This is a genomic window from Neglectibacter sp. CSJ-5, from assembly GCF_032490475.1.
GTDB lineage: Bacteria > Bacillota > Clostridia > Oscillospirales > Acutalibacteraceae > Hominenteromicrobium > Hominenteromicrobium mulieris.
Map to the genome: position 1 here is coordinate 230687 of NZ_JAVYJC010000003.1, position 57671 is coordinate 288357.

Consider the following 57671-nt stretch of genomic DNA (forward strand, 5'->3'; position numbering starts at 1 on the left):
AAAATATCTTTCGCGGTGATCTTCATTTTGCGTCACCCGCTTTCTTTGCCTTCGTTTTGCCGAACGTCTGCGGCTTCGCAACGCGCTCAATGAGCGGCACTAAAATATTCATCAGTACGATGGAGTACGATACGCCCTCCGGCAGAGACGCGAACTGGCGGATTAAAATCGTCAGCACGCCGCAGCCGACGGCATAGATGACGCGTGCGCTGAAGTTGATAGGGCTTGTGGTGTAATCGGTCGCCATGAAAATCGCGCCGAGCAAGAGGCCGCCGGAAAGAATATCCATCAGCGGGTCGCGGCCGAGCAGTGCGGAAAGCACTGCTGCCGTTGCAAGGTACGTGACCGGGATAACCGGGCTGATAACGCGGCGCACAACAAGGTAAATACCGCCGAGAATGAGTGCGAGTGCACAGGTCTCGCCGAGGCATCCGCCCGTGTTGCCGAGAAACATATCGAGGTAACTCGGCAGCGTCGCACCCGTGCCCTCGGAGAGAACGCCGAGCGGCGTTGCGGTCGTCATGGCATCGGAGAAGCTGTGGTCCATCGGCGCCGTCCACGCGGTCATTTTCGCCGGGAACGAGTTCATCAGAATGATACGCGCTGTCAGCGCGGGGTTCACGAAGTTCTGTCCGATGCCGCCGAACATCTGCTTTACGACAACAATGGCGATGACGCCGCCGAACGCCGCAATGATGGGGCTGATGGAAACGGGCAGGTTCATCGCGAGCAAAACGCCCGTCACAACGCAGGAAAGGTCACCGACCGTCTGGCGGCGCTTCATGACGCGGCGGGATATGTATTCGCTCAAAATGCAGGACGCGACCGTTGTCAGGATAATAACCGCCGCGCGGAAGCCGAAAATGATGACGGACGCAATCATCGCCGGGGTCAGCGCCAAAATGACGTCCAGCATCAAAGTCTGGGTGGTGTCTTTCGACTGAAAGTGCGGCGAGGAGGAAACGATGAATTTGTTCACTTTTTAGCCGCCTCCTTCTTTACATAGTATTTGCCGAGGCGAATGGCCTGCACGATGCGGCGTTTCGCCGGGCAGGAGAATGCGCAGCAGCCGCATTCCATGCACGTCATGATGTCGAGTTTTTTCAGTATTTCCACATCCTTGCGCTCCGCGTATTTTTCAAGCTTTGCGGGCACAAGGTTCATGGGACATGCCGCAACGCAGCGGCCGCAGCGGATGCAATCGGTCGGCTCCAAAAGGCGCGCTTCTTCCGCACCGAACGCGAGTAACCCGTTATTCTGCTTTAAGACCGGCAGCTCGTCGGTTGTCACGGCGACGCCCATCATCGGGCCGCCCATGATGAGCTTCTGCGGTTCTTCCTTATAGCCGCCGCAAAATTCCATGACCTCGCGAATTTTTGTGCCGATGGGCACAATGACATTCTGCGGGTTCTGCACGGCGCTGCCGTCCACCGTGACGCGCTTCATCGTCAGCGGCATGCCGGTACGCATGTAGCTTGCAAGGAACGAGACGGAGCCGATATTCATGACAAGGCACCCCACGTCTGCCGGCAGACCGCCCGCCGGGACTTTTCTGCCCGTTGCCGCCTGCACCAGCACCTTTTCCGCGCCCTGCGGGTAGCTTGCATGCAGCTTTAACACGCGCACTTCGTCGTTCGGGTCCATTTTCGGGTCATCCGCAATGCGCGTCAGCGCTTCGATGGCGTCGGGCTTGTTGTCTTCAATCGCGATGATGACGCGGTGCACGTCTAAAATCTCTTTGATCTTATAAATACCGGCAAGCACGTTTTTGCCGTTTTCAAGCGCCTCGCGGTGGTCGGAGGTAATATACGGCTCACACTCCGCAACGTTGACGATGAGCGTATCGATTTTTTTGTCCGGGGGGACGTTTAATTTCACGTGCGCCGGAAAGCCTGCACCGCCGAGACCGACGAGACCCGAAGCGCGCGCCGCATTGGCCAGCTGCTGCTTCGTTTTGATCTCCGGCGGGGGACATACCGCAGGGTCGTGCTCCATTAACCCGTCCGACGTGATGATGACGGCGTCCACCGCCTGCCCGCCGGGCATAATGACTTTTTTGATCTCCTTCACGGTGCCGGAAACCGAGGAATGGATCGGCACGGAAATGTATGCGTCGCTGTCCGCGACCTTGGTGCCGACATACACGTGGTCGCCCTTTTTCACACAGGGCACACACGGTGCGCCGATGTGCTGCGTCATGGGCAGCGTGATCTCATCAGGCGGCGGCATCACGTGCGTTTCGGTATGCGCCGTGTTCTTATGGTGCGGCACATGCGCGCCGCCGTGCGTGCGGAACGGGCGCTTCGGAAAAGACTGTTCCATCTTTATTCCTTCCTTTCTTTCGCGTTAAAAAACAGACTTTGCCGGTGCAAGACACAACAAAGTCACAGTTTTTGGATTTATTCAATTTTAGCACCGCTTTTGTACATTGGCAATAGAAAAAAGCGGTATTTCCACAATTTTCTGACGGAATATGGGCATGCACATTTATTTGTAAGCTTTACCGCATGCGTCGCACGGACGAAATGAGCCCCGTATCGTACTCCGAACGCAGGATGGAGTAACACACATTGTCAAAAATTTCGCCGTCAAACCGCTTAAAGCCGCACGGCATAACGCCCTCAAAGATGAATCCCGCGCGCTCGATGACTTTTCTTGACGGCTCGTTGCCCGCAAAGTGGCTGATGGCGACGACCTCGACGTTCATCACTTCAAACGCGTTCTGCACCATGGCGCGCAGCGCTTCCGTCATGTAGCCGTTATGGCGGTAGCGGCGCGAAAGCTCGTAGCCAATCGAAATACTGTCCGTATTATAGCGGCAATAATCGCGCTGATACTTGATCTTGCCCATCACTTCACCCGTTTCGCGCAGGGTGATGGCAAAGGCATACGGGTCGTCTGCGGCGCGCCTCAATTCACTCTCTGCCTCCGCCGGTGTAGAAACCGGCTTGGAACCCGCCCGCAGCATGGTATCCGCATCGGCGGCAAACAGCAGAAAGCCGCTCATATCCTGCATGGAAAAGCGTCTAAGGCGCAGGCGCGGCGTTAAGATTTCCGCTTTTCCGAGTGTATCACCGCACATTTTTCGGCTCCTTCGGCAATGCCGCGCCGCGCGGCAAAATGAAATTCAGTGCGTGCGGCAGAATGTTGTATTCCTCGCTTTTCACCTTGATGCACAAGCCGTCCATATTGCTGACGACTTCATTTTCGCTTTGAATTTCGATCTTCACGCCGCGGCGGTAAACGAGCAGGTCGGAAAACGCCGGGTTGCTTAAATGCTCACCGCGCTTATACTTCGGCACAAGACCCGGAATGCGGAAATAGGCGGGCTTTCGGATCAGCACAAAATCGAGCAGACCGTCGTCCATCACCGAGTTCGGCGCGCCGCAGTACCCGCCGCCATACCAGCGACCGTTGCCCGCAAGCGTGAACAGAAATTCGCCCGTAACGGTCTCTTTTGTGCCGTCCGCATAGTAAAACGTCACGGTCATTCGGTCCGCAAGGTGCCCCAAAAAGCACTTTGCAAGCGAAATGGTATACGCAAACTCACCCGAAACGAACGGCAGGTGCTTATAATAATTCATCTCTGCCGCCACCTTGGCATCAAAACCCACGGAGCAGATGTTCACGGCGTCGCCGTGCTGCGTGCGGATCATATCGATGGGCACGGTTTTTCCCGCCAGCTGATTTTCCGGGTTCAAAAACACTTCTCGCTTGCCGAATGAACGCACGAAGTCGTTGCCGCTGCCGCATGGGTACACACCCACAGCGGCGTTTTCGTGAAACTCCGCACCGCGCACGACCTCCAGCACCGTGCCGTCGCCACCGACAGCCCAAATGCGCACCGCATCGCCCTTTTCGGCGGCCGCTCTTGCCAGCTCCTCGCCATGGCCCGCGCGCTGTGTGAGGTAAATTTCCGGCTCTTCCCCGTGCGTGGCATGCACGGCGCGAATACGCTCCATAAACTGCACGGTATGGTCGTGCTTGCCGGCTTTTGGGTTGATGATATAAACATTCCGCATATGTACCCTCCCCTAAAGCATCTTTTATGCCTTAAAATACATGTAATACTGGCAGCGGATCATGCCGTTGTAGAGCTTGCGGCGGCGGTCGGCTTTTTTGCCGAAGCATGTCTCAAATCGCTCGTCCGGACTGATGGCAGCATAGCTCCAGCCGCGCTTCGGCGTGAAGACGCGCCCCATCGTTTTGTAGATGTCCTCCGCCGTTTTTACGTCTAAAAGCCGCTCGCCGTACGGCGGGTTGCAGATGACGCAGCCGAACGGGCCGTCGTTTCTGAAATCCTTGATGTCGCGTACTTCCGCCGAAATATACTGCGCAACGCCCGCTTTCTTCGCGTTTTCAAGCGTCAGGCGCACGGCCTCTGGATCAATGTCATAGCCGAACGCCAAAAAGCCCTCATCGCGGCGTTCAAGCGCCTTTGCGGCAATGCGCTCGTTGTCCCAGATATTTCCGGGGACAGCTTTCCACTTTTCCGCCGCAAAGTGGCGGCGCAGGCCGGGCGCAATGTGCATGGCAAGCATGGCGCCCTCGATTAAAATCGTACCCGAACCGCAGAAAGGGTCGATGAGCGTGCCGTCCGTACGCACACGGGAAAGCTTTGCCATGACCGCCGCAAGCGTCTCTTTGATGGGCGCTTCGTTGGAATTTTTGCGGTAACCGCGCTTGTGCAGCCCCGCGCCGCTCGTATCCAGCATAATGCTGACCTTGTCTTTCATGATTAAAAACTGAATCTGGTAGTTCGCGCCCGTCTCCGGGAAATGCTCCAGCTTATACGTCTCCTTCAGGCTTTCCACCACGGCTTTTTTGATAATGGCCTGACAGTCCGGCACGCTCATGAGCTGACTCGATAAGCACCGCCCCTTGACCGGAAATGCGTCGTCGCGGCCGATCCACTCCGTCCACGGCAGGGCCTTCACGCCGCGAAACAGGCTTTCAAAGCTTTTCGCTTCAAATGTACCGAGCAGAACGAGCACGCGCTCCGCAAAGCGGGAGCGGATATTCGCGCGGGCGATCATCTCCGGGGAGCCTGCGCACAGCACGCGTCCGTTTTCCGGCGCGACATTTTCCGCGCCCATATCGCGGAGCTCCTCCGCTACAAGACCCTCAACACCCAAAAGGCAGGGCAAAACAAGCTGATATGTATGCAAAGTTATCACCATTTTCATTTCATATATTTAAGTAATTTTTAGTATACCATAAATCGCGCACTTTCGACACCGTATACGGAAAAATAAATAAAAAAATTACCCGCCGACTTTTGGAAAGCCAACGGGCAATGAATTTAAGCTTAATAGAACGTCGCAACGGGCTGCGCGGGCGCTTCGGCAGGCTCGATGTTCTGAAGCGTCAGAACCGGACCCTTGCGGCCGTAGAGCTTGTGCCACTTATACGCAACGGAAAGGCGCATGGTATACCACTTTCCGTTTTCCGGCATTTTGTCCGCGTCGCACAGCGTGAGCAGACCCGCAAACTGGATATCCTCCACGCAGCAGGTCATCAGCTGGCGGCCGAAGAAGAACATGCCCGGCTTCATGCGCGGGTTCACGGCTGCAAGGCCCTTATACTCGACGACCTTGCCGTCGTACTTCTTCGGATCTTCGGAAAGGTCACGGTACCACAGCGCGTAATCGCCGTCTTCAATCTTTACGACCGGCGCGTTGATGTCAAACGGCAGCGGATCTTCGATCTCGTCGTATTCGACGTCGCCGTTCGTGTACTCGTAGGCGATGTCCGGGCGGCGGCTGATGCCGCGCACAATCTTGTGGAACGCCATTTTGTCCATGTCCTTCGTGAAACGGTTGAACACGACCAACTCGCAGCCGGAGAGCTTATCCACAACAAGGCCGCGCATGTTGGCGTTGTAAGTGAGGAATGTCGTCGCATCCGCGAACATGAATTCCTGATAGACCGCCCAGTTTTCCGGCATGTTGTCGTACAGCGTTTTCAGCTGCCACATGCCGTTATACTCGATGAGCACACGGGAAGCGCGATGCTTTTTCGCGAGGATGTCAAGCGTTTCGCTCGTCAGCTCGTCTTCGTCCTCAATGTTTTCCACATAGATGTTCTTCATGTAGGGGCGGGACTCGTCGTACTCCGCCTCGCCTTCCTCGCAGACGAGCAGCAAGGTACGCTGCCCGTTATTGAAACGCTTATCCGCAAGTGTTTCGTCTATAAAAGAGGTCTTGCCTGATTCGAGAAAGCCCGTAAACAGGTAAACCGGCATATCATCCATCCATATTCCGCCTTTCTGTAAGGTTCAGCCCGCATTACGCGAACAGCGCTTCGATTGCGGCCTCGTTGATGTGAGAACCGATGACGCACAGGCGGCCGATGACGCCGGCGCTGCCGTTGCGCACAGAGGTCTCCTCCGGCACATAGTCGAAGTGGATCCACTCGCCGTCCCGGCCTGCGACGATGCCCTTTGCACGCAGGATCATACCGTACTTTTCGCTGTTGTCAAGCTCTTCGAGGATGTGCTCGATCTCGTCCTTCGTGAACTTGCGGGTCGTCTCGGTGCCCCAGCTTGTGAACACCTCGTCGGCATGATGATGGTGGTGATGCTCGTGGTCATGCTCATCATGGTCGTGATCGTGGTCATGGCAGCCGCAGGTGCAGTGCTCATCATGCTCTTCGTGGTCGTGATGGTGATGTTCGTGCTCGTCGTCATCGTCATGGTGGTCGTGGCAGCTGCAGGTGCAGTGCTCGTCATGCTCTTCGTGGTCATGATCGTGGTGATGGTGGTGCTCGTGCTCGGTCTCCTCGGCAAGGAGCTTCAGCTCCTCTTCAAGGGTATTCTTGTGCTCCATCGTCTCGAGAATCTGTGCGCCGGTGAGCTGATCCCACGGGGTGGTAATGATGGTGGCGTTCTGGTTGTGCTCGCGCAACAGAGCGACGCAGGCTTCAAGCTTTTCGGGCTTAATACCGTCCGTGCGGCTCAGAATGATGGAGTTTGCGTGCTCGATCTGGTCGTTATAGAACTCGCCGAAGTTCTTCATGTACATTTTGCACTTGTTTGCATCGGCAACGGTGGTGAAGCTATTCAGCGTAACGTCTTCCATGTGCAGGTTCTGCACGGCACGGATCACATCGCTCAGCTTGCCTACGCCGGACGGCTCGATCAAAATGCGGTCCGGGTGGTAGGTCTCCAGCACCTGACGCAGCGCCTTGCCGAAGTCGCCCACAAGGCTGCAGCAGATGCAGCCCTGGCTCATCTCGGTGATTTCAATGCCGGCGTCCTGCAAAAAGCCGCCGTCAATGGCAATCTCGCCGAACTCGTTTTCGATGAGGACGAGCTTTTCGCCCTTAAAAGCTTCGGAGATCAGCTTGCGGATCAGCGTGGTTTTGCCTGCGCCTAGGAAGCCGGAAAAAATATCGATTTTCGTCATATTCTCATGCCCTTTCGCCATAATTTACGGTTTGGATAAACGCTCTTGGAGGGACCGCGCAATTCGCTTTCTGCGGAAAGTGACCAAAGACGCTGCCTTTGGGATCCGCCGCCTTTGAAAAGGCGGGCGAAACTTTATTCGCTCGGTTGTCTTTCGCTTATCACAGAATGGAAGTTTACTGAAACTTTCGGTCTCTCCAATCTTGTATTGTAAATCTTTCTTTTAAAAGTTGCAAGAGAAATCGATAAATGTTTACACTTTCATCATTTTCATGCGGTTTCACACCGTTTCTATCCTTCGCTTAGGTCAAAATCCTCGCTTAAAAGCGCCGCAAGCTCCGCTTCCGTCAGTTTTGTCACGTCTCCGCCCGTCAATCTGCGAGACTGGTTTAAGATCGCGTCCTCAACCAAATTGCGCACCAAGCGTCCGTTGCCCGCCGTTCTGGCGTCCGTTGCCTGCCGCTTTTCGTAATATTGAAGCAGCGGCGTTTCGCATGTTTCATCGATCGTATAGCCCTTTTTCTTTGCAGTCAGCTTTGTAATGGCCAGCAACTCCTCCGCCGTATAATCCGGAAACTCGATGATATTCGGGAATCTCGAGCGCAGGCCGGAGTTCGCCGTGAGAAACTCCTCCATTTCTTTTGTATAGCCCGCCAAAATAACGATAAGGTCTTCTCTGTGGTCCTCCATCCCCTTGACGATGGTATCGATGGCTTCCAGTCCGAAACTGTCGTCTGCGCCGCGGTACAGCGAATATGCCTCATCGATGAACAGCACGCCGCCGAGCGCAGAGCGAATGACCTGCTGCGTGAGCGGTGCGGTGTGACCGACGTATTTGCCTACAAGGTCGGCGCGCGTGACTTCAATCAGCTGCCCGCCGCTCAGTACGCCCATGGCTTTTAAATAGCGTGAAACGAGCCTTGCGATAGTCGTTTTGCCCGTGCCGGGATTGCCGGTAAAAATCATGTGCATGGTGGGCACATCGGCCTTCATGCCGCGCGCTTCGCGCAGCCGCTGAATGATATAGTTCTGCTCAAGCGACAGCACGTAGTCCTTCACTTCACTAAGTCCGATGATCTCGTTAAGCTCCGATTTCACTTCTTCGGCGGCTTTCGGGTCTGCCGCCTGCTTTTTCTCTTCTTCCACCGTGACGGCAAAATCCGGGAATGTGAACATAAGCACACCGTCTTTTACGCCGAGTGTGCCGGAAACGGTCTTTTCACCGTCCTTTTCCGCGCGGCGCAGCTTTTCTTCGCTCAAAAGGCGGAAGCAACGTTCCGTCAGCCGCGCCATGCTCTCCACGCCGTCGCGGCGACTGAATTTATCCGCCAAAAACGCCGAGGCATCCTCACCGAACGTGAACGCGTAGTTTAGCTTAGCCTTTGTGCGGTCGTTTAATGCACCGAGCGCCGCTTCGCCGATCCTGAGCAGGCTCTCGCGCGTGAATTCCGCCGTGCGGCAGAAATCCGTGACGGAGGACAAAAATGCCGCGCCGAACGCATCGGTGAACGCGCTGTCCTTTTGGCTCGTCAAAAAGACGAGGTACTTCCCGTTTACGGAAATTTCGCTGACGGCATCGGGCACAAGCGCCGTGCCGACATCGATGAGCATGCCTTTCTGCAAAGCATAACGCGAAGCTAATTTTAAAACGCCCGTCTCGCACAGCGCCGCCACCATGGGCAGCAAAGATTTGTGGCACTGCTCAAAATTTTCAAACAGTACAATATCATTTTCGCTGTGCAGCGCGGAAAAAAGATCCTGTGTGAGTAATTTACCGTCTTCGGCGTTCGGGTAGCGGGAAAGATCGATATTCGTGACCTCGCCGTTTTTCAAAACGCCCTCTTTGCAGAGCGCCGCAGCCGAAGCCGCAAGCGCGCTGTGCCTGCCTGTGCCCTCTTTGCCAGAGATCACGACGACCGCCGCGGGCTTGCCGTTTTCGCGCCCCGTCACGCTCGGGCGGCGAAATGCGGTGAACAGGCTGTCCAAAAATGCGTCCTGCCCAATGACCGTTCTGCCCGTCGCTTCCCTCGCCTCGCGGAACGACTGCGCGGGGTCCTGCGGCGGCTCCTCCGCGCCCTTTGCCTCCGGCTTTTTTTCTGCGGTCTCCGCTTTCGGCGCTTCCATTTCGGGCGTGCCGGTCAGGCCCTCGGCGTCCAGCAGACGGCGCATTTCGTCCATGCTGCGCTGCGCGTCGCTCGTCAGCTTATCGAGGTCGCTGATCTGCCGATTCAGGCTGCTCTGCATGTTGGCATTCGTTTTTTCGATGCTGTTCAAAAAATCCTCGGCGTCTTTTGCGGCGCGGCTTTTCGTGCCGCTGCCCACGTTCAACTTTCCGCCGGAAAACAGCGCATCCAAAATGCTGTCAATATCGTTTTTCACCTAAAATCCCCTTTCTCCGGGTAAAGCTTACCGCGCTTCGATTGCTGCAACGACGTTTTGCACCAAAGCGCTGTCCGTCACTTTATATTCGTTCTCCGGGATACCCACGCCGTTCAATTTGCCGCCGAAAAAGATCACCGGGTTGCCGCAGACGCTTGTGTCGTGCCGCAGGGAGCGCGCCGAGGCGTGTACACTGTGCGTGCCGGTCTCGTTGATAAATTCCCCGACGTTCTGCGTGTTGATACCGCCGCCGGGCAGAATATCGATGCGGTCACTTGCGTATTCGATCATCTTTTTCACAGTCTTTGCGCCCTTTATCGCGCTTTCACGCTGGCCGCTCGTCAAAACGCGCGTTACACCGAGGGCAATAAGATCATCGAGCGCTTCAAATACGTCCGGCACCACGTCAATGGCGCGGTGGAACACAATCTCGGCGTTCGGGTTGATTTTCTTGATTTTCCCGATAAAATCGGCGCAGCGGTCGGTGTCAACCGTGCCGTCCGGCTTCAAAAAACCGAAGACAATGCCGTCCGCGCCTGCATTTAACAGTGCTTCCATATCGCGGCAGCAGGTCTCGTAGTCAAAGTCCGTGTAGCAAAAGCCGCCCTCGCGCGGGCGCACCATGCACATCACGGGAATTTTCAGTGTATTTTTCACGGTCTGCACCGTGCCGATGCTCGGCGTAAGGCCGCCCAAAAACAGCGCGGCGTTGAGTTCAATGCGGTCTGCGCCGCCTTTTTCGGCCTGTACGGCGTCTTCAAAGCAACCGCAGCAAACCTCAAACAATACTTTTTCTTTCATATTTATACCAACTTTCGTTTATTTGTCCTATCTGCGGCGCTTTAAAACACGCCGCTTTCTGCACTTTTGACTATTCTCACACAAAAGCCTTTACAATCCTCTAAAAAAGATTATAATAGCTTTGAACGTAAAAAGAAAGATAAATCGTTAAATTCTAAAGACAGGGGACGAGATTATGTCAGATACCGTTCGTTTAACAGAAGAATTCCGCGGCGGGCTTTTGGACCTGACGCATTACGGCTACATCAGCATTGTAGATGAAAAGGGTAAGGTCATCTACTCCGCAGGCGACCCGGAGGCCATGGTTTTCTACCGCTCCGCTTCGAAGCCCGTGCAGGCGCTGCCCGTTATCGCGCATCACCTCGACGAAAAATACGGTTTTACCGATGAAGAAACCGTGCTGTTCGCAGGCTCGCACCTCGGCGAAAGCTTCCACATCAACGCTTTGAAATCCATCATGAAAAAAGCCGACTTAAATCCGGAAGACCTCATCATGAAGCCGACCGTGCCGGGCTCTACGGAAGCAAACGAAGAGCGCATCCGTCAGGGGCTGCCGAAGTCGAAGCTCTACCACAACTGCAGCGGCAAGCACGCGGCGCTCATGCTCACCCAGCGTGAAATGGGCGGCGATGTGAAGGATTACTGGAAGGTCGGCTCCGTCGGACAGAACGAAGTGCTGCGCACCATGAGCGTGCTCTCCGAGTACCCGGAAGAAAAGGTTGTCATCGGCATCGACGGCTGCGGCGTGCCGGTGTTCGCTTACCCGATGAAGAACATCGCGACGGCATATAAGAACCTCGCGTGCATCGATACGATTCAGGACGACGTTCTGCAGGACGCTGCCCGCCGCTTTATCCCGCGTATCCATGAATATCCGCACATGATGCGCGGCACGGGCTACTTGTGCTCCCTCATCAACCACGACGCGAACATCATCGCAAAGGGCGGCGCGAACAGCGTGTACGGCATCGGCCTTAAAAAGGAGCGCATCGGCATCTCCTTCAAGATTAAGGACGGCACCGAGGCAGTCTGGCCGCTCATCATCCGCGAGATCTTCCGCCAGATCGGCTACTATAACGCCGATACCGATAAGATGCTCGTCTCGCTTAACAACGGCGTTACCGTCAACGACAACGACACGCCCGTCGGCGAAGTGAAAACCGTGTTTACGCTTGAAAAGCACTTTTAAAATTTAATTTTCATTCAGCATTTTAGATAAAGTCTCTGCATCGATTTGTCCCGGTGCGGAGGCTTTTCCTTTTGACGCAAACGTCATCACAGAGCCGAACGCCCCGCCGCGCACGCGCGTCACCTTGCCGAGCTCGCCCATGGAAATGCCGATGAGCGGGCCGCAGAACGCGGTGGATTCATTCATCGCCGCCAGCATCACCATCACATCTCGCTCATTCTGCGGCATCACGGCGATTTTCGGCAGGTCGGCATTTAGCGCCATCATACGCTTATAGCGGTCGGCGATTTCCTCGCGTGCAGGCGTTTTGGCAAAGTCGTGGTTCGAGATAATAAGCTTCGTACCCATATCGTGCATAGCCTGAACGGTCGCCTTTGCAATGTCATCGTACTGCTCGCAAAGGAAAAGCTCTAAATCGACAAGCGGCGCACCCAAGGCGCTCAGCTGCGCGTTCATCGCAAAATAGTCCATGGGATCTATCGCTTTTTCGCCGCCCTCCGCTTTTGTGCGGAATGTGCACAGCACGGGCAACGGCGCGGCTGCTTTAAAAATCTCCGGCGCGGCCGCAAACATGTCCTCGTCAAAATAATCGATGCGCCATTCGATAAGATCCGCCGGGGTGGTCTTGATCTCTTTTACGGCGTCTAAAACCGCTTCCGTTGTCTTCTCGCACACCGGCACACAAATTTTCATTCTGCCGCTACCGAATACCAAATCATTTACAACTACCTGCCGCATAGCTTTCGCTCCCTTTTTGTCAACTTGTACACAGTATAGACAATTTAAGCACAAAAGTCAAAACAAAAAGTATTTGTATCTTGTAACAGACTTCTAAATCTGCTATGATGATTTTGTAACCGCGTGACCCCTTTTTCCTACCTATAAAGTGAAAGGAGTTGGCCTTATGACCTGTTTACAAAATTCTTTATTCGCTTTTCTTTTGTGCATCATTCTGCTTTTCACCGCGTGCCAAAGCGCACCGGCATCCTCGGGCGGTGCAGATAAACCGCAAAGCATCGCATCGGAACCGAGCGCGGCCGAGACTGCAACGCTCACCGCACGCCTTGTCGATATTTCGGGCAACCAGCTTTTACTCGCCGGGGAAGATGACGGCGTATACCGCTGTGCAAGGCCGGAGAACGCGCCGGATGACCTCATCCCCGGCATGACGGTAGACGTCACCTACGGCGGGTATATCAAAGCCATTTACCCGAGCGAGCCCGATAAGGTGCAGAAGATCACCGTACGCGAAAATGAAACAGACGGGCGATGCGCGCTGTATTTGTCCGTGCTGCAGGAATTATTCAACACGGACGAAACGCTGCAAAGCGACACCGAATATATCTCCGTCGACCTGACCGAAACGCCGTTGACGAAAGGCGAAATACAGGCGATCGCATGGCGGTTCGGCGAGCTTACCGAGCGCCGCCCGCTCACGTTCACGTTTAAGGAGCTGCAAGACGAGGGCTACTTAGAAACGGACGAGCTTTTGTGGGAAGACGGCTGCTTATTTAAGATCACGGAGAAAAACGACGAAAACGGCACACTGACGTTTGACGCCGAAAAATGGCGTGCCGGGGACGGTGCCTCTTACTTTTTAGACTGCACCGCAAAGCAAAATAAAGACGGCACCTATGCCGATTTTGAGATCGGCGCATTTGCTGCCGCATAAAGTTATCATCAAAGAGGGAATCAACATGTTGAAAAGTCAGGAAGTTCGCAAGCTTGCGCCGGAAATGGACCCGCTGCGCATGGGCATGGGCTGGAAAGAGGAGGACCTCACAAAGCCGCAGATTTTAATTGAAAGCACCTACGGGCAGAGCCACCCCGGCTCCGCGCACCTTTTAAATTTGGCGCAGAAAGCAAGCCGGGGCGCATACGAAGCGGGCGGCAAGGGTGCGCTTTACTTTGCGACCGATATTTGCGACGGCATGGCACAGGGGCACGATGGCATCAATTATTCCCTGCCCTCGCGCGACATCATCGCCGACCTTGTGGAAATTCACGCCAACGCGACAACGTTTGACGGCGGCGTTTTCCTCGCAAGCTGCGATAAATCCGTGCCTGCGCTGCTCATGGCTATCGGCCGCATCAACATTCCGGCCGTGTTCGTGACGGGCGGTGTGATGGACGCGGGTCCCGACCTTTTAACGCTGGAGCAGATCGGCAAATACAGCGCCATGTATGAGCGCGGTGAGATCACCGAGGAGCAGTTCACGTATTACAAGCACCACGCGTGCCCCTCCTGCGGTGCATGCTCGTTCATGGGTACCGCGTCCACCATGCAGATTATGGCGGAATCGCTCGGCCTCATGCTGCCCGGCACGGCGCTGATGCCCGCCACTTGCGAAGATCTTTCCGTTGCAGCGGAGGAAGCCGGCAAAACCGCCGTGGCACTCGCGAAAAAGGGCATGAAAGCGTCCGATATCGTCACGCTGAAATCGTTCGAAAACGCCATCATGGTACATGCGGCCATCTCCGGCTCCACAAACACACTGATGCACCTGCCCGCCATCGCGCATGAGTTCGGCATTCCGCTCGATGCGGATACGTTCGACCGCATGCACCGCGGCGCGCATTATCTTCTGAATATCCGTCCCGCAGGCGAGTGGCCCGCGCAGTACTTCTATTATGCAGGCGGCGTACCGCGCATCATGGAGGAAATCAAAGACCACCTGCATCTCGATGTCATGACCGTCACGGGTAAAACGCTCGGCGAAAATCTGGAAGATTTAAAGAAAAACGGCTTCTACGAGAAGTGTGATACCTATTTAAAGAAAACCGGTCTCAAGCGCACGGATATCATCCGCTCGTTCGATGATCCCATCGGCACGAACGGCGCCATTGCCATTCTGCGCGGCAACATCGCCCCGGACGGCGCGGTCGTAAAACACAGTGCCGTGCCGAAGGAGATGCACAAGGCGCTTCTGAAGGCGCGCCCGTTCAACTGCGAGGAAGATGCCATCCACGCCATTTTAACGCACCAAATTCAGCCGGGCGACGCCGTCATCATCCGCTATGAAGGCCCGCGCGGCAGCGGTATGCCGGAAATGTTCTACACCACCGAAGCCATTTCGAGCGACCCGGAGCTTTCTGCCAGCATTGCGCTGCTGACGGACGGTCGCTTCTCCGGCGCAAGCAAGGGTCCCGCCATCGGCCATATTTCGCCGGAAGCCGCACAGGGCGGCCCCATCGCTTTAATCGAAGAAAACGACCTTATCGAGATCGACATTCCGCAGCGTATTCTGCGCGTCGTCGGTATCAACGGCGAAAAATGCAGCGAGAAAGAAGTGCAGCGCGTGTTTAACGAGCGCCGCAAAGCGCTGCCACCGTTTAAGAGCCGCTACACGCACGGCGTTTTAAAGCGCTTCACGCAAACGGCACACTCCCCCATGCAAGGCGGTTACATGGACTAAACCGAATCCTAAAAGCCTGCGTTATGCAACTCTCATTTTGAGTCCCTGCACAATGCAGGCTTTTCTTTTTCAAAATTCACCATGTATACACGTATAAATATACATTAGTTTGTGCATTATTTCGCTTGATTTTTGAATGAAATCGGCGTAAAATACATTAATCTTCAAAATTATACAAACCAAAGCTTAAAGGTATATTGCGGAAGGGTGAATGTAAAATGAAAATTCAAAAGGTTTGCGCTTCATTTTTAATTGGCGCTATGATGCTCTCACTTACGGCATGTTCAGGCAGTACGAAGAAGATTGAAAGCCCGACGGACTTTGAGGGCGCGAAAATTTCCGTGCAGACGGCGACCTCCGCGCACGAAAGCATTCAGGATATGCAGGACGAGGGCATGAACATCAACGTGCTGCCGTACGAAAAGGTGACGCAGTGCTTTGACGACCTCGCACTCGGCCGCGTGGATGCCGTGTACGTGGACAGCGTCGTTGCGGGTTACTACCTCGCGGAGGACGACACGAAATACCGGAAAACATGGACGAGCGAAACCGGCGAGCCAATCGGCGTATGTCTTAAAAAGGGCAACGACGATTTGAAAGAGCTCATCGAAGGCGCGATTGACACCTTATATTATGACGGCACCATGGCGCAGCTTTCCGAAAAGCACTTCGGCTCCGCCGCCGATGTGGACGGCGTGCGCAATGTGACGGAAAAGCCGGTGCTTGACCTTTCTAAGCTTAAAACACTCAAGGGCGGCACTTTGACCGTCGGCGTGGAAGTCGGCTACCCGCCGATGGAGTACACCGATGACGCAGGGCTTGAATATCGAGGCTTCGACATCGACTTTGCAAAAGCGCTCGGCGAGGTGTTGGGCGTAGACATCGAGTTTGTCAACACCGCGTGGGACGGCATTTTCGCGGGCCTTGATAAAGAGCAGTACGACGTCATCATCTCGTCCGTGTCCATTACGCCGGAACGTCAGGCCGCGTATGACCTTACGGAGCCGTATGTCTCGAATCAGCTTGTCATTGTCACGTTAAAGTAAAAACGCCGATTTTACCCACAAATCTTGAAAAATACCTATGTATACATGTATAAATATACATTAATTTGGCAGTTTCGCTATTGACCCAAACGGGTTTTGGGGGTAGAATACAAGTATTCTAATCGATTGGTACAGTAAAACGACTGTATCTTTTTATCGGGGAAAATTGAGAAAGAAGGACAAAACACATGAAAATGAAGAAAATCCTTGCTGCCGTGCTCGCCGGCGTAATGGCACTCTCCGCCACCGCATGCAGCAGCTCCAGTACAAAGAAGATCGAAAGCCCGGACGATTTCGCCGGCGCTAAGGTCAGCGTGCAGACCGGCACCACCGCCCACGACGCTCTGCAGAAAATGCAGGAAGAGGGCGTTGACGTCGAGATTCTCCCGTATGAAAAGATTACGCAGTGCTTTGATGACGTTTCGCTCGGCCGTGCAGATGCCGTGTATGTAGACAGCGTTGTCGCGGCGTATTACCTCGCAGACGACGACTCCAAATTCCAGAGCGTTTGGAAAAGCGACGAAGGCGAACCGATGGGCGTCTGCATCAAGAAAGGCAACACAGACCTTTTGGAGCAGACCGAAAACGCCATCAACACGCTTTATTATAACGGCAAAATCTCCGAGCTCGCCATGAAGCACTTCGGCACCGATGTCACCGAGGGCGTGCGCAACGTCACCGAGGAACCGACCGTTGACCCGAGTAAGGTCAAGACCGTTAAGGACGGCGTTTTGACCATCGGCTTTGAGGCCGGTTATCCGCCGCTTGAGTACACCGACGACAGCGGCCTTGTATACCAGGGCTTTGACGTTGATATGGCAGAAGAGATCGGTAAGCTGTTCGGCCTTGAGGTTGAGTTCGTCAACACCTCCTTCGACGGCGTTTTCGCAGGCCTCGATAAAGGCCAATACGATATGATTATCGCCGGCGTTTCCATCACCCCGGAACGTCAGGAAGCGTATGAAATGACCGAGCCGTACCTCTCCAACCAGCTCGTCATCGTCACAAAGAAGGACGCATAAGCGCAATAACGTAAAAGGAAACTTCGGCAGGAGGCCCCGTTTTGAGGTCTCTTGCCCCATTTATATCGGAAAGGATATCAACCATGAACGCCATTCAACAAATCATCGGCTGGATGCCGGCGCTGCTCCAGGCCACCGGCGTAACGCTTGCGCTTTCCGTCACCTCCGTGCTGACGGCACTCGTGCTCGCCGTGTTTCTTGCCCTCGGCAAGATCTCCAAAAACACCGTACTCCGCTCCGTGTGCGGCGCGTACATCTTCTTCTTCCGCGGCACGCCGCTTCTGATGCAGCTGTTTTTCCTCTACTACACGCTGCCGCAGCTCGTTCCGGCGTTCAATATTCAGAGCCGCTTTTTGGCCGCTTGGATCGCGTTCTCGCTGAACGTCGCGGCCTACCTCGCGGAGATCATCCGCGCAGCCATTCAGTCCATCGATAAAGGCCAGCTCGAAGCCTCCACGGCGCTCGGCCTCACCCACTCGCAGGCGATGCGCCTTGTCATCATCCCGCAGGCCTACCGCCGCATGATTCCGCCGATCTGCAACGAGTTCGTCATGGTGCTGAAGGATACCTCCCTTGTGTCCATCATCGCGCTGACCGATTTGACCTACCAGACGAAGATTATCGCTTCCAACAAGGCGAGCGCTCTCGTTTATATCCCGGCTATGATCATTTACCTCATCATCACCGGCGTGTTCACCGTTATTTTCAATCGCCTTGAAAAGCGCCTGTCCATCTACGAATAAGGAGGAATACGGCTATGTCTATCATTAAAACGGAAAATATCTGTAAGTCCTTCGGCTCCGTAGAGGTGCTGAAAAACGTCAGCCTCACCGTAGAGCCGGGCGAAGTGGTCGTCATCATCGGACCGTCCGGCGCAGGCAAATCGACGTATCTGCGCTCTTTAAACCACCTTGAAAAGCCTACGAGCGGCAAGATCTGGATCGACGACAAGCTCATCGAAGACCGCGTGAATGGCCACAATCAGGTAAAGCTGCCGCATAAAGAGCGCGCCGCTATTTTGCTTGAGATGGGTATGGTGTTTCAGCGCTTCAACCTCTTCCCGCACAAAACGGCACTGCAAAACGTCATGCTCGCCCCGATGAACGTGAAGGGCGTGCCGGAAAAGGAAGCCAAAGAAAAGGCCGTGAAGCTTTTAAATCAGGTCGGCCTCGGCGATAAGCTCGATTCCTACCCCGCAAAGCTTTCCGGCGGCCAGCAGCAGCGTGTGGCCATCGCCCGCGCGCTCGCCATGGAGCCGAAAATGATGCTGTTCGATGAGCCCACCAGCGCCCTTGACCCGGAGCTCGTCGGCGACGTTCTGAACGTCATGAAGGAGCTTGCGGAAGAAGGCATGACGATGCTTGTTGTCACGCACGAAATGGGCTTTGCCCGCGAAGTGGCAGACCGCGTGGTGTTCATGTATGATGGCGCGATTTTGGAGGAAGGCTCCCCGAAGGAGATCTTCACAAATCCGAAGCACGACCGCACGCGCCAGTTCCTGCAAAGCGTTCTGTAAGGCGATAGTATGTTTGAAAATACCTCAAAATGCGAAGACTGCCTGTATTACGAGTACGACGATGAGTACGGCTTCTATGTCTGCGATATGGACTTAGACGAGGACGAAACCGCCCAGTTCATCGGCGGCCGCTTTCAAAACTGCCCGTACTACCGCCCCGGCGACGAATACACCATCGTCCGCAAGCAAATATAATAACATTGTATGACAAAAGCTCTCCCGAATTCGTTTCGGGGGAGCTTTTGATTTCATCGATATTTAAATGCTGTAATCGTTGACGAAAGTCGCCTGCTGCTGATCCAATATATCCTGCAGGGTGATGCTGTCGAGATATTCGTTGATGGCGCGGCTGAGCCCCTGCCACACGGGCAGCGTGATGCAGTCTGCACTGCGGTCGCACAGAACGGGGTCGTGATCGAGACACGCGACGGGCGCGAGGCTGCCCTCCGTGATGCGCAGAATCATGCCCACGGTGTATTTATCCGGCGATTGCGCCAGACGATATCCACCCTGAAAACCGCGGCTTGCAAGAAGAATATCGGATTTATTGAGCATCGGCACGATCTGCTCCAGATATTTTTTGGAGACATTCTGACGGCGGGCAATGTCCTTCAGCGCGACGTAGCCGTCATTCTGGTGCTGTGCGAGATCCAGCAGCATGCGCAGCGCATAGCGCCCTTTGGTGGAAATTTTCATGCGGTATCCATCCTTTATGTAAAATAGCGTTTCCGGAATAAAACAAGTGGGCTCACTGTCCGCCGCAAACTTTATACCATAATAACATGTTTTTAGTAGGTTTTCAAGAGTTTTATTTTTGCCGGTAATTTACTGCAAAAACACCCTTTATAAACTCATTTAAACCCGCGAAAAAAGGCAAAACCCGAAAGTCTTGCCCCTTTTCCTCATTCATTTTCTATCCCAAAGATGTGTGTTTGGATTCTTGTATGCTGTATCAGTCTGCAAACATCGGCGTGGAGAGGTACCGTTCGCCGGTATCGGGCAGAAGCGCCACGATGACCTTGCCTGCGTTTTCCGGACGCTTTGCAAGCTGTGCTGCCGCAAAGACTGCCGCGCCGGAGGAGATGCCCACCAAAACGCCCTCGCTGCGCGCCAGCGCGCGGCCGGTCGCAAACGCGTCCTCGTTCTGCACGGGGAGAATCTCATCGTAAATGTCGGTGTTCAGCGTATCCGGCACAAAGCCCGCGCCGATGCCCTGAATTTTATGCGGACCCGCCTTGCCGCCGGAGAGAACCGGGGAGGTAGCCGGTTCCACCGCGACAACCTTAACATTGGGGTTCTGCGACTTGAGGTACGCGCCTACACCGGAAAGCGTGCCGCCCGTGCCGACGCCTGCAACGAAAATATCGACCTTGCCGTCCGTGTCTGCCCAGATTTCCGGGCCGGTCGTCTTCAGGTGCACCGCCGGGTTTGCCGGGTTCGTGAACTGGCTCGGAATGTAGCTGTTTGGGGTCTGCTCGGCGAGCTCCTTCGCCTTTGCGATAGCGCCCGGCATACCCTTTGCACCTTCGGTGAGGACAAGCACCGCACCGTAAGCCTTCAAAAGGTTGCGGCGCTCCATACTCATCGTCTCCGGCATGGTAAGGATTACCTTATAACCGCGGGAAGCCGCAACGGAAGCAAGGCCGATGCCCGTGTTGCCGCTTGTCGGTTCAATGATAACTGCGCCGGGTTTCAAGAGGCCCTTTTCCTCGGCGTCGTCCAACATCGCTTTTGCGATACGGTCCTTTACGCTACCTGCCGGGTTGAAATACTCAAGCTTCGCGTAGATTTTCGCGTTCAGTTCATTTGCTTTTTCGTAGTTGGTGAGTTCAAGAAGCGGAGTGCTGCCGATGAGGTCTGTGATTTTCCGATATACACGCATGGTAAAGTCTCCTTAAAATACTTTATATAAATGAGTTTGCATTCTTGTATCGTTTCAGGCCGCGGCGCAACATCGCCGACTGTACGGAAACAGGTTCATATCGCGTCTCTCCTTTGCCTTATTTTACTAAACTTATGAAACCTACTTATTTCATAGGTTATTGAGCTTGTTTATATCCTATCACCACAGGGGAAATTTGTCAACATCTTTTTTCACTTTTTCTTTTACCTTTAAAACTCGTTGAAACGATCCGCCGCTTTGCAATGCAAAATGCAGTTTCCCCCATATAATAGTATGGTTTCCAAAAGTTTTCTTCAATTTTTGCATTTTAGGGGTTGACAAATTGCAATCTAACGTGTATCATACAAAACATACCAAGTCAATATGTTTTGAGTGTTATGAAACCTTCAAACATAAAAACCGAAGTAAATCTCAAAGGAGGCGCACCCCGATGATGCGATCCCTTTTCCGGCAAATGCTTCGCCACAATTTCAGAAACGGACGAATGTGAAGCTCAGCTTTTCGTCAACTTCTCAAAATCCGTTAAAACAAAAATTAAATTCTGAAATTATGAAAGAGGTATTACCATGAGCTATACATATGATAACAACTACCATTTTGAAACCATCCAGCTGCACGCAGGTCAGGAGAACCCGGACCCCGCTACCGATGCCCGCGCAGTGCCGATCTATCAGACGACTTCCTTCGTCTTCAAGAACTCTGCACACGCAGCAGCCCGCTTCGCGCTCGCAGATGCAGGCAACATCTACGGCCGTCTGACGAACTCCACCGTGGACGCATTTGAGCAGCGCATTGCAGCCCTTGAGGGCGGCGTGGCAGCGCTTGGCGTCGCTTCCGGTGCAGCAGCCATCAACTATACGTTTCTCAACCTCGCAAGCGCAGGTGACAACATCGTTTCCGCGAAGACCATCTACGGCGGCACCTACAATCTGCTCGAGCACACGCTCCCGCAGTACGGCATCACCGCAACGTTCGTAGACCCGGATGAAGAGGGCGCTTTTGAAAACGCGATTAACGATAAGACAAAGGCCGTCTTCATCGAGACCATCGGTAACCCGAACGCAACGCTGATTGACATTGAAAAGGTCGCAGCCATTGCACATGCACATAAGATTCCGCTTGTTGTAGACTCCACATTCGCAACGCCTTACCTCCTCCGTCCGTTCGAGTACGGCGCAGACATTGTTGTCCATTCCGCTACAAAGTTCATCGGCGGTCACGGCACGGCGATCGGCGGCGTTATCGTAGACAGCGGTAAGTTTGACTGGGAAGGCAGCGGCAAATTCCCGTCCCTCGTAGAGCCGAACCCCAGCTACCACGGCATCAGCTTCACAAAGGACGTCGGCGCGGCAGCCTTTGTCACGAAGATCCGTGCAATCCTCCTGCGTGATACCGGCGCAACGCTCGCTCCGCTGCACGCATTCCTGTTCCTGCAGGGGCTTGAAACGCTCTCTCTGCGCGTTGAACGCCATGTAGAGAACGCGCTGAAGGTTGTCGATTTCCTCTCCAAGCACCCGAAAGTCGAAAGCGTCAACCATCCGTCTCTGCCGGACAGCCCGTACCACGAGCTTTATAAGAAGTATTTCCCGAACGGCGGCGCTTCCATCTTCACGTTCAATATCAAGGGCGGCGCTAAGGAAGCACAGGCGTTCATCGACAGACTCAAAATTTTCTCTCTGCTTGCAAACGTCGCAGACGTGAAGTCCCTCGTTATCCACCCGGCTTCCACCACGCACTCGCAGCTCAACGAAGAAGAGCTCGCAGAGCAGGGCATCCAGCCGAACACCATTCGCCTCTCTATCGGCACCGAGCACATCGATGACATCATCGCCGATCTTTCCCAGGCTTTCGGTGACTGATTCAAAACACTCCTTAAAACTGATTTCTCCGATATCCTATTTTCCGTGTCCCCACGTCAGAAATGGCGTGGGGACATGCTTTTTCCCGAAATCCGGCGGCTTTGCATCTTGACATCCCGCCCTATCTGTGTTAGAATTTTAAGGCTAATAAAGTTAGCTTATAAAGTAACAATTCGGAGGCGAAATGATATGAAACACATTCAGACGCTTGAGACCCGCAACCTGTGCGAAAGCGCAAAGAACGGCGGCTGCGGCGAGTGCCAGACTTCCTGCCAGTCCGCTTGCAAGACGAGCTGCGGCATTGCAAACCAGCAGTGCGAGAACACGGAGAAGAACGCGAAGTAATTCAAAGGTTCAGAAAACGCCGCCTTTTTTGGCGGCTTTTTTCATGTATAGATGCGAAAGGATTTTTTAGATGATACACCGTTATAAACTCGGCGGCATGAACATCGTGCTCGATATCTGTTCCGGCTCCGTCCACCTTGTTGATGAAGTCGCCTACGACATGATTGGCCTGTTCGAGACCGAAAGCCGCGAGGCGATCACCTCCGCTATGCTGGAAAAATACGGCAACCGTGAGGACGTGACCGAAGCCGACATCAACGAGTGCTACGAGCAGATTGAAGAGCTGCGCGACGCCGGTAAGCTCTTCACCCCCGATACGTTCGAGCCAATGGCAGGTGCGCTGAAAGCGAAAAGCGCCAACGTCGTCAAGGCGCTGTGCCTGCACGTGGCGCACACCTGCAATTTAAACTGCTCCTACTGCTTTGCAAGCCAGGGCAAGTACCACGGCGACCGCGCTCTCATGTCCTTTGAGGTCGGCAAGCAGGCGCTTGATTTCCTGCTCGAACACTCCGGCACGCGCCACAATTTGGAAGTCGACTTCTTCGGCGGCGAACCGCTGATGAATTTCGACGTCGTAAAGCAGCTTGTCGCGTATGCCCGTTCCCGCGAAAAGGAATGCGGTAAGCACTTCCGCTTCACGTTGACGACAAACGGCGTTTTGATCGACGACGACGTCATCGATTTTGCAAACTGCGAGATGAGCAATGTCGTTTTAAGCCTCGACGGCCGCAAGGAAGTGCACGACCGCTACCGCGTAGACTACGCCGGCAACGGCAGTTGGGATCGCATCGTTCCGAAATTCCAGAAGCTCGTCAAGGCGCGCGGCAACAAGGCGTATTACATGCGCGGCACATTCACGCACGCAAACCCTGATTTTCTCAAGGACATTCAGCAGATGCTCGACCTCGGCTTTACGGAACTGAGCATGGAACCGGTCGTCTGCGCACCGGGAGACCCCTCCGCGCTGACCGACGAAGACCGCGTCATCGTCATGGAGCAGTACGAAAAGCTTGCTGAGCTTATGCTGGAGCGCCGCCGCGCCGGCAAACCGTTCACGTTCTACCACTACATGATCGATCTCACCGGCGGCCCGTGCATTTACAAGCGCATTTCGGGCTGCGGCTCCGGCACAGAGTACATGGCCGTCACCCCGTGGGGCGACCTCTACCCCTGCCACCAGTTCGTCGGCGACGAAAAATTCCGCCTCGGCGATGTTTGGACAGGCGTGACGAACACGGAAATTCAGGCGGATTTCGCCTCCTGCAACGTGTACGCTCACCCCGAGTGCCGCGATTGCTGGGCAAGACTGTACTGCTCCGGCGGCTGCGCCGCAAACGCCTACCACGCCACCGGCTCCGTCCGCGGCGTTTACAAAGAGGGCTGCGAGCTCTTTAAAAAACGTATGGAATGCGCCATCATGCTCGAAGCCTCCAAGGCATTGGATAACAACGCATGATAACCGCACCAATCTGCGAATTTGTGCGCCGCTACCGATATAGCGGCGCTTTGCGCATGCACATGCCGGGCCACAAGGGCACCGCGCTGCTCGGTCCCGAGCCGCTCGACCTCACCGAGATTGAGGGCGCAGACGTGCTCTACCACGCCGAGGGCATCATCCGCGAAAGCGAAGCGAACGCCGCCGCGTTATTCGGCACCAAAAAGACGGTCTATTCCGCCGAGGGCTCATCCCTGTGCATCCGCGCCATGCTGTATCTTGCGCTGCTGCATGCCCGCGCAAATCACAAAAAGCCCGTCATTGCGGCAGGCCGTAACGCACACAAGGTCTTCATGACGGCCGCAGCGCTGCTCGACCTTGACATTCGCTGGATCTACGGCACGGAAAGCGTCATTTCCTGCGCCATCACCCTCGCGCAGCTCGAAGACGTGATCGTATCGGAAAACCCTGCCGCCGTGTACATCACAAGCCCGGATTATCTCGGCAACATCGCGGACATCAAGTCCCTGTCCACCGTCTGCAAAAAACACGGCGTATTATTGCTCGTCGATAACGCCCACGGCGCATACCTGCGTTTTCTGCCCGAGCCCATGCACCCCATGCAGCTCGGCGCAGACATCTGCTGTGATTCCGCACACAAAACACTGCCGGTCTTAACGGGCGGCGCGTATCTGCACATCGCGCACGGCACGCCGGACATGTTCGCGCAGCGTGCGGAAAGCGCCATGGCGCTCTTTGCGTCTACGAGCCCGTCCTACCTCATTTTGCAGTCGCTCGACGCAATGAATCCGCTTTTAGCAACATCTTTTCCTGCACAGCTCAAAGCCTGTGCGGAGCGTCTTGACACGCTGAAAACAATGCTCTGTGCGCACGGCTATGCTCTTTGCGGCGAGGAGCGCACAAAGCTCTGCTTATTGCCGAAGTCCTTCGGCTACACGGGCACAGCTCTGGCAGAAATTTTGACGCACCACAACATTTACTGCGAGTTTTCCGACGCAGACCACCTTGTGATGATGTTCACGCCGGAGACCACACCCGCAGATTTCGCCCGTCTCGAGCGCGCGCTGCTCTCCGTTCTGCCCGCCCCGGCGATCCTTTCAAAGCCGCCTGTGCCGCCGCATGCCGAGCGTGTACTTTCCCCGCGCGAGGCGCTCTTCTCGCCGAGTGAAACGTTACCGCTTTCCGAGTGCGAAAACCGCATTTTGGCAGACGCCAACGTGAGCTGCCCACCCGCGGTGCCGCTTGCTGTATGCGGTGAGCGCCTGACCCCTGAGGTCATCTCCGCGATGGAATACTACGGCACCGAGCACTGCACGGTCGTTGTGGAATGATTGACTTTATAAGTAACAATAAGCCCTCCGTCTTTCCTTTTTCATGGAAAAGACGGAGGGCTTTCTGCTGAAAGCGACTTAGGGCGCTGCCCTAAGAACCCGCAGCCTTTTGAAAAGGCTGGCAAAAACTTTTGCATCCCGTTGTCGCGGGATCGTCAAATCTTAATTCCCAGCCATCTCCCCTGCTTCATTCTGAAGTACCCAAGACAGAACCGCATAAACTGGTCACCGAACAGCCCAAGCCACACGCCAAGCAGTCCCAATCCCAGCGGGTAACACAGCAGCCAACTCAGAGCCGGTCGGATAATGGTGACGCTGATCATAGACGCAAACGCGGTATACTTCGTATCGCCCGCGCCTCTCAAGCAACCGAAGAAAATGACCTGCGTGATCTGGAAGTAAATAATAACGCACAGCATACGCATAATCATCACACCCATATCGAGAATTTCCTGCTCATTCGAAAACAGGCCATAGAGATTCCTGCCAAAGAGCAGGAAGATCATCGACATCACAAACGCGCAGAAAAGTCCAATCCGCTGGCACATGGAGGCGTACAGCTTTGCAAGGTCGCGCCGCTCTTCGCCGAGGCTCCTGCCGATCAGCGCCACAGACGCCACCGAAAGCCCATCGCCGAACGAGAACGTCAAACTCATCATATTCATGCCAATCTGGTGCGCAGCATACGCAGCGGTGCCGAGGTTCGCAACGGTGATGGCGAACAGCAAAAAGCCGATGCGCTGGAAGATTTGCTCCACAAACGCGCTGGAACCGACGTTAAGCAGTGAGCGCACGTCAAACCTCGAGGCAAAAAAGCCTTTCACAGCGCGGATATACACAAACGAGGACTTCGCGAACATGGAGTGCAAGCTCATCGCGCAGCCGATCACAGAGCCGATAACAGTCGCAAGCGCCGCGCCGCGCGTGCCAAGCGCAGGAAACCCAAAGTTGCCGCCGATCAAAAGATAGTTGAACACCACGTTCACAAGGTTAGAGACTATGTTCGTGCGCAACGCGATCTTCGTGTTGCCCGCGCCGCGCTGTGCCGCGTTCACGATCATCATCACGGTCGTAAACCCAATGCCGCCCATGATGATCTGGAAATACTCCACCGCCGCTTCATGCGTATCGTCCGCCGAGCCCGCAAAGCGGATGATGGGGTCTGCAAACGCCGTAAACGTAACGCTGATGATCGCCGTTAAAATCACGGCGACCAGAATGCACGTTTTCAAAATGCGCACCGCGCTTTCGCGGTTCTGCTCGCCCCTACGCCGTGCAACCAGCGCCGAGATGGCCGTGCTCATCGACATAAACAGCGCCAAACCGATGAACTTCGGCTGCTGCGTCAGACCCACCGCTGCAATGGCGTAAGAGCCCAGCGTGCTCACCATGATGGTATCGATAAAGCCGACCAGCGCCACCAAAAACGATTCCACCATCGAGGGCCACGCCATGTTGATGGTCGTTTTGAAAAGCGAGTTCGTAGACGGCAGCTCGCCCGTCACAGGCTCGCCGTGCAAAACATGCTGTGCGTTAAAGAGTTCCAAAAGTATTCACCCATTTCCAAAATAGTTGCTTTCAAAAAATTATAGCATTAAAAAAGAAGCCGGTCAAGACGCGTACCGCTTATTTGTACGCAGTTCGACCGGCTTTTCAACTGTTATTTGCTTATTTTGTGGCAAGAAGCACCGCCGTGTTGGATTTTGCCCAGCACACGCGTACCTCTGCAAAGCCCGCCTTGAAAAGCAGGGCCGCTTCGCCCGCCACATACTGCGGCGTAAAGCAATAGTAGTGCTCGTCTGCCGACAAATGCTGCTCCTTGCGCTTCTGCTCAAACTCGGAACGGCAGAAGTCCTCATACATCTGCGTCGGCGCGAATTTGTCGCTCAACAGAAAGAACCCGCCCTTTTTGATACTACGGTACACGCGGTGAAATAGCTCGCGATTTTCTTCGCGGCTGTAATAATGCAGCGCCATCATGGAAACCGCTCCGTCATAGCTTTCCGGCTCCAACTCATATTTAAAGAAATCACCACAAATCGTGCGGATGCGCTCCTTGTGCTCCGGCAGATTTTTCGGAATTTCCGAGAGCATCTTATCCGCGCAGTCAATACCGTCCACATAAATCGTCGGGTTCTGCTCTAAAATTGCCGTAAGACCCGTGCCCGTGCCGATACCGAGGTCCAGAATGTGCAGGTGCTCCTTCTTCGGGAAAAACTCCGCCGTGCGGCGAATGTAGCCGTCTTCATCCTCTGCGCTGCGCTTCAAGCGTTCGTCATAAGACTCCACCGCGCCGTTAAAATAACTGTCGATCCTTTCCAGTGGCATATGCACACCAATCCTTTCCTGCCGACGCAATACTCTAAACGATAGTTTTGCGTCAGGCGCATAAGCTATGCAAAACTTTTGCGATATTTTTCATTTACCCATTATTACTATTTTACTGAAAATTCGCTCACCTTGCAACTTGGAAAAACGACAATTCTGCGCGGGCTTCGGCAAAAGATATTGGACTAATCCATGAATATCCCGCTGAATACCGCGGTTTACGCGAAGATCATGCGGCCAAAATCCTGCGGACGATGGAAATCCGGCGTTTCGCTCGTCGTCTCATTCCACATCATATAGTGCGGCTGCACGGTGAGGTCGCCGCATTTAAAGCAGTTCGCGCGGATCACACGCCCGCTTTTAAAGTCGTAATCGGGGTAAAATACATGCAGAAATTCAAGCGGAATTTCATAAAAGATTTCCCACCCGTCCGCCGTTTTGTTCGTGCGGATGTTAAAAAGCTTCTTGTGGTCTTCCGGGATCAAACGAATGCTGTCTGCTCTGCCGTGGCCGAAGCCAAGGAAAATCGCGCCGTTCAAGTTCAGCTCAATGTTAAAATACCGCCCGTCCTCCGGCACCGGGGAAAAGAAAAACTCCATGCAGCTGTCCGTGCAGATGCTGCCGAGCTTATCGGTCAGCTCCGCGCGGATGTTCTTTTCGTGTGCCACCTGATGCACGTAGATTTTCTTGTCGTCGTAGCAGATCTGCTGCTCCATGCGCACGCCCGCGTCCGGCAACCAACAAACATTGTCCACCTGCAGCTCCGACACCTTTGTCCAGTCCGGCGCACCCACCGTTTTCTCAATGACATACTCTTTCATATTCATACAGCTCCTAACCGTTTTCCGCCCATCGCGGTTTTTCATGGCTTTATTATACCAGATTTTGCCGCAAAACACAATCATTCCATAAAAACAGGCGCTCCCGAAAAACGGAAGCGCCTGCGAAAAAGCTATTCTAATTAGACCTCGTGCGGGTACTTTCTCATGTAGGAAAGCAGCTCGTCAACGGTGGTGAAGGCCATGCCGGTGACGGTGTCGGCAGCACCATAGTAGATGGTGATGCGGCCGGTGTCGGCATCGGTCAGGGTAGCGCACGGGAACGTAACGTTCGGCACGTCACCGGTGAGCTCATAGCTCTCTTCCGGACCGAAGACATAGAAGTTGCCTCTTTCCTTCACGATCCACGGCTTCTCGTGGTCAAGAAGCGCTACGCCGAAGCGATAAACGAAGCCGTTGCAGGAGTTCAGAACGCCGTGATAAATCATCAGCCAGCCTTCATCGGTCTCGATCGGAATCGGGCCGGGGCCGACCTTCTTGGACTGCCAGCCGGAGTGACTGCTCGTGCCGAAGACATAGCGGTGCTTGCCCCAATACGTCATGTCCGGGCTCTCGCTGTAGAAGATGTCGCCGAACGGGGTGTGACCGGTGTCGGACGGACGGCTCAGCATTGCGAAGTTGCCGTTGATCTTCTTCGGGAACATAACGCCGTTGCGGTTATACGGCAGGTAAGCGTTCTCCATCTGATAGAAGGTCTTAAAGTCATAGGTATAGCCTACGCCGATCGTCGGGCCGTGGAAACCGTTGCACCAGGTGATGTAGTAACGGTCCTCAATCCAGCAAACGCGCGGGTCATAGCGATATTCCTTGCGGGTTACGCACGGGTCGCAGCCGGGAGCCGGCTGGAACTCGATCGGCTCGTGGTTGATCTTCCAGTTGATGCCGTCATCGGAGAAGCCTGCGAAGATGTCCATCTCAACAGAGCGGTTGTCGCAGCGGAAAACGCCAGCGAACTTGCCCTCAAACGGGACAACTGCGGAGTTGAAGATGCTGTTGGAAGTGGGGATGAGATCACGCGGAATGATCGGGTTGTGGTCATAACGCCAAACCGGCTTATCGTAGCCCTGCGGCTTATCCTGCCACGGGATGTTCGGGAGTGCATTGCCAATAATTTTAGCCATTGTAGTTTCCTCCATTTTATATTTTTTCAAAAGAGATTCGAAAGCGAACACATACAGTCCTTTACAATGTGTAACCGCTTCCATATCACAATTAACTATAATACAAACCAAGAGAAAAGTAAAGCTATTTTTTCCGAAAAAGCTGTTTCTATCACAATTCCACCAAATTTCATCGCCGCCTTTAGCAAAATGCCGAAGCCCGCGCCGTACACAGCATCACAAACCGCCAACTTTATGCAACAAATGCCTATTGCGCAAAAGCCGCATAAACGATATACTGTTGTTATAAACGGATATTTCTCTGCCCGAATTTTTATGTTTTCCCGAAAGGAACGATTTTATGGCGATTTTATTTGATGCCGAAAAGAAAATTTTCAAGCTGGATACCGCTTCCTCCAGTTACGTTTTTGCCGTGCATGACAGCGGCCGCCTGCTGCACCTCTACTACGGCGCATACCTGCCGGACTGCGACATGCGCTATTTATTGGATCGCGGCTACTTCGGCTCCTTCACGCCCGACGCCGCAGGCTACGTCGGCACGGAGTTTTCCCCGGATACACAGCCGAGCGAATATTCCTGCAACGGCACCGGCGATTTCCGCATCTCTGCACTCCAAATCCGCAACGCGGACGGCAATATCGCGACCGACATTCGCTACGTTTCGCACCGCATTTTAAGCGAAAAGCCTGCGCTGCCCGGCATGCCGTCTCTGCGCGACGAAAACGGTGACAGCGAAACGCTCGAGGTCACCACGCTCGACCAAACGACAAACGCCGAAGTGAAGCTCTACTACACCGTTTACAAAGATCTGCCCGTCATGACGCGTCACGCCGTCGTGACGAATACGTCCGACCGCGCCATGGAGCTTGAGCGTGTGTTCAGCACCTGCCTCGACTTCAACACGATGGATTACGACATGGTGCACCTTTACGGCAAGTGGGCAAAGGAGCGCACCGTCACAGAGCGCCCGCTCTGCCACGGCATTCAATCCATCCAGAGCAAGCGCGGTTCCTCCTCACATAACCACAACCCGTTCGTTGCACTGAAAGCCCACGGCGCCACCGAAGAAAACGGCGAAGTCTACGGCGTCAACCTCATTTACAGCGGCAACTTCTCCATTGAAGCCGAGGTAGACTGTTTGAACGCCACGCGCCTTCTCGCGGGCATCAATCCCACCGATTTCACCTGGCGCCTGGAGCCGAACGAATCCTTCACCGCGCCGGAAGCCGTCATGGTCTACACCGATAAGGGCCTCGGCGAGATGAGCCGCATTTTCCACCGCACCTACATGAAGCACCTCATCAAGAGTCCGTGGCGCGATGTGGAACGCCCCGTGCTCATCAACAGCTGGGAGGCCGCATATTTTGATTTTGACGATGATAAGCTTGTCGCGTTCGCACACGAAGCCGCCAAAATGGGCGTCGATATGCTTGTCATGGACGACGGTTGGTTCGGCCACCGCGAAAGCGACGATTCCTCCCTCGGCGACTGGTATGTCAACGAAAAGAAGCTCAAAGGCGGCCTCAGTTCCCTCATCGAGCGCGTCAACGCAGAGGGCTTAAAGTTCGGCATCTGGTATGAGCCCGAGATGATCTCTCCGGACAGCGACCTCTACCGCGCCCACCCGGATTGGTGCCTGCACGTGCCGAACCGTGAAAATTCCCCCGCACGCTTGCAGTACGTCCTCGATATGACGAGAAAAGACGTGCGCGATAACATCTTCGCGCAGATGTATAAAGTCCTCAGTGAAAATAAGATTGATTACGTCAAATGGGACTTCAACCGCAATCTGACCGAGGTCGGCTCTGCGCTGCTCCCGCCGGAGCGCCAGAAGGAGGTCATGCACCGCTTCGTGCTCGGTACATACGACCTCATGGATCGTTTTGTCAAAGCGTTTCCGAATATCCTCTTTGAAAACTGCTCCGGCGGCGGCGGACGTTTCGATGCCGGCATGCTGTATTATTCCCCGCAGATCTGGTGCAGCGACAACACCGACGCCATCGAGCGCCTCACCATTCAGTTCGGCACGTCCATGTGCTACCCTATCTCCTCGTTTGGCGCACACGTCGCAGCCCGCCCGCGCACCTCGCTTAAAACCCGCGGCAACGTCGCCATGTGCGGCACATTCGGCTACGAGTTAGACCCCAGAAAGCTCACCGATGACGAAAAAGCCGAAGTAAAGCAGCAGATCGCCGACTACCGCAAATATCACCGCCTTGTCCGCGAGGGCGATTTCTACCGCCTCGTCTCCCCGACCGAGAACGACTTCTACTGCGCGTGGGAGTTCGTCTCGCCGGATAAACAGGAAGCCATGATGGCTGCCGTCGTCATGCGTCAGCCCGAGACCCGTTACTGCGTGCAGCGCCTGCGCGGCCTCGACCCCAAAACGTACTATCAGGACGAGGAGACCGGTACCGTCTATTCCGGCGCCATGCTGATGAACGCAGGCCTTAATTTGACAAGAGACGTCTACGAAGACGGCACCAGCGTCACAAAGCACTTTAAAGCTGTAAAATAAAGCCGCCGAAGTCCATAATGCCGCAACGCTAAAAGTCTTTGATTAAACTTTCTTCAGAAAGTTTATGGGGGCTCGGGGCAACGCCCCAAGTCGCGCTCCGCAGAGCGTGAAACACTTTTTGCCTCCACAAAATTAGAACCGCAGGAAACCCGGTTGCATGGATTTCCTGCATGATTTGCCCCGCAAATCATTAGAATTAAATGAACAAAGCAGGACCCCGTAAACACACAACGTGCCTACGGGGTCCTGCTATATAAATCATAAAAAAATCGACTTATTTCTCATCCGCATGCGTGCTGTTCATCAGGCGGATCAGTGCCTTCTGTGCGCGTTCCTCGCATACCGCAATAATCTCATCGCCCGCTTGCAGCACCGTGTCGCCGCCCGGAATGATGAGCTTGTTATTTCGCACAATGGAAATCAGCAGCGCCCCCTTCGGGAACACCACCTCACGCACCGACTTGCCGTGCAAAGCCGAATTCTCTCCAAGCGTCACGGAGCAAATCTGACCGCGGCCCTTGTTCAGCGATGCCACAAGATGAAACTCCATCAGGTTCGCTTCCTGCTCGATCATCTGCGCAATGATTTCCGTGCTGCTCACCGCATAATCCACGCCAAGCACACGCATCGTCTCCAAATTGCGCGGGTCGTTTGCGCGGGCAATCACTTTTTTCGCACCGAAATACTGCTTTGCAAGCTGCGACGCAACGAGGTTGTCCGCATCGTTGCCGGATATCGCAATAAAGCAGTCGGCGTCCCGTACACCGGCGTTTTCCAGCATGTCAATGTTCGTGCCGTCGCCGCAGATAATCTCCACGTCCAGCGAGTTCGCAAGCTGTAAGCTGCGCGCGCGGTCGCTCTCGATGATACGCACCTCGTGGCGGCGGCCCTCCAAAATGCGGCGCGCAAGGCTTTCGCCCACCTTGCCGCCGCCCATAATGACAATGTTCATAGCACATCCCCCTTAATCGATTGCGCGGCTGTACACAATCTCGTCGCCTGCCTCGAGCTTCAAGGGTGCAAGCCCCGCTAAAACGAACGCGCCGCTTTTGCGGATGATGCCGAACACCACTTCGCCCGGGTTGCCGCGCAGTTCGTCCACATTCTTGCCGATCTGATGCCGCTCCGCCGGCCGCACGTCAAAGTCGACCGTATGCAGACCGAACTCGATTTTCTTGTTCATTTTTTCTCCGCTCAGCATCCGCACAATACGGTCGCCGGCGTGGTTTGTGGGGCAAATGGTATGCAATCCCATATGCTCAAAAATCAATTCACGCGCGGGGTCGGAAACACGCGCCACCACGTTTTGGATACCGAAGTAATCGCGCGCAATCTGCGCCACCGTGATATTGAGGTTATCGTCCGCCGTTGTCACCGCCACCGCGTCGCAGCTTTCAATGCCCGCTTCGCGCAGGTTACGAATATCCATCGGGAACCCGCGGAATGTCACGCCCTCGAAATCGTTTTCCAAAAGCTCCAAGTCGCTTTCAATGTTGCTTAAAACAGAAACGTCCCAACCCATTTCGTCCATGGTGCGGGCGATTTTTCGCCCAAGCAGGCCGCAGCCTATAACTAACACATTCATAGTTTACCTCAGCGTCGCTCCGGATCTTCCGTATCGCGAATGGTCTCTGCCGTCATGCCGTCTGATGTGCTGCCGGAGCTCGTATTCTCTCGGTTACCGCCGTTTACGATAATAGGATTATTCGCATTCGGCGTCGGCTCTGCGGTGGGAGCGGGTGTCGGCGATGCCTCGCTGCCATTTTGCGCGTCACCGCTGTCCCCGTTGTCATCGGTCGTGCCGTTTTCCGCATTCGGGGTCGGCGAAGGCGTCGCGGTCGCAAGTGCGGTCTTCTCTTTCTCACTGATCGTCACAAATTCCGCGAACACATACGCATTCTGCCCAAAGTAAGAGATTTCCACCCACTCGGAGGTATCGTCCTGTGCCACAACCTCGAACGCCTCGCCGGCCTCTGCCGTGCCGAGAATTTCGGAATCCGTCGAAGCCTCGCTGCGCACATTCAACGAATCGTCGATGTCGTTGATGATCGCCACCTTCACTTTTTCGACCGGTATAGGCGTTGCGGTAGGCTCCACGCTCGGGGAGGGAGAGGGCTCCGCCTTGGCGCCGCCCTTGCCGCATGCCGCGGTGCCAAGGATTATCGCGGCGCACAGTGCCGCCGTGATCATCCTTTTTAACATATTTTTATAATGAATGCTTCGTTTCACAAAAGCTCACTTCTCCTTTCTTTTTTCGGCGCGCATTAAAAATGTCGCCGGAACATAAGATGATTTGTTATTAGCTATTTTAGCACAGTTCAAAGGAAAATCCAATACTTCGCCCGGTTTTTTCATTTCTTTTGCAAAAATCACCCGCATTTCTTGCCATTACCCCGAAAAAGGGCTATAATTACAGGGAATATTTTGCTTGGATATTGGAGTGTTCATCATGTTAAAACCCGAACAGATCGCGTCCGTCAAGGGCCGCGGCTTCCTCATCAATCGCGGCACAGAGTGCTTCTCCGGCCGTCTCGTCTGCGCCGGCGCGGTCTTCACCGCTGCCGACCTGCGCACCATCTCCGAGATTGCCGAAAAATTCGGCAGCGGCAAGGTGACGTTCACCTCCCGCCTGTCCGCCGAGATCGTCGGCATCCCCTTCGAGCAGATTGACGCCGCCTGCGATTACGCTGCCGAGCGTGGCCTCTACTTCGGCGGCACCGGCGCTAAAATACGCCCCGTCACCGCATGTAAGGGCACCACGTGCGTCTACGGCAACTACGATACACAGGCGCTCGCCAAAGAGCTGCACGAAAAATACTACGTCGGCTGGGCAAACGTCAAACTACCGCACAAGTTCAAAATCGGCATCGGCGGCTGCCCGAACAGCTGCATGAAGCCTTCCTTAAACGATTTCGGCATTGAGGGCCACCGCGTGCCGATCTTCGACGAAGACACCTGCCGCGGCTGCAAGGTCTGCATGGTGGAAAAATCATGTCCCTCCAAGGCTGCACACGTCGAAAACGGCAAATTACATATCGATGAAAAGTGCCTCGCCTGCGGCGTCTGCACCGGCAAATGCCCGTTTAAGGCTGTCCGCCACGAAAGCCCGGTCGTTTACCGCATTTATGTCGGCGGCACGTGGGGCAAGCAAACACGCATGGGCACGCCGCTCAGCCGCTTCGTCACCCGCGCGGAGATTGAGCCTCTGCTCGAGAAGACCATGCTCTGGTTCAAGGAAAATGCCATGCCCAAAGAACGCCTCGGCAAAGCTATTGACCGCCTCGGCATTGAAAAATTCGAACACGACGTGTTTTCCGATGATCTTCTGAACCGCCGCGAGGAGATCCTCGCAAAATAATTCCGAAAGGATACCCTATGAAACTCAAGTCCCTCGCAGCGCTCGCGCTTTCCGCCGTGCTGCTCCTTTCCGGCTGCGCCGCCCCGGCGCAAAACGAAACCACCCCTGAAAGCTCCTCCGCCGCTTCCGAAACGACCGCCGTCTCCGAGCGCGTCATTACGGATTCCTACGGCACCAAAACGGAGCTCCCCGATGATCCGTGCGTCGTCTCCCTTTACGGCTCGTTTGCCGAGTGTTGGCTGCTCTCCGGCGGTAAGCTCGCCGGTATTACCGAAGATGCCGTAGACGAGCACGGCATCGAAATCGATGACGACACCGCGCTCGTCGGCACCGTTATGGAGCCGAATCTTGAGAGCGTCGCGGCGCTCTCCCCGGATTACGTGATTTTATCCGCCGACCTGCCCGCCCACGCGGAGCTTGATGCCGCCCTCACCGATATGCAGATTCCCCACGGCTATTTCCATATGGATAACGTCATGGATTATGCAAAGATCATGCTGAATTTCTGCGCCGCCAACGACCCGGACGGTGAAAAATACGACGAAAACGTCACGCGGGTTTTAAAGCGCATTGAATCTATAAAGCAGGAGACAGCCGAAAAGCTCTCCGGGCAGAAAGCCCCCACCGTCCTGCTTTTGCGCGCTTATTCCACCGGCGTCAAGGCCAAAGGCGAAGACACCGTTGCGGGCGCCATTTTAAAAGAGCTCGGTGCGCACAACATCGCAGACGATAACGAAAGCCTGCTCGAAGACCTCAGCTTGGAATCCGTCATCGAAGCCGACCCGGATTACATCCTCGTCATGACGATGGGCAGCGAAGAAAACGCCAAGACCTACATGGCAGAGAACATCGAGAATAACCCCGCGTGGAGCGAGCTTTCCGCCGTGAAAAACGGCCGCTACATCTATCTGCCGAAAGACCTTTTCCACTATAAGTCCTTAAACCGCTGGGACGAGAGCTACGCATACATTGCAAAGCTCCTTTTGAACGAAGATGCGTAAGAAAATTTTATTTCCCGCAGCGCTCCTGCTGCTCGTTTTCTCCTTTGTGCTGAGTCTCTGTGTCGGCTCGGCACAAATTTCTATCCGCGAAGCTGTCTCTGCCCTGCAAAACGGCAGTTTAACGACCGCCGTCCGCATCCTGTTCTACGTGCGCCTGCCGCGCGCCCTTGCCGCCGTGCTCTCGGGCACAGCACTTGCGGTCTCCGGTGTGCTCTTGCAGAATGTCTTAAATAACGCCCTTGCCGCACCGAACATCATCGGTGTCAACGCCGGGGCGGGCTTTGCCGTGCTGTTTTTGCTCGCCGTCTTTCCCACAGCCACCGCGTTTTTGCCGTTTGCAGCATTCCTTGGCGCTCTTTCCGCGTCGCTGCTCATTTATGCAGTCGCCGCCAAAAGCGGTGCTTCCCGCACAACGATCACCCTCGCGGGCGTGGCCTTAAGCAGTGTTTTCGCCGCCGGCAGTAACGCCATAAAGACCTTTTTCCCGGATACCATCTATAATTCCAGCTCCTTTTTCATCGGCGGATTTTCCGGCATCGCGTACCAAAATCTCACCCCTGCGTGGATTGCCATCCTGCTTGGTTTGCTCCTTGCCGTGCTGTTTTCCGGCGAAATGGACGTTCTCTCCCTCGGCGATGAGACCGCGCAGTCGCTCGGCATGCGTGTGCAAGGAACACGCTTTCTCCTGCTCATGACGGCCAGCCTGCTTGCAGGCGGCGCAGTCAGCTTTTCGGGGCTTCTCGGCTTCGTGGGGCTCATTGTACCGCACATTCTGCGCCACTTCATCGGCGCGCGCCACCGCATCTTAGTGCCGCTTTCGGCCCTCTTCGGCGCGTCATTCGTCTTATTGTGCGATACCCTCAGCCGCACGCTGTTTTCCCCGTATGAGATTCCCGTCGGCATCGTACTGTCGCTGCTCGGCGGCCCGTTCTTCCTTTTCCTCATCGTGCGCAAAAAAGGAGGAAAACTCGAATGAACCGAAACCTTTCCACCGCCTTAAAATTCGCTGACCTTTGCGTCACGTTAAATCACGCCGAAATTCTCCGCGGAGTCTCGGGCGAACTCCGCCGCGGCGAAGTCACCGGCATCCTCGGCCCAAACGGCTGCGGCAAAACGACGCTGCTCCGCGTGCTCTGCCGCCTTATTAAAGCGGATTCCGGCAGCATCACCCTGTGCGGCGGTACCGCGGAAACCGACATTGCCGCCCTTGCCCCCAAAGCTCTCGCGCGGCGCGTCTCGTTCCTGCCGCAGCAAAGGGCCGTGCCGGATATCACCGCCAAAACACTCGTCTCCCATGGGCGCTATCCCTACCTCGGCTTTTCGCGCACGCTGTCCAATGAAGACCGCACCGTCATTCAAAATGCGCTTAAAACTGCCGGTGTGTCGGCCTTTGCCGACCGCCGCCTGCCCATGCTTTCGGGCGGCGAGCGCCAGCGCGTGTTCCTCGCCATGCTTTTAGCGCAAAACACCGACGTCGTTCTGCTCGATGAGCCCACTACTTACCTTGATGCGCACCATAAATTCGAGCTCATGGCGCTCCTCTCTACGCTCAAAGCGCAAAACAAAGCCGTCGGCATCGTCCTGCACGAGCTTCCCCTCGCGTTCAAGTTCTGTGACCGCCTGCTTCTCATGAAAAACGGCCAAATCATGCAAAGCGGCACGCCGGAGGAGCTATTAAAAACCGGCCTTATCGAGCACCTGTTCGGCATTTCCCTCACCCCCGTGATGCTCGACAAAGAGGTGGAGTACATCGAACGTAAAATTCACAGTTGACATTTCGCACTTTTGCGTGTACAATAAGGCCACAAGTTAAAGTACTTTTGTAACTGACGGAATACAAGATGGGGACATCGTGGAGCAAAAGTATGAAAATGAGCCGACCGTCTGGGCAGTGTTTTGAAAGCACTGCCCTGTTTTTATGTCAGCAGCTTCCAAAACAAGGAAATTTGCACGGCAAAACGCCGGAAAGGAATGGGAAACTATGAACGCTTGGAGAGATTTTAAAGGCGGTAAGTGGCAGGATCGCATCGATGTCCGCGACTTCATCCAGAAAAACTACACCCCCTACACGGGCGACGAAAGCTTTTTGCAGCCCCCGACCGCGCGCACCGAAAAAATGCTCGAAAAGTACGAGGCTCTCTGCCGCGCCGAGCAGCAAAACGGCGGCGTTTTGAACATCGATACCGAAACCGTCATCACCGCCACGTCTTTCGGCCCCGGCTACCTTGATAAGGAAAACGAGATCATCGTCGGCCTCCAGACCGATGAGCCGTTAAAGCGCGCTTGCAACCCGTTCGGCGGCATGCGCATGGTGCGCTCCGCCTGCGAAGCCTACGGCTACAAGGTCTCCGATAAAATCGAAGAGGAGTTCAAATACCACAAGACCCACAACGACGGCGTGTTCTCTGCCTATACGGATGACGTGCGCGCCGCACGCCACGCCGGCATCATCACCGGCCTGCCGGACGCCTACGGCCGCGGCCGCATCATCGGCGATTACCGCCGCGTTCCGCTCTACGGCGTAAACCGTTTGATTCTCCAAAAGCAGAAAGATAAAGCCGACCTCGGCAAAAATCCCCTCACGGCCGATACCATTCGCCTTTCCGAAGAAGTCACCGACCAGATCACCGCGCTCAAGGACATGGTGAAAATGGCCGCCATGTACGGTTACGACATCACCCGCCCGGCAGAAAACGCCCGCGAGGCTGTGCAGTGGCTCTATTTCGCATATCTCGCCGCCATCAAAGAGCAGAACGGTGCCGCCATGAGCCTCGGCCGCACCTCCACATTCCTTGACATTTATTTTGAACGTGACCTCAAAGAAGGCGTACTCGATGAATCCGGCGCACAGGAGATCATGGACGATTTCGTCTTAAAGCTCCGCATGGCGCGCCACCTGCGCACACCCGAATACAACGAGCTTTTTGGCGGCGACCCCATGTGGATCACCGAGTCCCTCGGCGGCACCGGCGAGGACGGCCGCACGCTCGTCACCAAAAACTCTTACCGCATGCTCCATACGCTCTATAACCTCCACCCGTCCCCGGAGCCGAACCTCACCGTGCTGTGGTCGAAGCACCTGCCGGAAAACTGGAAGCGCTTCGTCGCGAAGGTCTCCTGCGATACCGATGCCATCCAGTACGAGAGCGACACCGTTATGCGCCCCGCATTCGGTGATGATTACGCCATTGCCTGCTGCGTCTCCGCCATGCGCGTCGGCAAAGATATGCAGTTCTTCGGTGCACGCGCAAACCTTGCAAAGCTCGTCCTGCTCGCCATCAATGGCGGCATGGACGAAGTGAAAAAGACCCGCGTCGCACCTGAAATGCCTGTCTGGCCGGACGAATACGTCGATTTCGACGGCCTCCTCAACCGCCTCGATTTCTACCGCGATTGGCTCGCAAAAACTTACGTCGATGCCATGAACACCATCCACTACATGCACGACAAATACGCCTACGAAAAGAGCCAGATGGCGCTGCACGATACGAACGTCCGCCGTTTGATGGCGTTCGGCATCGCCGGCATGAGCTGCATGGCAGACTCCCTTTCCGCCATTAAATATGCCAAGGTGCGCTGCATCCGCGACCCCGAGACCGGCCTCGTCACCGACTTCGAGACCGAGGGTGAGTTCCCGTGCTTTGGCAATGACGACCCGCGTGTTGATTCCATCGCCTGCGAGCAGGTGCGCCGCTTCTACGATGCCCTGCGCGAATACCCGCTCTATCGCGGCGCACAGCACACGCTGTCCATTTTGACCATCACCTCCAACGTTATGTACGGCAAAAAGACCGGCAACACGCCGGATGGCCGCAAACTCGGCGAGCCGCTCGCCCCGGGCGCAAACCCCATGAGCGGCCGTGATAAATCCGGTGCGCTCGCAGAGCTCAACTCCGTCGCAAAGCTTTCTTATGATTATTGCCGCGACGGCATCTCGAACACGTTCTCCATCATTCCGGAAGCCCTCGGCAAAACGGAGGAAGACCGCATCACAAACCTCGTCCAGCTCCTTTCGGGCTACTTCATTCAGGGTGCGCATCACCTCAACGTCAACGTCATGAACCGCGAAACGCTCATCGATGCCTACCATAACCCGGAAAAATACCCCAACCTCACCATCCGCGTTTCCGGCTATGCGGTCAACTTCCACCGTCTCTCCAAAGAGCAGCAGCGCGAAGTCATCTCCCGCACATTCCATGAGGCAATCTGATGGAAGGCCGCGTCAGCTCCGTACAGTCCATGGGCGCGGTAGACGGCCCCGGCCTGCGCTACGTCGTCTTTCTGCAAGGCTGCCCGCTGCGCTGTGCCTACTGCCATAACCCCGAAACATGGGACTTAACCGGCGGCACGCCCTACACAGCAGAGGATCTCTGCAAAACAATCCTCCGTTACCGCCCCTATTTCGGCGAAAATGGCGGTGTCACCGTCTCGGGCGGCGAACCGCTTTTGCAGCCCGAGTTCGTCGCGGAATTATTCCGGCGCCTGCATGAACACAACATTCACACCGCGCTCGATACCGCCGGCGCCGGCGACCTTTCCCGTGCCAAGCAGGTTCTCAAGCACACAGACCTCGTCCTTTGCGACATCAAGTTCCCCACGGAAGCGCAGTACAAAGCCCACTGCGGCGGCTCCTTGCAGCACACGGTCGATTTCATGCGCCTTACGGAATCGATGCATATTCCCCTCTGGGTGCGCCACGTCGTCGCGCCCGGTCTTTCCGATACGGTTGAGAGCCTTCGCGCCGTCAAAGCTCTCGCGGAGTCGTTCTCCAATTTGGAGAAAATCGAGTGGCTGCCGTTTAAAAACATCTGCGCCGCCAAATACAAGGCGCTTCATATCCCGTTCCCCATGGGCGACAAACCCTCGTTCTCACAAAGCCACGTCGAAGCGCTCCTTTCAAAGCTATAATTTCATCCAAAAAGGCTGCCCCGCACTTTGCCGGGCAGCCTTTTCGTTTTCATCTCTATTTCCGTTTTGGTTCAGATTTATACAATTTTTTGAAAAATTCACAATTTTAATCGTCACAGACGCACGCTTTTATGCTATAATAAAAATGATTTTCGTTCAACCACCCCACAACACATAAGAAAGGTCGTGAGGCATCGATTGAAGCTAAGACAAATCCTCTCTGAAAAATGGAAGGAAGCGCTTCAGGCTGTCCTTCCCATCATCACCATCGTGCTGGCGCTCTCGTTCACCATTGCGCCGCTCTCGCCAAGCGTTCTGCTGTGCTTTTTAATGGGCGCCGTGCTCATTTTGGTCGGCATGATGTTCTTCACCACCGGCGCAGAGACCGCCATGACCCCCATGGGCGAGCGCATCGGTACCGCCATGACAAAAACGAAAAAGCTCGGTGTCGTTATCACGCTTTCGTTTTTGCTCGGCTTTATTATCACGGTCTCGGAGCCGGACTTACAGGTGCTCGCATCGCAGGTGCCGTCCGTGCCGAATTTAATTCTCATTCTATCCGTCGCATGCGGTGTCGGCGTGTTTCTCGTCGTGTCGCTTCTACGCATGCTGTTTTCTATCGCGCTGCCGCCGCTGCTTGTCGGATGCTACGCCGTCGTGTTTCTTCTGGCGTTCTTTGTCCCGCCGGAGTTTCTCGCCGTCGCGTTCGATTCCGGCGGCGTGACGACCGGCCCCATGACCGTGCCGTTCATCATGGCGCTCGGCGTCGGCATCTCGGCCATCCGCAGCGACCGCCATGCGGCAGACGACAGCTTCGGCCTCGTTGCGCTCTCGTCCATCGGCCCCATTTTGGCCGTCATGATTCTCGGCATCATCTATAATCCGAATGAAAGCACCTACACGCCGCCCATCCTGCCCGAAATGCAGGATTCCTCGGAGCTTTTCGAGCTGTTCCGCACCGGCATCCCGACCTACCTCATCGAGATTGCCGTCTCTCTCCTGCCGATCATTCTCTTTTTCCTCGCGGCGCAGTTTCTCGTTCTGCGGCTTTCTAAGCGCAAATTATTCCAGATCGGCATGGGCCTCGTTTATACATACATCGGCCTTGTGCTGTTTCTTACCGGTGCAAATGTCGGCTTCATGCCCGCCGGTCATTACCTCGGGCAGCAGTTAGCTTCTTACAAATACTCCGCTGTCGTCATTCCCGTCGCTATGGTCATGGGCTATTTCATTGTTCGCGCAGAGCCCGCCGTGTACGTTCTCAATCGTCAGGTCGAGGAGATCACAGACGGCGCCATCTCCGCCAAGGCCATGGGCATCGGGCTTTCCGTCGGCGTGTCCATCTCGCTCGGGCTCGCCATGATCCGCGTCCTCACCGGCATTTCGATTTTGTGGTTCCTCATCCCGGGCTACGCGCTCGCGCTCATCATCTCGTTTTTTGTCCCGAAGATCTACACCGCCATCGCGTTTGACTCCGGCGGCGTCGCTTCCGGCCCCATGACTGCGGCATTTCTGCTCCCCCTCGCACAGGGCGCGTGCACGGCCGTCGGCGGCAACATGGTCACAGATGCCTTCGGTGTCGTTGCCATGGTCGCCATGACGCCGCTCATCACCATTCAGGTCATGGGCCTCGCGGCAAAGCTCATGCAGCGCCGTAAAACGAAGACCGCCGCACCCGCCGCATTCGCCGATATGGACGAAAACGCGATCATCGAACTGTAAAGGAGGGCGTTTATGGGCGACAATTTATACTGGATGATTACCATTACAGACCGCAACCAAAGCCAGAAATTTCTGTCATTTTATAAAACCTATGGGATCGAGGTCGTGCTCAGCACGCTCGGCAAAGGCACCGCCGCGTCCGAAATTCTAAACGATTTCGGACTTGAAGCCACGCAAAAAGCCGTGCTGCTTTCCGTTGTCACCGGCAATATCTGGAGTGCCGTGCAAAAGGGACTGCAGACCATCATGCTCATCGATATTCCCGGCACCGGCATCGCGTTCACCATGCCGCTCAGCAGTATCGGCGGCAAACGTCAGCTGGAGTTTTTAACGAACGGTCAGCCGTTTCAGAAAGAAGAGGAAAGCGTCTTGAAAGATACCAAATACGAGCTTCTGGTCGTCATCGCAAACCAGGGCTATACCGAGCAGATTATGGCCGCAGCGCGCCGCGAAAACGCAGGCGGCGGCACCGTCATCCACGCGAAGGGCACCGGCATGGAGGGCGCGGAAAAGTTCCTCGGCGTTTCCCTCGCCAGTGAAAAAGAGCTTGTGCTCATCGTCGTAAAGCACGCGGATAAAAACAACGTCATGACTGCCGTTATGCAGGAAGCCGGGCTTGAGACCAAAGCGAAAGCTATCGTCTTTTCCCTGCCCGTCACCGGCACTGCCGGCCTTAGATTACAGGACTTAAACGAAGAAAACACATAACACAACGACCGTAACAAAATACCCGTACATAACAAAATCACCCTCGCCGGAGGAAATCCGCGAAGGTGATTTTTGTCATTCTATTATTATGTTGGCAAAGAGAATATCTAATTTATCAAATCAGCCCTTAACAGCGCCGATCGTGATGCCCTTAACGAAGTACTTCTGGAAGAACGGATAAACAACGAGCACCGGCAGAACACCGACAACGGCGATTGCCATCTTGATGCCCGTGCTCGGCATGTTCGCCGTAATCTCAGCCGCAGCCGCAGCATCCATACCGCTCTTCAGCGCCTGCACGTCTCGTAGCATGTCATTCAAAAGAACCTGTATACTGTAAAGGCTCTTGTTCTGCTGGAGATAGTAAAGACCGTTTTTCCAATCGTTCCAGTAGGAAAGACCGATAAGCAGTGTCATCGTTGCAACCATCGGAATGCTCATCGGCAGAACGATCGTCAGCAGGATTCTGAACTCGCCCGCACCGTCAATGCGCGCTGCTTCAATAACAGCTTCCGGAATGTTCGTGGAGAAGTACGTGCGCATCATGATCACGTAGAACGCGTTGACCACGAGGGACGGAATGATGAGCGCCCAAATCGTATTGCTCACCTTGATGTAACGGGTGTACATGATGTACGTCGGCACAAGACCGCCGGAGAACAGCATTGTGAAGAACACGTAGAATGCAAGACCGTTGCGGCCCGGCAGGTCGCGGCGGGAAAGCGGGTAAGCCATGAGGATTGTCATGGAAAGACCGCACACCGTACCCACAACTGTGGAGAGGATTGTGATGCCGTACGCGGAGATAATCTTGTTGCTGCTCTTAAACATATACTGGTAAGCATTCAGACTGAGTGCCTTCGGGAACAGCGTGTAGCCGTTGCGGATCAATTCCTGCTCGTCCGTAATGGAGGACACGATGAGCAGAAGGAACGGGAAGATGCAGCACAGGGAAAGGATGATCATCACAATGTGTGCGCCGACCTGAAACCCTTTGTTTTTTTCGACCATGGTGTTTCTCTCTCCCTTCCTTAGAACAGTGCGTTCTCTTCGCCGCCGATTTTCTTAACGGCAAGGTTCGCGCACAGGACCAGTATAAAGCCGACAACGCTCTGGTAAACGCCTGCTGCGGAAGATCTGCCGTAATCGTTCAGCGTGATAAGTGCGCGGTAAACGTACGTATCAATCGTGCTCGTAATGTCGAGCAGCGGGCCGGAATCCATCGGCACCTGATAGAACAGACCGAAATCGGAATAGAAAATCTTGCCGATAGACATCAGTGTCAGCGTGATGATGGTGGGCAGAAGGCTCGGCAGCGTAACGTGAAGGATCTGCTGCCAGCGGTTTGCGCCGTCGATGACCGCCGCCTCATAGTAGCCGTGGTCAATGCCGACGAGCGTTGCATAATAGAGAATGCAGTCGTAGCCGAACACTTTCCAGATATGTACGATGACCAAAATGAACGGCCAGTACTTCGGCTCTGTATACCAGGAAATCGGATTAATGCCAAGTGCCTTAAAGATCGTGTTGTTGATAAAGCCGGATTCAGAACTCAGCATTGCGAACACCAGATAGCTGACCACAACGATGGAGATCAGGTACGGCATCAGGATGATGGTCTGGTACACCTGCTTGAAGAGCTTGCTCGTAATCTCGTTTAAGAGAATCGCGATTGTAATGGCAATCACGGTGCCCAGCACGATAAAGCACAGGTTATAAAGCAGTGTGTTGCGCGTAATGTTGAAAGCGTCCTTCGTTTTAAAAAGGTAGGTGAAGTTGCTGAAACCCACCCAGTCACTTGCAAGGATGCCCTTACGCCAGTTGACCTTCTTGAAGGCGATGATCAGACCGCTCATCGGGATATACTTATCCATGAGCAGATACAGGGCGCCCGGAAGGAACATCAGATACAGCGGGATGCAGCGGTAAAAGCGCAGCCACTTATTCGGTTTTGCCGAGCGCACTTTCATTTCTTTTTCCAGTGCGGCAGATTTATTCGGCATAATTAGAAACCCCTTTCAATCTGTTTTCGTCCTGCTCCGTTGAAATTTTCCAAAAGAACATGGGCATGTACAGAAGGGTCATCTCTCTGTACACGCCCATGCCCTTTTCCCTTTCGGGAAAAAGACACGGATTTTCACAAGGAAGCTGAAACGAATCTCGCTCCAGCTTCTTTAAGTCTAATTGTGAAGTAAATTACTTCTGCTCAGCCAGCCAAGCGTCGAGCTGTGCCTGCTTCTCTTCGATGATCGCATCGATGCCGGCATCCTTCAGCTCAGAGTTGAACTGCGGGAGAGTCGTCTCCGGGTCAAGAGCGCCGCAAACGAGTGCCTTGTGGTACTTGTTAACAACGTTCGTGCAAGCGGTGATCTCGTTCGCAACCTGCGTTGCGTCGAAGGAGAAGCCGAATGCTGCGGACTTCTGAGACTCTTCGTTGAAGGTCTTCGTTGCATCCCAGTAATCAGCCGGGAGATCGGTGCCCCAGATGTCGCCGATGAACTGGTTCGGCATCAGCCAAGTACCGGACTTTCTGTAAGTGGTGGTCGTTGCATCAACGCCGTCCGGATAGTTGATTCTGTCCTGACCGTTCGTAACAGCGCCTTCTTCGATTACTTCGTAGTGAACGCCCTCAATACCGTACATGTAGAGGTTGCTCAGCTCCGGGTTGCTGTAAAGCTCGTTCAGAGTCTTCATAGCAGCTTCCGGATGCTCGCAGCTGCCTGCGATGGACCACAGAGCCATGGTAACACGGTCGGTGGAAGCCAGTGCCGGAATCAGCTCAACCGTGCCGATCGGGTTCTGGAGGTTCGCGTTGTTCTCCTCTGCATAGTACGGCTTCAGGTTAACGAAGCTGCCGAATGCAGTGCCTGCGTCCTGCAGAGTGGTTGCAGTCTCGGTGGTGTTCACAGCGTCAGCCTGAATGAGGCCTTCCTGCATCCAGTTGTACATCGTGGTAACGAGGTTCTTGTACTGCTCGGTCTCGTAGAGGTTCACAACGGTGGTGTCCGTAGCCATGTCGGAGAGAACACCGAGGTTAACCATCTCGTCGCCCAGAGAGTCCCAACCCCAGTTACGGATGTTTTCGCCGGCGGAAACAGCTACCGGCCAGCAGTTCTCTTCGTTTTCCTTAATGGTAACGAGAACATCGTGGAGGTCTTCGAGGGTCTTAACGGAATCCATGTCGAGGTTGTACTTCTCAGCAAGGTCCAGTCTGTACTCAAAGCCCTGAGAAGCTGCAAGGTCACGGCCCTGCGTGAGGCCGAACAGCTCGCCGCCTACGCGACCGCAGTTGATGTTGTCCCAACCGAGCTGCTCAATGATGCCCTGGCCGTACTTCTCGATGAGATCATCCATCGGATAGAGCTGACCGGAATCAGCGCAAGCCGTGTAGTTGACCATGTAAACCGGGAGAAGGTCAACGCCTTCGCCGGAGGAAAGCATCAGGGAGATCTGGTCAGCATAGCTGCTGTACGGGAGGAAGGAAAGCTTAACGTTCACGTTGAACTTCTCTTCGAGGATCTTGTCCATTGCTTCCTCAACCTGTGCGATACCGGATTCTTCTTTACCGGAGGACATCGTCACGATATTGAGAGTTACGAGTTCGGATTCTTTCAGATCTTCTGCTTCGGAAGAGGCATCGCTGCTATCAGCTGCAGCGCTGTCAGAAGCGGAAGATTCGGAAGATGTGCTGGAGTCTGCGGTGGAGCTGGAAGAACCGCCGTTGCCGCAAGCTGCCAGGGAGAGGGTCAGCGCTGCTGCCATGAGCATTGCTACAAGTCTCTTTGCCATTTTCTTACTTCCTTTCATACTTTTCGACCCGCGATAAATTTATTTTTAGCCTTCGCGGTCAAATTACACATATATAGTAACAGAAAATCCGCATCTTTTCTGCAAATTTCGTGACATCTCCTATTCAAAATGTGACATGTTTGTGAAGACTTTGCAGGATGTTCTTTATAATCCTGCATATCGATATTCTATATCGATAAAAAAAGAGGAAAACCCATATGGGTGTCCCTCTCTCAAATGCAAGATGTATTTTCTGTCTTTCACCCGTTTACACGGATTTTACATTTTGTGACAGTTTTACAACAGTTTACCGAAAGAAAACGCGCTTTACAGCTTAGACCGCCGCTTTGCCGCACGGTATTCCACCGGCGACATGCCCGTGTATTTCTTAAAAACCTGCGAAAAATACGAGAAATTCGAGTACCCCACCTTCGTCGCAATCAGGCTCACCGGAATATTCGTGTCACTCAGCAAAGACTGTGCCGCGCGCATCTTCTCCGTCACAATATAATCATTTAAAGAGGCGCCCGTTTCCTTTTTAAATAAGCGGGAAAGGTACTCCGGGTTCAAATAGATTGCGTCCGCAATCTCCGCGCGGCTTAAATCCTTGTCGATGTTTCGCCGGATATACGTCATCGCGCGTTGTATCGGCGTCTGCTCCGTCTTGTCCGGCTCCTTCTCCGCACTGTCATCCTCGCCGCGGTACTTCGCATAAGCATTGTACCGCCTTTGGTTTTCCGCTTCGCGCACTTTTCCGGCCGCGCGCTCCACCGCCGCCTCAATCTCCGCATACGGCGCAGGCTGCAAAATGTAGTCAAAGCTGCCCAGCTTCACAGCCTCCTGCGCATATTCAAATTCCGCGTGCGCAGAAAGGAAAATGCACACCACGCCGGAAAACCGCTCCTGCGCCCAACGCAGCAAGGCAAAGCCGTTCGTCGGCGGCATTTCAATGTCACACAGCAGCACATCTATGCGCTCGCGTTCAAAAACGCTTTGCGCTTCCTTCACGCTGTACGCCGTAAACACCTGCTCCACGGGTATTTCTTTCCAGTTTACACCGGTCACCATGCTCTCCACAACTTCCGGCTGGTCATCTACGATCAATACGTTCATCCGTTGAAAGCCTCCTCTCCGTCCGGCTCGCCCTCCGCCATATGCAGCATTGCGCAGTCTATCGGAATCAAAATTTCAGATACACTGCCCATGCGTTCGCCTATATCCCGATTAAAGAACGCATATAAAGCGCGGTCGCCGTAAATCAGCTGCAAGCGTTTTTTCACATTGTTGATGCCCACGTGGTTCTGCGCGTACAGCGGGCTGTCCGGCTCGTTGATCTCCGCAATCACGTCCTCGGGGAAGCCGCCGCCGTTGTCCGTCACCGTCAGGTCGGCAAACGTGTCCGCGCCGCTGCGCAGCACCGCTGCCTTCACCTCGATTTCCAAAACATAATCCGGCGAGTACACATGCTTCACGCAGTTTTCCACAAAGCTCTGCAAAGAAAGCGGCGGAATCGGCAGCTCCTTCAAATGCGAATCAATATCAAACCGGCACACCGGCGGGTACTGCGAAGATCCCCGCTGCATCTCGATGTAATTTTCAATGTGGTCTAATTCGCGCGAAAGCGGCACAAGCTCCATGCTGTCCGTAAAAATGTACCGAATGTGCTTCGAAATCTCCAAAATCATCTTCTGTATGCGGTCATATTTGCCCGCTTCCGCCAACGCATATAAGCTTTTGAGGCAATTTAAAAAGAAATGCGGGCGAATCTGCAGCTGCATGTAGCGCAGCTCCGCTTTCTGCGTCTCAATCTCGTGCTCATAAGATTCGATCTTGAGGTCTTTAATCTGCGTCATCATTGTGTTGAACGTCTCGTTCACCTCATTGAATTCACGTATGTTCGTCTTGCCCTCAGCCTTCGCCCCCAAATCGCCGGCACGGATATGCTCCATAACACTGCGCAGCCCCTCCACCGGCTTCGAGATGGAGTTCGTCAGCCGCCACTGAATGACCGGAATCAGCACCAGCGCCAGCAAAGAGAGTACAAGCAGCGCCGCCTGCAAGCCATCGAGCGAGCCGAAATACCCGCTTTCGTTTACGGCAAGGATCGCCCTGCAATCCGTACCCGCCAAATCGCGGCCCACGATCATATATCGCTGCTTCCCGCCCGAAATAAAGTAGCTCTCATAGTCGCCGTTCAAATCGATCCCGTTATCCTCCACAAAATCGACAGAGGTCAGCGGCTCATTATTTTTATCGGAAAACAACATCACCGCGTCGGTGTCAATCTGCGTGTAGCGCACGTCCGCCAGCGCCGCCAACGGCACCATCGCCACAAGGTACGTGCCGCGCCCGCCGTAAAAGCGGAATAAATATGCCTTGCCGCCGATTTCCGCGTGCCGCCACTGCATATTGTACGAATACGTGTTGTTCTCCGCCGCGTCACGCACAAAAGCGCGCAGCCGCTCCTTCTGCGCATAAAGAATAGAATCGTCAAAAATATCGCGCTCGGCATCGCTCGGCACGCTGTAAATGAAAAACGCGCCCACATCACCGTATGCCGGCAGCGCCGTTTTCAACTGCGTAATGAGCGTATAGCTTGCAAGATACGCCTTTAAGGGGTTTTTCTCACCGCCCGAAAGCGTGCGGTAATCGTCGCTCACCGTCAGCCCGGTGAGAAAATCGTTCACAGAATCGAGCTGCTCCTCCATGCGCCCTACCCGGTAATCCATCGTGCGCATGTTGGAATCCGCAATTTTCCTGTTAAATACCTGCGTGGAATACAGGTTGCTGAACAAAAGCAGCGCGATCAGCGGCAGCGTGACGCTCAATACAGCCGTCATCAGTTTTCGCCTGAACGAGACTTCTTTCTTCACACTTTTCATGCCGCGCGATCCTTTCATCTATTATAGTATAGAACGATGATACAATATCATAGCAGATTTTAAAGCATTTCGCAAGTTAAAATCCGAAGGAACCGTGTGATTGAAATAAACGTCCTTTCGTGGTATACTGAAGCTATATCAACGGAAAAGACGGGAAACGTGCCTGTTTCCCGCAGAAAGGTCGTTCAGATGACGGAACATAACGCCACTTCTCTCAGCGCAAGCCTTGTGAACCGTAAGGTCTACACCGTGTGCTATACCGGGCTCGATACGCTGTCTTCGTTTCACGATGCCCTTTATGAAGCGCGCCGCAGCTATTTCGGCTCCGGCAAAACCGTACATATCCGCGCCCGCGGCATTTTCGATGGACTTTCCGGCGAGGTGCACGGCAAGCTCTCCCGCCGCACTATAAAATGGAAAAAACGCGCAGGCAAAAATACGCTCGAAGCCGCATTCACAAACGGCGGTCAGCGCGGCATCGCGTTTTATAACGCCTACGGCGCATTGCGCGCCCGCGTGTACTACGACGCCGAAATGCAGTGGATGCGCACGGAGTATTTCTCTCCCGATGACGACCGCCGCGCGCGCATTACCTTTAAGCCGGACGACCACCGCGACGCCGTCATCCGCTTCGATTATAACGATTCTACCGGCAAAACGAAAGAAACCGTGCTGTTCCCCGTGCCGTATGCGTTCCAAACCGCCGAGCAGAGTCTGCAAAACGCCCAGTTCGGCGACCGCCTTCTGCTCGTCGCCGATGAGCGCGGCGAATACGCCTACTGCCCGCGTGAAGAGCAGCAGCGCCGCATCAAATTTCTGAAGCAGAATAAAAACGCCTCCGTCATGCTCTCTATGGGTTGGGAGGTCAAAGACGGCGATGTGCCCGAAACGACCGAGCCGGAGTCTGAACTGCCCGTTTTCGAAAACCTCACGGAGCCCGCACTCGTCGATTTTCTGAGCGACCCCGCCGAAAAAGCCGCAGAATCTACCGAAGAGGAACCCGTTCTCGAAGAAGCTGCCTCCGAAGCACCCGAAGCCGAGCCGCAGCCCGAAACAGAACCCGAGCCGAAAGAAGTCGAAGAAGCCCTCATTGAGGACACTCCCGCAGAAGAACCCGAAGAAGTCCCGGAAGAACCTGCTCCCGTAGAAATGCCAAAAACAGACTCCGCCCCCGACATCACGCCGGAAGAGCTTCGGCAGGCACGTGCTCTGCTTGATAAGCTCCTGCCTGCAAAGGAAGCTGAAAAAGAGGACGACCCAGAAAACGGCATCACGCTCATCAGAGGCGGCACGCCGCTCCGTTACACAGGCGACCTTTCCGAAGACGGCAAACGCGAGGGATTCGGCCGCACCGTGAACAACAACGGCATCACGCTCTATGAAGGCGAGTACAAAAACGACCTGCGCGAGGGGTTCGGCGTGCACCACTACCGCAGCGGCGCCGTCTCCTACATCGGCGACTTCAAAGACGATCAGCGCGAAGGCTTCGGCGTTTCGTTCCGCGAAAGCGACCACGCGCTGCACATTTCCCACTGGCAAAACGGTAAGCCGCAAGGCATGGCAACGATTTTCAATAAAAACGGCGATTTAATTTACAACGGCCAAATCATCGACGGCCAAAAGCAGGGCGCAGGTGTCTCCGTCGACCCCGAAACACACTGCGTGTTCGTCGAAAAATATGAAAACAACGAAAAAGCGGGTCAAGCTACCCTGTTCGATGCAGACGGCAACTTGATTTATTCCGGTGGCTGGCAGAACGGTAAACGGCAGGGTCACGGCACGGCGTTCGACAAAAACGGCAATGTCGTCTACACCGGCGAGTGGAAAGATGACCGCTATGAAAACGGCATTTTGTACCGCCACGTGCAGAACGAGGACAAAGCGTAATGGACCGCGTTGAACTGCACGACGTGGAATACGGCGACTGCACCGTCCTCGTTGGGCAAAATCGGCAGATTTTAATGGTGGATTGCGGCTCCGTCAGCCGCTACGCCCGCCGCGGTGAAGAGGAGATTGACCGCCGTTTTAACGAAATTTTCAGCCGCTATGCGCCCGCCTCCCAGCGCCAGTTTCTGCTCACGCACTACCACCGCGACCACATGAGCGGCTTTTTAAAGCAAGTCAAAAAGGATCCCGGCTACTTTGACCGCGTATACCTCCCCGCCCTCCCGTGCGATAAGCGCGGCGTAAATCCCGTTTTGGAGTTCGCCGTGTTCGCGCATTTTTTCGCCGTGCCGCAAAGTGACTTTGCGCAGGTGAACACCACCTGCCTGCGTATTTTCGACGCGCTCAATGATTCTGTCGGCGCAGACCGCATTTTCACGCTCGGCGGCGGTGACATCTTCACATTTGACGGCGCGTTTTACGAGGTGCTCTCCCCCGCGCGTAACGAGCCCTTCCCGTTCGATGCCATCCTGACGGAAGCCGTCGAAAACCTCAACATCTGCCTCTCTTCCCCGTTTCACACCGGGCGCGAAACGGAGTTTTTGGAGACGAAGGATGCGTTCGTTAGGCTCTACATGCAGTGTCAAACGGCCTTCGCGCCGTCCGACCGCGCCACGCCCGGCAGACGGCGCATCCTGCTTGATTCTCTCCGCGACCTCTTAGGCCGCATGGAGGATATGCGCAGCAACCTCGCCCATTCCCCCGCCGCGCCGGATATTCAGGACATTTTAAATCAATCCGTCGTGCGCAACGTCTACACCGAAACGCAGAACGACCTCTCCCTCGTCTTTCACAACCGCCGAAGCCGCGGCCCGTCGAACCTCGATATTCTAATGACCGGCGACGTGTCCGATGAAGTGCTGCGCCGCATCTCCGGGAAGCTGTTTGACGGCTACTATATCGTCAAAGCGCCGCACCACGGCACAGAAAGCCACTTTTCAAACGTCATCGGCGACCTCGCCGTTGCGCACCTGCTCATCTCCAACGGTGATTACCACGCGGGCGGCGAAATTTCTCAGCGCTACATCGATATGGAGTGCATCAAGCACTGCACAAATGCCGGGGCATGCCGCTGGCGCGACATCGCGGGCGGGTGCTGCAACCGGCTGCAACGGTGCTACGAGCAGCCCGCTTCCGGCTCCCTGACGCTCAAATGCGCCGCAGCCGCCGGCGAGCGCCGCACGCCATGCAATATCTATGTATTCGGCCACAGCGGCGTTTTGGGCTGCCACTGCGACCGCGGGTAGTTACTTCAACATGTTCTCTACGCCGTCAATGAGCTGTCCCACCGTGTGCACGGCTTTGGCGGTACTGCGGCGCATCTCTTTTGTGCGCGCCTTGGCGGATTTCTTCCCGCCGTTCATCATCGCGGACGAAACGGCAGCCACGGCAGCGCCTGCGGCAATGCCGAGACCCACGCCCTTCACAACGTTCATGCTCTGCTTATACATGGCATCCAACCTCCAGATCCAGATTGCGGCTTTTAAAACATACAAAACAGCCGTCACGTTTAGTTTCCCCCTTTTTACAAAAACATACATCATTCTTCCCGAAAGGACTTTGACAGCAATGATTTTGAATATCGTTATGGTCGAGCCGGAGATCCCCCAAAACGCCGGCAACGTCGCGCGCACCTGCGCCGCCACGGGCGCAAGGCTGCACCTTGTGGGCCCCATGGGCTTTAAGATCGACGACAAAAAGCTAAAGCGCGCCGGTCTCGATTACTGGCATTTGCTCGACATCACCTATTATGACTCGCTCGACGAATTTTTTGCAAAAAACAGCGGCGAATTTTTCTTTTTCTCCACAAAATCCGTCCATAAGCACACGGATATACACTATCCCGATAATTGCTACCTCTTCTTCGGCAAAGAGACCGCCGGCCTGCCGGAAGACCTGCTTTTCAAAAACAAAGACCGCTGCGTGCGCATCCCCATGATTTCGGAAGCGCGCAGCTTAAACCTCTCCAACAGCATCGCCATCGGCGTTTACGAAGTCCTGCGCCAGTGGGATTTTCCCGCGCTTTCCGAAGCCGGTCGCCTGCGCGGCTACGACTGGGACGCGGCAGACGCGAACGGTGCGAAATAAAAACCCGTACAAAATCGCAAAAATGAAAAATTTGCGCTAAAAAGTGTGCAATTTGCGCGTTATCTCTTGAAATCATCTTCTGTTTGGTATAAAATAAATTCTGTAGGCGGTGTTGTCCGCCAACCAAACGTATAACCGTAACTCAATATATTTCTTAAAGGAGTGTACGAAAATGAACTACCTCAACAAGAAAACCGTAGAAGACATCGACGTTGCCGGTAAGCACGTTCTTGTCCGCTGCGATTTCAACGTCCCGATGAAGGACGGTGTCATCACGGACACAAAGCGCATCGTCGGTGCGCTGCCCACCGTTAAGTATCTCGTAGACCACAACGCAAAGGTCATCCTCTGCTCCCACATGGGTCGCCCGCACAACATCTTCAACGACGTTGTAAAGCTCGACAAGAAGGAGAAGAAGAAGATCGACGCTATGCCGGAGGCAGAGCAGGCCGAAGCGACCGCTAAGGCACTCGAGGCTGCTAAGGGCGACGTGAAGAAGTTCTCCTTGGCGCCTGTCGCAGCAGAGCTTTCCAAGCTCCTCGGCAAGGAAGTCATCATGGCAAAAGACGTTGTCGGCCCGGACGCTAAGGCCAAGGCTGCAGCTCTGAAGGACGGCGAAGTCCTCATGCTCGAGAACGTTCGTTTCCATGCAGAAGAGACCAAGAACGACCCGGATTTCGCTAAGGCACTCGCTTCCATGGCTGAGATCTATGTCAACGATGCATTCGGCACCGCACACCGTGCACATGCTTCCACAGCAGGCGTCGCAGATTACCTCCCGGCTGTCTGCGGCTACCTCATCCAGAAGGAGATTTCCATCATGGGCGGCGCGCTCGAGAACCCGAAGCGTCCGTTCGTTGCGATCCTCGGCGGCGCTAAGGTCTCCGATAAGATCGGCGTCATCAACAACCTGATTGAAAAGGTCGACACACTCATCATCGGCGGCGGCATGGCTTACACCTTCTTCAAGGCTCTCGGTCATGAGATTGGCACCTCTATCTGCGAGGACGACAAGGTTGAGCTCGCTAAGGAAATGATGGACAAGGCAAAGGCTAAGGGCATCAACTTCCTTATCCCGGTCGATAACGTTGTTGCAACCGAGTACAGTGCAGACTCCGAGTGGAAGATCGTCGATTCCGACGACATTCCGGAAGGCTGGATGGGTCTCGATATCGGCCCGAAGAGCCGCGAGCTGTTCGCAAACGCCGTGAAGAACGCTGGTACCGTTGTTTGGAACGGCCCGATGGGTGTTTCCGAGTGGGAAAACTTTGCAAACGGCACCATCGCGGTTGCAAAGGCAGTTGCAGACAGCAACGCAATCTCCATTATCGGCGGCGGCGACTCCGCTGCGGCTGTTGAGAAGCTCGGCTTCGCGGATAAGATGACGCACATCTCCACGGGCGGCGGCGCTTCTCTCGAATTCCTCGAGGGTCTTGAGCTCCCCGGCATTGCTTGCCTCAACGAGAAATAATTAAAAGCATGAACGGGAGCGGAGCTTGCCTCTGCTCCCGTATTGTTGTCTCAATAAAAACGGTTTTTAACCGACGGAAAGGAATAGAAAATCATGAACAAGGCTGTTAGAAAGGCTGTTATCGCCGGAAACTGGAAAATGAACAAAACCCCTGCGGAGGCAAAGGAACTCATCACCGCCATTGCTCCGCTCGTTAAGGACGCAGGCTGCGACGTTGTCGCTTGCGTGCCGTATGTAGACATCGCAACCGCTATTGAGGCGGCTAAGGGCACCAACATCAAGATCGGCGCAGAGAACTGCCACTGGGCAGTCAGCGGCGCTTTCACCGGCGAGATTTCCGCAGAAATGCTGAAGGCTTGCGGCGTTGAGTACGTCATCACCGGCCACAGCGAGAGAAGAACCTACTTCGGCGATACCGACGTTACGGTTCAGAAGAGAACAAGAGCTGCGCTTGACGCAGGCCTTACCGTCATCGTTTGCGTAGGCGAGTACCTCGAGCAGCGCGAGCAGGGCATCACCGATGAGCTCGTTGCCATGCAGACAAAGATCGCACTCGGCGGCGTAACCGAAGAAGAGCTGGGGCGCATCATCATCGCTTACGAGCCGGTTTGGGCTATCGGTACCGGTAAGACCGCTACGGCAGAGCAGGCAAACGAGGTTTGCGCTGTCATCCGTGCGACCGTCAAGTCCCTCTACGGCGAAAAGGCTGCAGAAGGCATCACCGTTCAGTACGGCGGCTCCATGAACGCAGGCAACGCAGCTGAGCTTCTTGCACAGCCGGACGTTGACGGCGGCCTCATCGGCGGCGCTTCCCTGAAGCCGAACGACTTCGCAGCCATCGTAGACGCAGCCACCAAGGGCTGATTTTTCCACCGAAAGATTTTTTCCAGTTGAAAGGAAAGGCATCTCCACTATGAAAAGACCTGTTGTACTCATGATTCTGGACGGTTTCGGAATTGCTAAAACGGAGGGCAACGCGATTGCCGCCGCTAAGAAACCGAACCTCGATAAGCTGTTCTCTGAAAACCCGATTACAAAGATCGGCGCTTCCGGCATGGACGTCGGTCTGCCGGACGGCCAGATGGGCAACAGCGAAGTCGGCCACACCAACATCGGCGCAGGCCGCATCGTTTATCAGGAGCTTACCCGCATCACGAAGGCGGTACAGGACGGTTCTTTCTTTGAGAACGAAGCGCTCGTACACGCCATGAATAACGCAAAAGAAAACGGCACCGCGCTGCACCTCATCGGCCTGCTTTCCAACGGCGGCGTGCACAGCCACAACCAGCACCTCTACGGTCTGCTGGAAATGGCAAAAAAGATGGG

The 57671-nt window shown here is 54.7% G+C and carries 53 protein-coding genes and 1 riboswitch (2 of these 54 running past the window's edge); of the genes, 27 read left to right on the forward strand and 26 right to left on the reverse strand.

Going from position 1 to position 57671, the window contains the following annotated elements; all coding sequences use genetic code 11:
• From R2K26_RS07860 to R2K26_RS07905, 10 genes are all read right to left on the reverse strand, one after another.
• On the reverse strand, positions 1–26 hold the 5' end (the start) of the coding sequence (locus tag R2K26_RS07860) for an RnfABCDGE type electron transport complex subunit G (RefSeq protein ID WP_316519488.1). 523 nt of this gene lie to the left of the window's left edge; only the first 26 of its 549 coding nucleotides appear in the window; it begins with the start codon at positions 24–26; the stop codon falls past the left edge of the window.
• Positions 23–979, reverse strand: a complete 957-nt coding sequence (locus R2K26_RS07865; RefSeq protein ID WP_316519489.1) for an RnfABCDGE type electron transport complex subunit D — start codon at positions 977–979, stop codon at positions 23–25. The genes R2K26_RS07860 and R2K26_RS07865 overlap by 4 nt, the downstream gene beginning before the upstream one ends.
• A complete protein-coding gene (gene rsxC, locus R2K26_RS07870; protein WP_316519490.1) occupies positions 976–2322 on the reverse strand; it encodes an electron transport complex subunit RsxC in 1347 nt (448 codons plus the stop codon). Before rsxC ends, R2K26_RS07865 begins: the two co-directional genes overlap by 4 nt.
• Before the next feature lie 178 nt (positions 2323–2500).
• On the reverse strand, positions 2501–3082 hold the full coding sequence (locus tag R2K26_RS07875) for a GNAT family protein (protein WP_316519491.1): 582 nt from the start codon (positions 3080–3082) through the stop codon (positions 2501–2503).
• Entirely contained in the window at positions 3072–4022 is a 951-nt protein-coding gene (locus R2K26_RS07880) for a diacylglycerol kinase family protein (protein ID WP_316519492.1), read from the reverse strand. The genes R2K26_RS07875 and R2K26_RS07880 overlap by 11 nt, the downstream gene beginning before the upstream one ends.
• Before the next feature lie 24 nt (positions 4023–4046).
• A complete protein-coding gene (locus R2K26_RS07885; protein ID WP_316519493.1) occupies positions 4047–5168 on the reverse strand; it encodes a class I SAM-dependent RNA methyltransferase in 1122 nt (373 codons plus the stop codon).
• Between the two features lie 140 nt (positions 5169–5308).
• Positions 5309–6253, reverse strand: a complete 945-nt coding sequence (locus R2K26_RS07890; RefSeq protein WP_308448683.1) for a GTP-binding protein — start codon at positions 6251–6253, stop codon at positions 5309–5311.
• Positions 6254–6287: 34 nt separating this feature from the next.
• On the reverse strand, positions 6288–7406 hold the full coding sequence (locus R2K26_RS07895) for a GTP-binding protein (protein ID WP_316519494.1): 1119 nt from the start codon (positions 7404–7406) through the stop codon (positions 6288–6290).
• Positions 7407–7696: 290 nt separating this feature from the next.
• Positions 7697–9784: an AAA family ATPase gene (locus R2K26_RS07900; protein ID WP_316519495.1), complete on the reverse strand. Its 2088-nt coding sequence runs from the start codon at positions 9782–9784 to the stop codon at positions 7697–7699.
• A gap of 27 nt (positions 9785–9811) precedes the next feature.
• Positions 9812–10585 (reverse strand): copper homeostasis protein CutC, encoded by a 774-nt coding sequence (locus R2K26_RS07905; protein WP_316519496.1) that lies wholly within the window; start codon positions 10583–10585, stop codon positions 9812–9814.
• Positions 10586–10760: 175 nt separating this feature from the next.
• Between R2K26_RS07905 and R2K26_RS07910 the strand changes: the two genes are divergently transcribed.
• Positions 10761–11774 (forward strand): asparaginase, encoded by a 1014-nt coding sequence (locus R2K26_RS07910; RefSeq protein ID WP_316519497.1) that lies wholly within the window; start codon positions 10761–10763, stop codon positions 11772–11774.
• Between the two features lie 3 nt (positions 11775–11777).
• Here the strand turns inward: R2K26_RS07910 and aroD are convergent, their stop codons facing one another.
• Positions 11778–12512: a type I 3-dehydroquinate dehydratase gene (aroD, locus tag R2K26_RS07915; protein ID WP_316519498.1), complete on the reverse strand. Its 735-nt coding sequence runs from the start codon at positions 12510–12512 to the stop codon at positions 11778–11780.
• Positions 12513–12678: 166 nt separating this feature from the next.
• Here aroD and R2K26_RS07920 point away from each other — a divergent pair, with 166 nt between their 5' ends.
• From R2K26_RS07920 to R2K26_RS07950, 7 genes are all read left to right on the forward strand, one after another.
• Positions 12679–13446 (forward strand): hypothetical protein, encoded by a 768-nt coding sequence (locus tag R2K26_RS07920; RefSeq protein ID WP_316519499.1) that lies wholly within the window; start codon positions 12679–12681, stop codon positions 13444–13446.
• A 28-nt stretch (positions 13447–13474) separates the two neighbouring features.
• Entirely contained in the window at positions 13475–15190 is a 1716-nt protein-coding gene (gene ilvD, locus R2K26_RS07925; RefSeq protein WP_396897235.1) for a dihydroxy-acid dehydratase, read from the forward strand.
• 218 nt (positions 15191–15408) lie between these two features.
• Positions 15409–16236 carry a transporter substrate-binding domain-containing protein gene (locus R2K26_RS07930; protein ID WP_316519501.1) on the forward strand — a complete coding sequence of 276 codons (828 nt, stop codon included), beginning with the start codon at positions 15409–15411 and terminating at the stop codon, positions 16234–16236.
• A gap of 188 nt (positions 16237–16424) precedes the next feature.
• Positions 16425–17258 carry a transporter substrate-binding domain-containing protein gene (locus tag R2K26_RS07935; protein WP_316519502.1) on the forward strand — a complete coding sequence of 278 codons (834 nt, stop codon included), beginning with the start codon at positions 16425–16427 and terminating at the stop codon, positions 17256–17258.
• Between the two features lie 83 nt (positions 17259–17341).
• Positions 17342–18001, forward strand: a complete 660-nt coding sequence (locus R2K26_RS07940) for an amino acid ABC transporter permease (RefSeq protein ID WP_176820818.1) — start codon at positions 17342–17344, stop codon at positions 17999–18001.
• A gap of 14 nt (positions 18002–18015) precedes the next feature.
• Positions 18016–18774: an amino acid ABC transporter ATP-binding protein gene (locus R2K26_RS07945; RefSeq protein ID WP_316519503.1), complete on the forward strand. Its 759-nt coding sequence runs from the start codon at positions 18016–18018 to the stop codon at positions 18772–18774.
• Between the two features lie 9 nt (positions 18775–18783).
• Positions 18784–18969 carry a DUF6472 family protein gene (locus tag R2K26_RS07950; RefSeq protein WP_308448672.1) on the forward strand — a complete coding sequence of 62 codons (186 nt, stop codon included), beginning with the start codon at positions 18784–18786 and terminating at the stop codon, positions 18967–18969.
• A gap of 63 nt (positions 18970–19032) precedes the next feature.
• Here R2K26_RS07950 and R2K26_RS07955 read toward each other — a convergent pair whose 3' ends face one another.
• Positions 19033–19470 (reverse strand): Rrf2 family transcriptional regulator, encoded by a 438-nt coding sequence (locus tag R2K26_RS07955; protein ID WP_308448671.1) that lies wholly within the window; start codon positions 19468–19470, stop codon positions 19033–19035.
• Between the two features lie 256 nt (positions 19471–19726).
• Positions 19727–20656, reverse strand: coding sequence for a cysteine synthase A (gene cysK / locus R2K26_RS07960; RefSeq protein WP_316519504.1), 930 nt, complete (start codon positions 20654–20656; stop codon positions 19727–19729).
• A 587-nt stretch (positions 20657–21243) separates the two neighbouring features.
• Between cysK and R2K26_RS07965 the strand changes: the two genes are divergently transcribed.
• The 4 genes from R2K26_RS07965 to R2K26_RS07980 all read left to right on the forward strand — a co-directional run bounded on the left by R2K26_RS07965 (position 21244) and on the right by R2K26_RS07980 (position 25668).
• The gene (locus R2K26_RS07965; protein WP_176820823.1) at positions 21244–22536 is read left to right on the forward strand and encodes an O-acetylhomoserine aminocarboxypropyltransferase/cysteine synthase family protein; all 1293 of its coding nucleotides are present in this window, start codon (positions 21244–21246) and stop codon (positions 22534–22536) included.
• 189 nt (positions 22537–22725) lie between these two features.
• A complete protein-coding gene (gene scfA, locus R2K26_RS07970) occupies positions 22726–22881 on the forward strand; it encodes a six-cysteine ranthipeptide SCIFF (RefSeq protein WP_176820824.1) in 156 nt (51 codons plus the stop codon).
• Positions 22882–22951: 70 nt separating this feature from the next.
• On the forward strand, positions 22952–24337 hold the full coding sequence (scfB, locus tag R2K26_RS07975; RefSeq protein WP_316519505.1) for a thioether cross-link-forming SCIFF peptide maturase: 1386 nt from the start codon (positions 22952–22954) through the stop codon (positions 24335–24337).
• A complete protein-coding gene (locus R2K26_RS07980) occupies positions 24334–25668 on the forward strand; it encodes an aminotransferase class V-fold PLP-dependent enzyme (protein ID WP_316519506.1) in 1335 nt (444 codons plus the stop codon). The genes scfB and R2K26_RS07980 overlap by 4 nt, the downstream gene beginning before the upstream one ends.
• A gap of 155 nt (positions 25669–25823) precedes the next feature.
• Here the strand turns inward: R2K26_RS07980 and R2K26_RS07985 are convergent, their stop codons facing one another.
• From R2K26_RS07985 to R2K26_RS08000, 4 genes are all read right to left on the reverse strand, one after another.
• On the reverse strand, positions 25824–27215 hold the full coding sequence (locus R2K26_RS07985; protein ID WP_316519507.1) for an MATE family efflux transporter: 1392 nt from the start codon (positions 27213–27215) through the stop codon (positions 25824–25826).
• Positions 27216–27336: 121 nt separating this feature from the next.
• Positions 27337–27996 carry a class I SAM-dependent methyltransferase gene (locus R2K26_RS07990; protein WP_316519508.1) on the reverse strand — a complete coding sequence of 220 codons (660 nt, stop codon included), beginning with the start codon at positions 27994–27996 and terminating at the stop codon, positions 27337–27339.
• Between the two features lie 218 nt (positions 27997–28214).
• Positions 28215–28823, reverse strand: a complete 609-nt coding sequence (locus R2K26_RS07995) for a carbohydrate-binding family 9-like protein (RefSeq protein WP_316519509.1) — start codon at positions 28821–28823, stop codon at positions 28215–28217.
• A gap of 134 nt (positions 28824–28957) precedes the next feature.
• The gene (locus R2K26_RS08000; RefSeq protein WP_308448665.1) at positions 28958–29956 is read right to left on the reverse strand and encodes a glycoside hydrolase family 130 protein; all 999 of its coding nucleotides are present in this window, start codon (positions 29954–29956) and stop codon (positions 28958–28960) included.
• A 340-nt stretch (positions 29957–30296) separates the two neighbouring features.
• On the opposite strand from R2K26_RS08000, the gene R2K26_RS08005 reads away from it, so the two are divergent.
• Positions 30297–32474, forward strand: coding sequence for an alpha-galactosidase (locus R2K26_RS08005; protein ID WP_316519510.1), 2178 nt, complete (start codon positions 30297–30299; stop codon positions 32472–32474).
• A gap of 274 nt (positions 32475–32748) precedes the next feature.
• Here the strand turns inward: R2K26_RS08005 and R2K26_RS08010 are convergent, their stop codons facing one another.
• From R2K26_RS08010 to R2K26_RS08020, 3 genes are read right to left on the reverse strand one after another with little or no spacing between them, the layout of a single operon-like run.
• Positions 32749–33426, reverse strand: coding sequence for an NAD-binding protein (locus R2K26_RS08010; protein WP_316519511.1), 678 nt, complete (start codon positions 33424–33426; stop codon positions 32749–32751).
• Positions 33427–33438: 12 nt separating this feature from the next.
• Entirely contained in the window at positions 33439–34059 is a 621-nt protein-coding gene (locus R2K26_RS08015) for a TrkA family potassium uptake protein (protein WP_316519512.1), read from the reverse strand.
• A gap of 8 nt (positions 34060–34067) precedes the next feature.
• Complete coding sequence (locus R2K26_RS08020; protein ID WP_316519513.1) at positions 34068–34703, reverse strand: SH3 domain-containing protein; 636 nt, start codon at positions 34701–34703, stop codon at positions 34068–34070.
• 220 nt (positions 34704–34923) lie between these two features.
• Here R2K26_RS08020 and R2K26_RS08025 point away from each other — a divergent pair, with 220 nt between their 5' ends.
• From R2K26_RS08025 to R2K26_RS08060, 8 genes are all read left to right on the forward strand, one after another.
• Positions 34924–35832, forward strand: a complete 909-nt coding sequence (locus tag R2K26_RS08025) for a (4Fe-4S)-binding protein (protein ID WP_316519514.1) — start codon at positions 34924–34926, stop codon at positions 35830–35832.
• A gap of 17 nt (positions 35833–35849) precedes the next feature.
• Complete coding sequence (locus R2K26_RS08030; protein WP_316519515.1) at positions 35850–36833, forward strand: ABC transporter substrate-binding protein; 984 nt, start codon at positions 35850–35852, stop codon at positions 36831–36833.
• A complete protein-coding gene (locus R2K26_RS08035; protein ID WP_316519516.1) occupies positions 36826–37809 on the forward strand; it encodes an iron ABC transporter permease in 984 nt (327 codons plus the stop codon). The genes R2K26_RS08030 and R2K26_RS08035 overlap by 8 nt, the downstream gene beginning before the upstream one ends.
• Complete coding sequence (locus tag R2K26_RS08040; RefSeq protein WP_316519517.1) at positions 37806–38606, forward strand: ABC transporter ATP-binding protein; 801 nt, start codon at positions 37806–37808, stop codon at positions 38604–38606. Before R2K26_RS08035 ends, R2K26_RS08040 begins: the two co-directional genes overlap by 4 nt.
• Positions 38607–38645: 39 nt before the next feature.
• A riboswitch (ZMP/ZTP riboswitch) is annotated at positions 38646–38730 on the forward strand.
• 84 nt (positions 38731–38814) lie between these two features.
• Entirely contained in the window at positions 38815–41043 is a 2229-nt protein-coding gene (gene pflB, locus R2K26_RS08045; protein WP_176820839.1) for a formate C-acetyltransferase, read from the forward strand.
• Positions 41043–41741, forward strand: a complete 699-nt coding sequence (pflA, locus tag R2K26_RS08050; protein WP_316519518.1) for a pyruvate formate-lyase-activating protein — start codon at positions 41043–41045, stop codon at positions 41739–41741. Before pflB ends, pflA begins: the two co-directional genes overlap by 1 nt.
• A gap of 198 nt (positions 41742–41939) precedes the next feature.
• Positions 41940–43463, forward strand: a complete 1524-nt coding sequence (locus R2K26_RS08055; RefSeq protein ID WP_316519519.1) for a DUF1538 domain-containing protein — start codon at positions 41940–41942, stop codon at positions 43461–43463.
• Positions 43464–43475: 12 nt separating this feature from the next.
• A complete protein-coding gene (locus R2K26_RS08060; RefSeq protein WP_316519520.1) occupies positions 43476–44171 on the forward strand; it encodes a P-II family nitrogen regulator in 696 nt (231 codons plus the stop codon).
• Between the two features lie 120 nt (positions 44172–44291).
• Here R2K26_RS08060 and R2K26_RS08065 read toward each other — a convergent pair whose 3' ends face one another.
• The 5 genes from R2K26_RS08065 to R2K26_RS08085 form a co-directional block, all read right to left on the reverse strand.
• Positions 44292–45182 (reverse strand): carbohydrate ABC transporter permease, encoded by an 891-nt coding sequence (locus R2K26_RS08065; protein ID WP_316519521.1) that lies wholly within the window; start codon positions 45180–45182, stop codon positions 44292–44294.
• Positions 45183–45202: 20 nt separating this feature from the next.
• Positions 45203–46174, reverse strand: coding sequence for an ABC transporter permease subunit (locus tag R2K26_RS08070; RefSeq protein ID WP_176820843.1), 972 nt, complete (start codon positions 46172–46174; stop codon positions 45203–45205).
• A gap of 193 nt (positions 46175–46367) precedes the next feature.
• On the reverse strand, positions 46368–47960 hold the full coding sequence (locus R2K26_RS08075) for an ABC transporter substrate-binding protein (RefSeq protein WP_316519522.1): 1593 nt from the start codon (positions 47958–47960) through the stop codon (positions 46368–46370).
• A 327-nt stretch (positions 47961–48287) separates the two neighbouring features.
• Positions 48288–49073: a response regulator gene (locus tag R2K26_RS08080; RefSeq protein WP_316519523.1), complete on the reverse strand. Its 786-nt coding sequence runs from the start codon at positions 49071–49073 to the stop codon at positions 48288–48290.
• A complete protein-coding gene (locus R2K26_RS08085) occupies positions 49070–50842 on the reverse strand; it encodes a histidine kinase (protein WP_316519524.1) in 1773 nt (590 codons plus the stop codon). The genes R2K26_RS08080 and R2K26_RS08085 overlap by 4 nt, the downstream gene beginning before the upstream one ends.
• A 189-nt stretch (positions 50843–51031) precedes the next feature.
• Between R2K26_RS08085 and R2K26_RS08090 the strand changes: the two genes are divergently transcribed.
• Positions 51032–52729: a hypothetical protein gene (locus tag R2K26_RS08090; protein ID WP_316519525.1), complete on the forward strand. Its 1698-nt coding sequence runs from the start codon at positions 51032–51034 to the stop codon at positions 52727–52729.
• Positions 52729–54033 carry a hypothetical protein gene (locus tag R2K26_RS08095; RefSeq protein ID WP_316519526.1) on the forward strand — a complete coding sequence of 435 codons (1305 nt, stop codon included), beginning with the start codon at positions 52729–52731 and terminating at the stop codon, positions 54031–54033. The genes R2K26_RS08090 and R2K26_RS08095 overlap by 1 nt, the downstream gene beginning before the upstream one ends.
• Here the strand turns inward: R2K26_RS08095 and R2K26_RS08100 are convergent, their stop codons facing one another.
• Positions 54034–54294: a hypothetical protein gene (locus R2K26_RS08100; RefSeq protein WP_308448647.1), complete on the reverse strand. Its 261-nt coding sequence runs from the start codon at positions 54292–54294 to the stop codon at positions 54034–54036.
• 61 nt (positions 54295–54355) lie between these two features.
• Here R2K26_RS08100 and R2K26_RS08105 point away from each other — a divergent pair, with 61 nt between their 5' ends.
• The 4 genes from R2K26_RS08105 to gpmI all read left to right on the forward strand — a co-directional run.
• Complete coding sequence (locus R2K26_RS08105) at positions 54356–54874, forward strand: tRNA (cytidine(34)-2'-O)-methyltransferase (protein WP_308448646.1); 519 nt, start codon at positions 54356–54358, stop codon at positions 54872–54874.
• A 172-nt stretch (positions 54875–55046) separates the two neighbouring features.
• Positions 55047–56345: a phosphoglycerate kinase gene (locus R2K26_RS08110; RefSeq protein WP_316519527.1), complete on the forward strand. Its 1299-nt coding sequence runs from the start codon at positions 55047–55049 to the stop codon at positions 56343–56345.
• A gap of 93 nt (positions 56346–56438) precedes the next feature.
• On the forward strand, positions 56439–57209 hold the full coding sequence (gene tpiA / locus R2K26_RS08115; RefSeq protein WP_316519528.1) for a triose-phosphate isomerase: 771 nt from the start codon (positions 56439–56441) through the stop codon (positions 57207–57209).
• A gap of 49 nt (positions 57210–57258) precedes the next feature.
• Positions 57259–57671: the beginning of a 2,3-bisphosphoglycerate-independent phosphoglycerate mutase gene (gene gpmI / locus R2K26_RS08120; RefSeq protein WP_316519529.1), read on the forward strand. The gene runs 1099 nt beyond the window's last position; 413 of the gene's 1512 nt are visible here — the first part of the coding sequence; its start codon is at positions 57259–57261; its stop codon lies beyond the right edge, outside the window.

Bases quoted from the DNA above. Each gene is read 5' to 3' on its own strand.
- rsxC (WP_316519490.1), bottom strand. From the start codon at position 2,322: ATGGAACAGTCTTTTCCGAAGCGCCCGTTCCGCACGCACGGCGGCGCG.
- R2K26_RS07875 (WP_316519491.1), bottom strand. From the start codon at position 3,082: ATGTGCGGTGATACACTCGGAAAAGCGGAAATCTTAACGCCGCGCCTG.
- R2K26_RS07880 (WP_316519492.1), bottom strand. From the start codon at position 4,022: ATGCGGAATGTTTATATCATCAACCCAAAAGCCGGCAAGCACGACCAT.
- R2K26_RS07890 (WP_308448683.1), bottom strand. From the start codon at position 6,253: ATGGATGATATGCCGGTTTACCTGTTTACGGGCTTTCTCGAATCAGGC.
- R2K26_RS07895 (WP_316519494.1), bottom strand. From the start codon at position 7,406: ATGACGAAAATCGATATTTTTTCCGGCTTCCTAGGCGCAGGCAAAACC.
- R2K26_RS07905 (WP_316519496.1), bottom strand. From the start codon at position 10,585: ATGAAAGAAAAAGTATTGTTTGAGGTTTGCTGCGGTTGCTTTGAAGAC.
- R2K26_RS07910 (WP_316519497.1), top strand. From the start codon at position 10,761: ATGTCAGATACCGTTCGTTTAACAGAAGAATTCCGCGGCGGGCTTTTG.
- aroD (WP_316519498.1), bottom strand. From the start codon at position 12,512: ATGCGGCAGGTAGTTGTAAATGATTTGGTATTCGGTAGCGGCAGAATG.
- R2K26_RS07920 (WP_316519499.1), top strand. From the start codon at position 12,679: ATGACCTGTTTACAAAATTCTTTATTCGCTTTTCTTTTGTGCATCATT.
- R2K26_RS07930 (WP_316519501.1), top strand. From the start codon at position 15,409: ATGAAAATTCAAAAGGTTTGCGCTTCATTTTTAATTGGCGCTATGATG.
- R2K26_RS07935 (WP_316519502.1), top strand. From the start codon at position 16,425: ATGAAAATGAAGAAAATCCTTGCTGCCGTGCTCGCCGGCGTAATGGCA.
- R2K26_RS07940 (WP_176820818.1), top strand. From the start codon at position 17,342: ATGAACGCCATTCAACAAATCATCGGCTGGATGCCGGCGCTGCTCCAG.
- R2K26_RS07945 (WP_316519503.1), top strand. From the start codon at position 18,016: ATGTCTATCATTAAAACGGAAAATATCTGTAAGTCCTTCGGCTCCGTA.
- R2K26_RS07950 (WP_308448672.1), top strand. From the start codon at position 18,784: ATGTTTGAAAATACCTCAAAATGCGAAGACTGCCTGTATTACGAGTAC.
- R2K26_RS07955 (WP_308448671.1), bottom strand. From the start codon at position 19,470: ATGAAAATTTCCACCAAAGGGCGCTATGCGCTGCGCATGCTGCTGGAT.
- cysK (WP_316519504.1), bottom strand. From the start codon at position 20,656: ATGCGTGTATATCGGAAAATCACAGACCTCATCGGCAGCACTCCGCTT.
- R2K26_RS07965 (WP_176820823.1), top strand. From the start codon at position 21,244: ATGAGCTATACATATGATAACAACTACCATTTTGAAACCATCCAGCTG.
- scfA (WP_176820824.1), top strand. From the start codon at position 22,726: ATGAAACACATTCAGACGCTTGAGACCCGCAACCTGTGCGAAAGCGCA.
- scfB (WP_316519505.1), top strand. From the start codon at position 22,952: ATGATACACCGTTATAAACTCGGCGGCATGAACATCGTGCTCGATATC.
- R2K26_RS07980 (WP_316519506.1), top strand. From the start codon at position 24,334: ATGATAACCGCACCAATCTGCGAATTTGTGCGCCGCTACCGATATAGC.
- R2K26_RS07990 (WP_316519508.1), bottom strand. From the start codon at position 27,996: ATGCCACTGGAAAGGATCGACAGTTATTTTAACGGCGCGGTGGAGTCT.
- R2K26_RS07995 (WP_316519509.1), bottom strand. From the start codon at position 28,823: ATGAATATGAAAGAGTATGTCATTGAGAAAACGGTGGGTGCGCCGGAC.
- R2K26_RS08000 (WP_308448665.1), bottom strand. From the start codon at position 29,956: ATGGCTAAAATTATTGGCAATGCACTCCCGAACATCCCGTGGCAGGAT.
- R2K26_RS08005 (WP_316519510.1), top strand. From the start codon at position 30,297: ATGGCGATTTTATTTGATGCCGAAAAGAAAATTTTCAAGCTGGATACC.
- R2K26_RS08010 (WP_316519511.1), bottom strand. From the start codon at position 33,426: ATGAACATTGTCATTATGGGCGGCGGCAAGGTGGGCGAAAGCCTTGCG.
- R2K26_RS08015 (WP_316519512.1), bottom strand. From the start codon at position 34,059: ATGAATGTGTTAGTTATAGGCTGCGGCCTGCTTGGGCGAAAAATCGCC.
- R2K26_RS08025 (WP_316519514.1), top strand. From the start codon at position 34,924: ATGTTAAAACCCGAACAGATCGCGTCCGTCAAGGGCCGCGGCTTCCTC.
- R2K26_RS08030 (WP_316519515.1), top strand. From the start codon at position 35,850: ATGAAACTCAAGTCCCTCGCAGCGCTCGCGCTTTCCGCCGTGCTGCTC.
- R2K26_RS08035 (WP_316519516.1), top strand. From the start codon at position 36,826: ATGCGTAAGAAAATTTTATTTCCCGCAGCGCTCCTGCTGCTCGTTTTC.
- R2K26_RS08040 (WP_316519517.1), top strand. From the start codon at position 37,806: ATGAACCGAAACCTTTCCACCGCCTTAAAATTCGCTGACCTTTGCGTC.
- pflB (WP_176820839.1), top strand. From the start codon at position 38,815: ATGAACGCTTGGAGAGATTTTAAAGGCGGTAAGTGGCAGGATCGCATC.
- pflA (WP_316519518.1), top strand. From the start codon at position 41,043: ATGGAAGGCCGCGTCAGCTCCGTACAGTCCATGGGCGCGGTAGACGGC.
- R2K26_RS08060 (WP_316519520.1), top strand. From the start codon at position 43,476: ATGGGCGACAATTTATACTGGATGATTACCATTACAGACCGCAACCAA.
- R2K26_RS08065 (WP_316519521.1), bottom strand. From the start codon at position 45,182: ATGGTCGAAAAAAACAAAGGGTTTCAGGTCGGCGCACACATTGTGATG.
- R2K26_RS08070 (WP_176820843.1), bottom strand. From the start codon at position 46,174: ATGCCGAATAAATCTGCCGCACTGGAAAAAGAAATGAAAGTGCGCTCG.
- R2K26_RS08075 (WP_316519522.1), bottom strand. From the start codon at position 47,960: ATGGCAAAGAGACTTGTAGCAATGCTCATGGCAGCAGCGCTGACCCTC.
- R2K26_RS08080 (WP_316519523.1), bottom strand. From the start codon at position 49,073: ATGAACGTATTGATCGTAGATGACCAGCCGGAAGTTGTGGAGAGCATG.
- R2K26_RS08085 (WP_316519524.1), bottom strand. From the start codon at position 50,842: ATGAAAAGTGTGAAGAAAGAAGTCTCGTTCAGGCGAAAACTGATGACG.
- R2K26_RS08090 (WP_316519525.1), top strand. From the start codon at position 51,032: ATGACGGAACATAACGCCACTTCTCTCAGCGCAAGCCTTGTGAACCGT.
- R2K26_RS08095 (WP_316519526.1), top strand. From the start codon at position 52,729: ATGGACCGCGTTGAACTGCACGACGTGGAATACGGCGACTGCACCGTC.
- R2K26_RS08105 (WP_308448646.1), top strand. From the start codon at position 54,356: ATGATTTTGAATATCGTTATGGTCGAGCCGGAGATCCCCCAAAACGCC.
- R2K26_RS08110 (WP_316519527.1), top strand. From the start codon at position 55,047: ATGAACTACCTCAACAAGAAAACCGTAGAAGACATCGACGTTGCCGGT.
- tpiA (WP_316519528.1), top strand. From the start codon at position 56,439: ATGAACAAGGCTGTTAGAAAGGCTGTTATCGCCGGAAACTGGAAAATG.